At 69.7% G+C, this 56,147-nt stretch carries 59 protein-coding genes (2 of these 59 cut by a window edge); 34 read left to right on the forward strand and 25 right to left on the reverse strand.

Translation table 11 applies throughout. The features are described 5' to 3' along the window. Positions 1-348, reverse strand: partial view of an RtcB family protein gene (locus KLK06_RS42680; protein WP_214641423.1) — the 5' portion only. The gene continues 807 nt to the left of window position 1, outside the view; only the first 348 of its 1,155 coding nucleotides appear in the window; its start codon is at positions 346-348; its stop codon lies beyond the left edge, outside the window. Positions 349-642: 294 nt separating this feature from the next. Between KLK06_RS42680 and KLK06_RS42685 the strand changes: the two genes are divergently transcribed. Next, positions 643-2,337: a serine/threonine-protein kinase gene (locus KLK06_RS42685; protein ID WP_214641424.1), complete on the forward strand. Its 1,695-nt coding sequence runs from the start codon at positions 643-645 to the stop codon at positions 2,335-2,337. On the opposite strand, the gene KLK06_RS42690 is transcribed toward KLK06_RS42685, so the two are convergent. The 3 genes from KLK06_RS42690 to KLK06_RS42700 form a co-directional block, all read right to left on the reverse strand. Then, positions 2,324-3,607: an MFS transporter gene (locus KLK06_RS42690; protein WP_214641425.1), complete on the reverse strand. Its 1,284-nt coding sequence runs from the start codon at positions 3,605-3,607 to the stop codon at positions 2,324-2,326. The two genes, KLK06_RS42685 and KLK06_RS42690, sit on opposite strands and share 14 nt — an antisense overlap. 209 nt (positions 3,608-3,816) lie before the next feature. Then, positions 3,817-4,263 (reverse strand): nuclear transport factor 2 family protein, encoded by a 447-nt coding sequence (locus tag KLK06_RS42695; RefSeq protein ID WP_214641426.1) that lies wholly within the window; start codon positions 4,261-4,263, stop codon positions 3,817-3,819. A 16-nt stretch (positions 4,264-4,279) separates the two neighbouring features. Next, complete coding sequence (locus tag KLK06_RS42700; protein ID WP_214641427.1) at positions 4,280-4,762, reverse strand: DUF3237 domain-containing protein; 483 nt, start codon at positions 4,760-4,762, stop codon at positions 4,280-4,282. A 125-nt stretch (positions 4,763-4,887) separates the two neighbouring features. On the opposite strand from KLK06_RS42700, the gene KLK06_RS42705 reads away from it, so the two are divergent. Continuing rightward, positions 4,888-5,541: a helix-turn-helix domain-containing protein gene (locus tag KLK06_RS42705; protein ID WP_214641428.1), complete on the forward strand. Its 654-nt coding sequence runs from the start codon at positions 4,888-4,890 to the stop codon at positions 5,539-5,541. 90 nt (positions 5,542-5,631) lie between these two features. Here KLK06_RS42705 and KLK06_RS42710 read toward each other — a convergent pair whose 3' ends face one another. From KLK06_RS42710 to KLK06_RS60600, 3 genes are all read right to left on the reverse strand, one after another. Next, complete coding sequence (locus tag KLK06_RS42710) at positions 5,632-6,648, reverse strand: WD40 repeat domain-containing protein (RefSeq protein WP_214641429.1); 1,017 nt, start codon at positions 6,646-6,648, stop codon at positions 5,632-5,634. A gap of 115 nt (positions 6,649-6,763) precedes the next feature. Further along, positions 6,764-7,387: a response regulator transcription factor gene (locus KLK06_RS42715; RefSeq protein ID WP_214641430.1), complete on the reverse strand. Its 624-nt coding sequence runs from the start codon at positions 7,385-7,387 to the stop codon at positions 6,764-6,766. A gap of 85 nt (positions 7,388-7,472) precedes the next feature. Continuing rightward, a complete protein-coding gene (locus KLK06_RS60600) occupies positions 7,473-8,477 on the reverse strand; it encodes an ATP-binding protein (RefSeq protein ID WP_214641431.1) in 1,005 nt (334 codons plus the stop codon). A 90-nt stretch (positions 8,478-8,567) separates the two neighbouring features. Between KLK06_RS60600 and KLK06_RS42725 the strand changes: the two genes are divergently transcribed. Beyond that, the gene (locus KLK06_RS42725) at positions 8,568-10,253 is read left to right on the forward strand and encodes a serine/threonine-protein kinase (protein ID WP_214641432.1); all 1,686 of its coding nucleotides are present in this window, start codon (positions 8,568-8,570) and stop codon (positions 10,251-10,253) included. Positions 10,254-10,273: 20 nt separating this feature from the next. Beyond that, positions 10,274-11,383 (forward strand): hypothetical protein, encoded by a 1,110-nt coding sequence (locus tag KLK06_RS42730; protein WP_214641433.1) that lies wholly within the window; start codon positions 10,274-10,276, stop codon positions 11,381-11,383. Between the two features lie 27 nt (positions 11,384-11,410). Here KLK06_RS42730 and KLK06_RS42735 read toward each other — a convergent pair whose 3' ends face one another. Together KLK06_RS42735 and KLK06_RS42740 are read right to left on the reverse strand one after the other, a co-directional pair. Then, positions 11,411-12,274, reverse strand: a complete 864-nt coding sequence (locus KLK06_RS42735; RefSeq protein WP_214641434.1) for a PfkB family carbohydrate kinase — start codon at positions 12,272-12,274, stop codon at positions 11,411-11,413. Between the two features lie 19 nt (positions 12,275-12,293). Further along, positions 12,294-13,319: a LacI family DNA-binding transcriptional regulator gene (locus KLK06_RS42740; RefSeq protein WP_214641435.1), complete on the reverse strand. Its 1,026-nt coding sequence runs from the start codon at positions 13,317-13,319 to the stop codon at positions 12,294-12,296. 354 nt (positions 13,320-13,673) lie between these two features. Here KLK06_RS42740 and KLK06_RS42745 point away from each other — a divergent pair, with 354 nt between their 5' ends. Both KLK06_RS42745 and KLK06_RS42750 read left to right on the forward strand, forming a co-directional pair. Further along, positions 13,674-14,957: an ABC transporter ATP-binding protein gene (locus KLK06_RS42745; protein ID WP_214641436.1), complete on the forward strand. Its 1,284-nt coding sequence runs from the start codon at positions 13,674-13,676 to the stop codon at positions 14,955-14,957. A gap of 90 nt (positions 14,958-15,047) precedes the next feature. After that, a complete protein-coding gene (locus KLK06_RS42750; RefSeq protein WP_214641437.1) occupies positions 15,048-15,284 on the forward strand; it encodes a hypothetical protein in 237 nt (78 codons plus the stop codon). Here the strand turns inward: KLK06_RS42750 and KLK06_RS42755 are convergent. Beyond that, positions 15,191-15,667 carry a hypothetical protein gene (locus tag KLK06_RS42755; protein WP_214641438.1) on the reverse strand — a complete coding sequence of 159 codons (477 nt, stop codon included), beginning with the start codon at positions 15,665-15,667 and terminating at the stop codon, positions 15,191-15,193. The two genes, KLK06_RS42750 and KLK06_RS42755, sit on opposite strands and share 94 nt — an antisense overlap. Positions 15,668-15,920: 253 nt before the next feature. Here KLK06_RS42755 and KLK06_RS42760 point away from each other — a divergent pair, with 253 nt between their 5' ends. The 9 genes from KLK06_RS42760 (at position 15,921) to KLK06_RS42800 (ending at position 20,838) form a co-directional block, all read left to right on the forward strand. Beyond that, positions 15,921-16,544 (forward strand): FMN-dependent NADH-azoreductase, encoded by a 624-nt coding sequence (locus tag KLK06_RS42760; RefSeq protein ID WP_214641439.1) that lies wholly within the window; start codon positions 15,921-15,923, stop codon positions 16,542-16,544. Between the two features lie 256 nt (positions 16,545-16,800). After that, positions 16,801-17,040: a hypothetical protein gene (locus KLK06_RS42765; RefSeq protein WP_214641440.1), complete on the forward strand. Its 240-nt coding sequence runs from the start codon at positions 16,801-16,803 to the stop codon at positions 17,038-17,040. Continuing rightward, positions 17,033-17,536: a DUF6879 family protein gene (locus KLK06_RS42770; RefSeq protein ID WP_214641441.1), complete on the forward strand. Its 504-nt coding sequence runs from the start codon at positions 17,033-17,035 to the stop codon at positions 17,534-17,536. The genes KLK06_RS42765 and KLK06_RS42770 overlap by 8 nt, the downstream gene beginning before the upstream one ends. A gap of 17 nt (positions 17,537-17,553) precedes the next feature. Further along, positions 17,554-18,402: a helix-turn-helix transcriptional regulator gene (locus tag KLK06_RS62665; RefSeq protein ID WP_214641442.1), complete on the forward strand. Its 849-nt coding sequence runs from the start codon at positions 17,554-17,556 to the stop codon at positions 18,400-18,402. 66 nt (positions 18,403-18,468) lie between these two features. After that, positions 18,469-18,846, forward strand: coding sequence for a hypothetical protein (locus tag KLK06_RS42780; protein ID WP_214641443.1), 378 nt, complete (start codon positions 18,469-18,471; stop codon positions 18,844-18,846). Continuing rightward, positions 18,843-19,547: a hypothetical protein gene (locus tag KLK06_RS42785; RefSeq protein WP_214641444.1), complete on the forward strand. Its 705-nt coding sequence runs from the start codon at positions 18,843-18,845 to the stop codon at positions 19,545-19,547. The genes KLK06_RS42780 and KLK06_RS42785 overlap by 4 nt, the downstream gene beginning before the upstream one ends. A 28-nt stretch (positions 19,548-19,575) precedes the next feature. Then, a complete protein-coding gene (locus tag KLK06_RS42790; RefSeq protein WP_214641445.1) occupies positions 19,576-19,782 on the forward strand; it encodes a DUF4158 domain-containing protein in 207 nt (68 codons plus the stop codon). A gap of 56 nt (positions 19,783-19,838) precedes the next feature. Beyond that, positions 19,839-20,024 carry a hypothetical protein gene (locus KLK06_RS42795; RefSeq protein WP_214641446.1) on the forward strand — a complete coding sequence of 62 codons (186 nt, stop codon included), beginning with the start codon at positions 19,839-19,841 and terminating at the stop codon, positions 20,022-20,024. A 211-nt stretch (positions 20,025-20,235) separates the two neighbouring features. Further along, the gene (locus tag KLK06_RS42800) at positions 20,236-20,838 is read left to right on the forward strand and encodes a TetR/AcrR family transcriptional regulator (protein WP_214641447.1); all 603 of its coding nucleotides are present in this window, start codon (positions 20,236-20,238) and stop codon (positions 20,836-20,838) included. A gap of 31 nt (positions 20,839-20,869) precedes the next feature. On the opposite strand, the gene KLK06_RS42805 is transcribed toward KLK06_RS42800, so the two are convergent. Together KLK06_RS42805 and KLK06_RS42810 are read right to left on the reverse strand one after the other, a co-directional pair. Beyond that, entirely contained in the window at positions 20,870-21,784 is a 915-nt protein-coding gene (locus KLK06_RS42805; protein WP_214641448.1) for an NmrA family NAD(P)-binding protein, read from the reverse strand. Between the two features lie 759 nt (positions 21,785-22,543). Then, entirely contained in the window at positions 22,544-23,302 is a 759-nt protein-coding gene (locus KLK06_RS42810) for an IclR family transcriptional regulator (protein ID WP_250906878.1), read from the reverse strand. Between the two features lie 75 nt (positions 23,303-23,377). On the opposite strand from KLK06_RS42810, the gene KLK06_RS42815 reads away from it, so the two are divergent. Both KLK06_RS42815 and KLK06_RS42820 read left to right on the forward strand, forming a co-directional pair. After that, entirely contained in the window at positions 23,378-24,172 is a 795-nt protein-coding gene (locus KLK06_RS42815; RefSeq protein ID WP_214641450.1) for a cyclase family protein, read from the forward strand. Between the two features lie 26 nt (positions 24,173-24,198). Continuing rightward, positions 24,199-25,599, forward strand: coding sequence for an MmgE/PrpD family protein (locus tag KLK06_RS42820; protein ID WP_214641451.1), 1,401 nt, complete (start codon positions 24,199-24,201; stop codon positions 25,597-25,599). A gap of 83 nt (positions 25,600-25,682) precedes the next feature. On the opposite strand, the gene KLK06_RS42825 is transcribed toward KLK06_RS42820, so the two are convergent. Then, entirely contained in the window at positions 25,683-25,943 is a 261-nt protein-coding gene (locus KLK06_RS42825) for a hypothetical protein (protein WP_214641452.1), read from the reverse strand. A 129-nt stretch (positions 25,944-26,072) separates the two neighbouring features. Here KLK06_RS42825 and KLK06_RS42830 point away from each other — a divergent pair, with 129 nt between their 5' ends. Then, positions 26,073-27,182, forward strand: a complete 1,110-nt coding sequence (locus KLK06_RS42830) for a hypothetical protein (RefSeq protein ID WP_214641453.1) — start codon at positions 26,073-26,075, stop codon at positions 27,180-27,182. Between the two features lie 108 nt (positions 27,183-27,290). Here the strand turns inward: KLK06_RS42830 and KLK06_RS60605 are convergent, their stop codons facing one another. After that, on the reverse strand, positions 27,291-28,532 hold the full coding sequence (locus KLK06_RS60605) for a slipin family protein (RefSeq protein WP_250906879.1): 1,242 nt from the start codon (positions 28,530-28,532) through the stop codon (positions 27,291-27,293). 33 nt (positions 28,533-28,565) lie between these two features. Beyond that, complete coding sequence (locus KLK06_RS42840) at positions 28,566-29,741, reverse strand: hypothetical protein (RefSeq protein ID WP_214641454.1); 1,176 nt, start codon at positions 29,739-29,741, stop codon at positions 28,566-28,568. Positions 29,742-29,840: 99 nt separating this feature from the next. Between KLK06_RS42840 and KLK06_RS42845 the strand changes: the two genes are divergently transcribed. Beyond that, complete coding sequence (locus KLK06_RS42845; protein WP_214641455.1) at positions 29,841-30,299, forward strand: hypothetical protein; 459 nt, start codon at positions 29,841-29,843, stop codon at positions 30,297-30,299. Positions 30,300-30,330: 31 nt separating this feature from the next. Here the strand turns inward: KLK06_RS42845 and KLK06_RS42850 are convergent, their stop codons facing one another. Further along, positions 30,331-31,524: an acyltransferase gene (locus tag KLK06_RS42850; RefSeq protein WP_214641456.1), complete on the reverse strand. Its 1,194-nt coding sequence runs from the start codon at positions 31,522-31,524 to the stop codon at positions 30,331-30,333. A 43-nt stretch (positions 31,525-31,567) separates the two neighbouring features. Continuing rightward, on the reverse strand, positions 31,568-32,653 hold the full coding sequence (locus KLK06_RS42855) for a cation diffusion facilitator family transporter (RefSeq protein WP_214641457.1): 1,086 nt from the start codon (positions 32,651-32,653) through the stop codon (positions 31,568-31,570). Positions 32,654-32,702: 49 nt separating this feature from the next. On the opposite strand from KLK06_RS42855, the gene KLK06_RS42860 reads away from it, so the two are divergent. Further along, positions 32,703-33,059 carry a metalloregulator ArsR/SmtB family transcription factor gene (locus tag KLK06_RS42860; protein WP_214641458.1) on the forward strand — a complete coding sequence of 119 codons (357 nt, stop codon included), beginning with the start codon at positions 32,703-32,705 and terminating at the stop codon, positions 33,057-33,059. A gap of 27 nt (positions 33,060-33,086) precedes the next feature. On the opposite strand, the gene KLK06_RS42865 is transcribed toward KLK06_RS42860, so the two are convergent. From KLK06_RS42865 to KLK06_RS42880, 4 genes are all read right to left on the reverse strand, one after another. Beyond that, on the reverse strand, positions 33,087-34,277 hold the full coding sequence (locus tag KLK06_RS42865) for a hypothetical protein (RefSeq protein ID WP_214641459.1): 1,191 nt from the start codon (positions 34,275-34,277) through the stop codon (positions 33,087-33,089). 87 nt (positions 34,278-34,364) lie between these two features. Further along, positions 34,365-35,528: an acyl-CoA dehydrogenase family protein gene (locus KLK06_RS42870; RefSeq protein WP_214641460.1), complete on the reverse strand. Its 1,164-nt coding sequence runs from the start codon at positions 35,526-35,528 to the stop codon at positions 34,365-34,367. Positions 35,529-35,791: 263 nt separating this feature from the next. Then, positions 35,792-36,424, reverse strand: coding sequence for an ACT domain-containing protein (locus tag KLK06_RS42875; protein WP_214641461.1), 633 nt, complete (start codon positions 36,422-36,424; stop codon positions 35,792-35,794). Between the two features lie 179 nt (positions 36,425-36,603). Beyond that, on the reverse strand, positions 36,604-39,717 hold the full coding sequence (locus KLK06_RS42880; protein WP_214641462.1) for a bifunctional cytochrome P450/NADPH--P450 reductase: 3,114 nt from the start codon (positions 39,715-39,717) through the stop codon (positions 36,604-36,606). 55 nt (positions 39,718-39,772) lie between these two features. Between KLK06_RS42880 and KLK06_RS42885 the strand changes: the two genes are divergently transcribed. The 9 genes from KLK06_RS42885 to KLK06_RS42925 all read left to right on the forward strand — a co-directional run bounded on the left by KLK06_RS42885 (position 39,773) and on the right by KLK06_RS42925 (position 48,560). Further along, entirely contained in the window at positions 39,773-40,330 is a 558-nt protein-coding gene (locus KLK06_RS42885) for a TetR/AcrR family transcriptional regulator (RefSeq protein ID WP_214641463.1), read from the forward strand. Positions 40,331-40,444: 114 nt separating this feature from the next. Then, positions 40,445-41,572 carry a S1 family peptidase gene (locus tag KLK06_RS42890; RefSeq protein ID WP_250906880.1) on the forward strand — a complete coding sequence of 376 codons (1,128 nt, stop codon included), beginning with the start codon at positions 40,445-40,447 and terminating at the stop codon, positions 41,570-41,572. A gap of 140 nt (positions 41,573-41,712) precedes the next feature. Further along, positions 41,713-42,447, forward strand: coding sequence for a GntR family transcriptional regulator (locus KLK06_RS42895; RefSeq protein ID WP_214641464.1), 735 nt, complete (start codon positions 41,713-41,715; stop codon positions 42,445-42,447). Positions 42,448-42,502: 55 nt separating this feature from the next. Then, on the forward strand, positions 42,503-43,609 hold the full coding sequence (locus KLK06_RS42900) for an ABC transporter substrate-binding protein (protein ID WP_214641465.1): 1,107 nt from the start codon (positions 42,503-42,505) through the stop codon (positions 43,607-43,609). Further along, positions 43,606-44,655, forward strand: a complete 1,050-nt coding sequence (locus KLK06_RS42905) for an ABC transporter substrate-binding protein (protein ID WP_214641466.1) — start codon at positions 43,606-43,608, stop codon at positions 44,653-44,655. The genes KLK06_RS42900 and KLK06_RS42905 overlap by 4 nt, the downstream gene beginning before the upstream one ends. Beyond that, the gene (locus KLK06_RS42910; RefSeq protein WP_214641467.1) at positions 44,652-45,749 is read left to right on the forward strand and encodes an ABC transporter ATP-binding protein; all 1,098 of its coding nucleotides are present in this window, start codon (positions 44,652-44,654) and stop codon (positions 45,747-45,749) included. The genes KLK06_RS42905 and KLK06_RS42910 overlap by 4 nt, the downstream gene beginning before the upstream one ends. Continuing rightward, positions 45,713-46,585, forward strand: a complete 873-nt coding sequence (locus KLK06_RS42915; protein ID WP_214641468.1) for an ABC transporter permease — start codon at positions 45,713-45,715, stop codon at positions 46,583-46,585. Before KLK06_RS42910 ends, KLK06_RS42915 begins: the two co-directional genes overlap by 37 nt. Then, a complete protein-coding gene (locus KLK06_RS42920; protein WP_214641469.1) occupies positions 46,582-47,382 on the forward strand; it encodes an ABC transporter permease in 801 nt (266 codons plus the stop codon). Before KLK06_RS42915 ends, KLK06_RS42920 begins: the two co-directional genes overlap by 4 nt. A 26-nt stretch (positions 47,383-47,408) precedes the next feature. Then, positions 47,409-48,560, forward strand: coding sequence for an FAD-binding oxidoreductase (locus tag KLK06_RS42925; protein WP_214641470.1), 1,152 nt, complete (start codon positions 47,409-47,411; stop codon positions 48,558-48,560). Between the two features lie 203 nt (positions 48,561-48,763). Here KLK06_RS42925 and KLK06_RS42930 read toward each other — a convergent pair whose 3' ends face one another. Beyond that, positions 48,764-49,741 carry an aldo/keto reductase gene (locus KLK06_RS42930; protein WP_214641471.1) on the reverse strand — a complete coding sequence of 326 codons (978 nt, stop codon included), beginning with the start codon at positions 49,739-49,741 and terminating at the stop codon, positions 48,764-48,766. Positions 49,742-49,809: 68 nt separating this feature from the next. Between KLK06_RS42930 and KLK06_RS42935 the strand changes: the two genes are divergently transcribed. The 3 genes from KLK06_RS42935 to KLK06_RS42945 all read left to right on the forward strand — a co-directional run bounded on the left by KLK06_RS42935 (position 49,810) and on the right by KLK06_RS42945 (position 52,450). Then, complete coding sequence (locus tag KLK06_RS42935) at positions 49,810-50,481, forward strand: O-methyltransferase (protein ID WP_214641472.1); 672 nt, start codon at positions 49,810-49,812, stop codon at positions 50,479-50,481. Positions 50,482-51,117: 636 nt separating this feature from the next. After that, positions 51,118-51,498 (forward strand): peptidase inhibitor family I36 protein, encoded by a 381-nt coding sequence (locus KLK06_RS42940; protein WP_214641473.1) that lies wholly within the window; start codon positions 51,118-51,120, stop codon positions 51,496-51,498. A 94-nt stretch (positions 51,499-51,592) separates the two neighbouring features. Further along, positions 51,593-52,450 (forward strand): hypothetical protein, encoded by an 858-nt coding sequence (locus KLK06_RS42945; protein ID WP_214641474.1) that lies wholly within the window; start codon positions 51,593-51,595, stop codon positions 52,448-52,450. Between the two features lie 87 nt (positions 52,451-52,537). Here KLK06_RS42945 and KLK06_RS42950 read toward each other — a convergent pair whose 3' ends face one another. Then, positions 52,538-53,116: a TetR/AcrR family transcriptional regulator gene (locus KLK06_RS42950; RefSeq protein WP_214641475.1), complete on the reverse strand. Its 579-nt coding sequence runs from the start codon at positions 53,114-53,116 to the stop codon at positions 52,538-52,540. A 44-nt stretch (positions 53,117-53,160) separates the two neighbouring features. Here KLK06_RS42950 and KLK06_RS42955 point away from each other — a divergent pair, with 44 nt between their 5' ends. Continuing rightward, a complete protein-coding gene (locus tag KLK06_RS42955) occupies positions 53,161-54,051 on the forward strand; it encodes an alpha/beta fold hydrolase (RefSeq protein ID WP_214641476.1) in 891 nt (296 codons plus the stop codon). 53 nt (positions 54,052-54,104) lie between these two features. Here KLK06_RS42955 and KLK06_RS42960 read toward each other — a convergent pair whose 3' ends face one another. Further along, positions 54,105-54,728: a nucleotidyltransferase domain-containing protein gene (locus tag KLK06_RS42960; protein ID WP_214641477.1), complete on the reverse strand. Its 624-nt coding sequence runs from the start codon at positions 54,726-54,728 to the stop codon at positions 54,105-54,107. A 160-nt stretch (positions 54,729-54,888) separates the two neighbouring features. On the opposite strand from KLK06_RS42960, the gene KLK06_RS42965 reads away from it, so the two are divergent. Next, the gene (locus KLK06_RS42965; protein ID WP_214641478.1) at positions 54,889-55,896 is read left to right on the forward strand and encodes a LacI family DNA-binding transcriptional regulator; all 1,008 of its coding nucleotides are present in this window, start codon (positions 54,889-54,891) and stop codon (positions 55,894-55,896) included. Between the two features lie 79 nt (positions 55,897-55,975). Here KLK06_RS42965 and KLK06_RS42970 read toward each other — a convergent pair whose 3' ends face one another. Further along, positions 55,976-56,147, reverse strand: partial view of a glycoside hydrolase 43 family protein gene (locus tag KLK06_RS42970; protein WP_214641479.1) — the 3' end only. The gene runs 1,379 nt beyond the window's last position; 172 of the gene's 1,551 nt are visible here — the last part of the coding sequence; the start codon falls outside the window, past its right edge — the gene reads right to left on this strand; the stop codon is at positions 55,976-55,978.

Genomic DNA, 56,147 nt, shown 5'->3' on the forward strand with positions numbered 1-56,147 from the left:
ACGGTCCATCGACGGGTCCTGGTGACCCTTGCCGACGCCGGCCGGGATGCGGTGCTGCACCATCGGCATGAGGGCGGCCAGGGTGTCGGGCAGGTCGTCAGCCGTCAGCGTCGTCTCGGTGGCGACCATGCCGCAGCCGATGTCCACACCAACGGCGGCGGGAATGATCGCGTTTTCGGTGGGAATCACCGAACCGACCGTGGCACCGATGCCGATATGCGCGTCGGGCATGAGAGCGACGTGACCGGAAACGAATGGCAGGCGGGCAGTGCGTGCGGCCTGCGCGATCGCGCCTTCGTCGATCTCACTGGCCCACGACAGCAGGTTCGGTGCGGGCTGGTTCGGCATGGGTTGAATCTCCTCACTGGTTCGTGATCAGTTTGGCGGGACCAGAGAGGAATGCCCAATCATTTTATCGAATGCGGGTTTTACGGACTGTTCGGGTCCGCCGTTCGGCTCGCGGGCCGAGGACGTCGCCGTGGGCTGCACCACCCGTTCCGCTACAAAGGTGCCACAACCCGTCCAAACTCAGTCGCCACCAGGCAGCCCGTTCCTCCGTTAGAGTCTTGGGGAACGGGCATGCCGGGCGGAGGATCGCATCGGTTGAGTCAACGGGGCAACGAAGGCGAGAGGACAGCGACGTTGGGGCAGCAGGGGCGCTCCGCAGGCACTCCGCTGACGCCGGACGACCCGCCGGCGATCGGCCCCTATGAGCTGATCAGCCGCCTTGGCTCGGGCGGCATGGGCACCGTCTACCTGGCCAAGGCCGCCGACGGCGTACAGGTCGCGCTCAAGGCGATCCGCCGCGACTACACCGCCGATCCGGTCTACCGGGCGCGCTTCCACGAAGAGGTGTCCAACGCCCGCAAGGTCGCCTCGTTCTGTACCGCCCGCGTCCTGGACCACGGCGAGCACGACGGGGTCCTCTACCTGGTCACCGAGTACATCGAGGGCGTCTCTCTCGAAAACCACCTGATCGAGCACGGCCCTCTGACCCCGTCCGTGCTGCACTCGGCGGCTGTGGGCGTCGCGGCGGCGCTGACCGCGATCCACGCCGCCGGCCTGGTGCACCGCGACCTCAAACCGGCGAACGTGATGCTGACGCTGGGCGGCCCCCGGGTGATCGACTTCGGGCTGGCCCGCTCGACCCACGTCTCCTCCCGCCACACCAACGCGGGCATGGTGATGGGCACGCCCGGCTGGATCGCTCCCGAGCAGGTCTTCGAGGGCCGCACCAGCCCGGCGGGCGACGTGTTCGCGTGGGGGTCGCTGATCGCCTACGCCGGGCTCGGCGGCCACCCGTTCGGCGAGGGCGACGCCTACGTCATGGCCGCTCGCGCCCGCACCGCCCCGCCCGACCTGCGCGGCCTGCCCGCGCCGCTCGACCGGCTGGTGGCCGCGGCCATCCATCCCGACCCCGCGCGCCGCCCCGCGGCCAAGCAGCTCCTGCTCGAACTCGTCGGCGCGGCCGACGAGCCGGCCGCCCAGCTCGCCGCGACGCGCCACCTCAGCAGCTCGTGGAACCCATCGGAGTTCCCACCGCTGGCCGAGTTCCCGCACAATCCGCAGGTACGACAGGCGCCGCCGGGCTGGACCCCGCCGCCCCAGGCCCATCAGCCGCAGGCGCACCCGCCTCAGCCCCACCCGTCGCAGACTCACCAGCCTCAAGCCCATCATCGGACGACCGGCCAGGGACCGCTACCGGGACGCGGCCCGGTGCCCCGCCCGGCCGCCCAGGCCCCGCCACCACCCCGCCAGGCGCCACTGGCTCCTCAGCAGACCGGACAGGTGCCGCTTTCCGCTCATCAGACGGGCCAGATGCCACTGCAGCCCGGGCCAAGGGGCCCGGCGTTCCCGGCCAAGCCGAAGAGAAGCGTGTTCGCCAGTTGCCTGACCGCCATCGTGGTGGCCATCGTGCTGCTGGTGCTGCTGTTGGCTGTACTGACGTGGGCGCTCAGATCGCCCGACCCGGTCGGCGCGGACAGCCCGGTGCAGGACGGGAAGCTGAAGTTCGCGGTGACGGGCACCAAATGCCCCAAACCAGCGAGGAGCGCGACGCAGCGCACCTGCCAGGTGAGCGTCAAGGTCAACAACATCGGCCAGGAGGCCCGGGTCCTCTACCCCGGCCAGCAGAAACTGGTCGACGAGGACGACGCCTTACACGGCGGCACCAAGCTGCTCGACAAGGCGGGCACCGAGGTCACCCCGGTCCGCATCGGGCCGGGCCAGTCCTTCAGCGGCGCGCTGCTGTTCGAGCTGCCGAAGGAGGCCCAGCCCGCGGGGCTGGAGCTGCATGACTCCGGCCTGAGCACCGGGGTGCGGGTCAGGCTCGACTAGAGCCGTAGGCGGCGTGGTCGCTGATGTCGATCTTCGAACGGTCGGGCAGTGCGAGCGTCGCGGCGAAACCGATCACCGCACCGATGATCATGAACACCGAGATCGCCTGCCAGCCGTAGTCGTGCAGCAGCCAGGTGGCGATCAGCGGTGCCGGTCCACCCGCGATGACCGAGGCCAGCTGATATCCCAGCCCGGCTCCTCCGTACCGCAGACTGGTCGGGAAACTCTCCGCGATGAGCGCCGCCTGCGGGCCGTACTCCATGGAGTGCTGGAGCTGCGTGATCATCATGGTGAGCAGGATCACGACGGCGATGCCGGTGTTGAGCAGCGCATAGTAGGGGAAGGCGACCACCGCCAGCAGCGCGGCCCCGATCAGGTAGATCCTGCGGCGGCCTATCCGATCGCTGAGGTGCCCGAAGTACGGGATCGCGACAAGCTCGACGGCCGCCGCGGCGCTGACGGCGGCGAACGCGAACGTGCGCGACATCCCGATGTGCGGGGCCGTGATGTAGGTGATCACGAACGTCGTGTAGAGGTAGAACGGCATCTGCTCCGAAACGCGCAGGAGCGCGCTGAACACGACCTCCTTGGGGTGCTTCTTGAGGACCTCGACGACCGGCAGCTTGGCCACCTGCTTGGTCTCCAGGAGCCGCGCGAACAGCGGCGTCTCCATCACCCGCAGCCGCACCCACAGACCGACGGCGACCAGCACGAGACTGGCCAGGAACGGAATCCGCCAGCCCCAGTCCTTGAACGCGTCGCCGGCCGCGAGCGCCACCAGCGACATCGCGCCCGTGCCGAGTATGAGGCCGATGGGCACGCCGACCTGCGGCCAGCTCGCCATCAGGCCGCGCCTGCGCTGGTTGCCCCACTCCATCGACAGCAGCACCGAGCCGCTCCACTCGCCACCGACCGCGATCCCTTGCAGGATGCGCAGGATGACCAGCAGGACCGGCGCGGCCACGCCGATACTGGCGGTGCCCGGCAGCACGCCGATGAGCGCGCTTGAGACGCCCATCATGACGAGGGTGATGATGAGCGTGGCCTTACGCCCGATGCGGTCTCCCCAATGCCCGAAGATCGCCGCGCCTATCGGCCTGGCGGCGAAGCCGACCGCGTACGTGGCGAACGATGCCAGCACACCCGCGTACGGGCTCGACTTGGGGAAGAAGACGTCGGCGAATACGGTCGCCGCGGCCGTGCCATAGAGAAAGAAGTCATACCACTCGATGGCAGTACCGACGACGCTCGCCGTCGCTGCCTTCCTCACCTGGGATTGGTACTCCGCCGCTGGTAACCCGTGATCGTGCGTCACCTGCGCCTCCTCAGCCCGGACCGGGACTCCCAGTGTGATCCGGCTCACACGTCACCCGGCTTGCGCGATGCCTACCCGGCTGACGCGAGACGAACACGGGATTTGTCAGATCGTTAGCAACAAGTGGTGTCCTCCTGGTGTCGGACGCACTCCGACCTTGGGGGTCATGAATGGCCTCTGACCCCGGCCGCCGCCGATGCGGCGGTGAGCGCGGCCTGGGCCTGGGGCAGGTCGATGAAGGTGTCCTTACGTTCGACCAGCCCGTTCTCGTCGAGCGTGACCACGTCGAGGCAGTCGAAACGGATCGGGCGCCGGTTGCCGTCGGGGTCGGTGAGGACGGCGGTGAGTGCCCAGTCGAGCACCCAGTGGCGGTCGCCGATGATCGTCCGGTGGATGTCGAATCCCATCTCCGGCCACTGGGCGAACATGGCGGCGAAGGTGTCGCGAAGTGCGGGCCGACCGTGGACCGGCTGCTCGCCGTTGTGCAGCCAGAACCGCGTTGCGGGCGAGTGCAGCCCGACGATCGCGTCCGCGTCGCGGGTGGCGAAGGTCGTGACGTAGGTGTCGAAGAGTTCCCTGACGTTGTGTGCGGGCGATGCGGTGGTGGGCATGGCGCCGATCCTCCTATTACTGAACGCTGTATACGCGGTAGGTGACGTGGTTGAGCGACAGCTCGTTGACAGCGATGGCGACGGTGGAGTTCAGCCACGCGTAGCGCTCCGCGCCGGTCTCGAACAGCGGCGCCGACCGTGCGTGCATCTCGTCCCAGCCGATGGTCTCGCCGGCCCACAGCCGGCTGATCGCCTCGTCCGAGAGCGTGGCGCGACCGGTGACGGTGACGAACACCAGCTCGTCGTCATGGGTACGGATCGTCGCCCGGACGTCGAGGCGGGCGACGCGATCGGAGCCGACCATGATCCAGTCACCACCGCCGGGCAGGAACTCGCCGCGCAGCCGCGGTCCCTCGACGGTTCCGCGCTCGACGACCGCGATCATGCGCGTGCCCAGCGGGGTGGAGAAGGTCTGCATGGCCTGGAACGTGATGGCGAAGTCGCACAGGCGCTCGACCGTGACCGCGGTGATGCCTGGGTCGGTGTCGAGAAGGGTCATGTGGTCCTCCGGAGTAGGTCCTGCCGTGACACCACCTTGAAACGATCACTTGGAAAAGTCAAGTAATCGCTCTGAATTTAAGATCACAAGCTTGGAGTCGGCGGAGCGTGCGCTAGGCTGCCGTCATGGCATCGCGTTCCTACGGTCACTACTGCGCGGTGGCCAAAACGCTCGACCTGGTCGGCGAGCGGTGGACCCTGCTGCTCGTCCGCGAACTGCTGGACGGCCCGAAACGCTACGTCGATCTCCTTGGCGGCCTCGTGGGCGTTTCCACCGACATGCTCGCCGCCCGCCTGAAGACGCTGGAGGAAGCCGGAATCATCAGCCGGCGCACGCTTCCCGCGCCCGCCGCGTCAAAGGTGTACGAGCTGACGCCGCTCGGCCGGGAGCTGCAACCGGCGATGACCGAGCTGGCCCGGTTCGGCATGCGCCTGCTCGGGGAGCAGGGCGACGACGACGCCTTCCAGATCCACTGGATCACGCCGTCGCTGCGGGCGATGTTCCAGCCGGAGCGGGCCCAGGCCCTGTCCCTCACCGTCGAGTTCCGGGTAGGCGCCGACGCCATGCACGCCCGCATCACCGACGGCGCGCTGCACACCTGCCCCGGGCACGCCGCCGATCCCGACGCCGTCCTGACCTTCGCCGATGCCGCGACCCTCGCCGAGATCGGACGCGATCCCACCGCGTCCCCCACCGCCGTCTCCACCGGCCGCCTCCACGTTCGAGGAAAGCCTGACGCCGTCCAAGCCACGAGAGAGCTCTTCGGCCTCAACCGCTAGACCAGCCACCTTGGGCTTCTGCAACTCCGTCGACCGAACATCGCTGCTGGATGGGGTTGAGGGCGGGAACCGCCGCGCGTGGGTGGAAGATCACGGGAGTCGGAACAACGCCACGCCGCCCCCTTCATCGCGGCTGTCACCTGTCGCTTCGACCGCGAGCACCCGTTCGTCGGGAGACCAGGCGCTGCGGGTGCGTAGAAGGGGCGAGGCGAGGTTCAACAGCCGGCTGCCCGACCCGATGTCCCAGACGCGCAGGGCCGCGTCGTCGCTTCCCCGCACTGTGGCGATCATGGACAGCCGCTTGCCGGACGGGCTGAAGTGGAACCAGGGGCCGATCACATCCGCCTCCGGCCCCAGGTCGCCGGGCAGCGCTCGCAGCACCTTTCCGGACCGCGCATCCGACAGTGTCACCTGCCCGGCCTTGCCGTCCCAAGCCGCCTTCACCGTGCCGTCCGCGCTGGCCACCTCCCGCGCTCCCCACCGGCGCCCCCATGCCTCCTGGTCCCGCGATTCCAGCCGCTTGCCCGTTCGCACGTCCCACCACAGGCCGGCCGCCTCGACCGCGGTCTCATCGAGAGAGAAGATCATCCCCTGGGTCCGGGGCAGCTCCATCACCGGTGATTCCCAGCCTCCGGGGCTACCGTCCAGACGCCACAGGCGGACGCGTCCCTTGGGCAAGGTGCCGTCGTCCTCGGACGTACTGCCTCGCCAGCCGGGTTCGAAGAACACCCCCGCGGCGTACCGGCCCGTCCAGGAGACGCCGAGCGTTCCGACCAGGCCGCCCCGAAGATAGGGGCCTTCGGCGGTGTGATCGGTGACCGCCCCGCTGGTCGCATCGATCGTCACGAGCGCCGTACGCTGAGGCGGCGGCTGCTTGTCGTCCTCGGCCTGGCCGGTCTGCTGCACCTCGGTGCCGACCATGCTCAGATGCTTCCCATCGGGTGCGAAGGCGATCGCGGGAAAGCTCCTCAAGGCCTCGTTCCCCACGAACCCCGGCACGTGATGTACGGCCACACACCCGCTGCGATCCAGCCAGCGGTCGAGCCGCTCACATGGCCGTAACTCCCGGCTGGACCACCAGGCGACGGCCGCCACGATGACGATCACGCCCACAACCGCCGCACTCCACCGCGAGAGCCGACGACTCCTCCGATAGATCACAAATCGAGGCTACTGCCGTACCCCGCGCATCCGTGAGATGCTACGCAGCTTTCTCCGCCTTTCAAGCGGTCCCCGAGTTCCACGCCCAGGCCGCGATCCCGACCCGATTCGCCGCTCCCACCTTGCGCTGGACATTGGCCACATGCGTCTTCACCGTGCCTGCGCTGATGAACAACTCGGCGGCGATCTCACCATTGGTACGCCCGTGCGCGACCAATCGCGCGATCTCCACCTCCCGCTCCGTGAGCGGCTCCCTGAGCGGCTCCGGCCCGGATGCGCGGAGGTGGCGCAGCAGCCGCACAGTGACCTGCGGACTGATAAGCGTGTCACCGGCCATGGCGGCACGAATGGCCTCGATGAGCAGCGTCGGCCCCGACCGTTTCAGCAGGAACCCGCAAGCGCCGTTGCGCAGCGCGGTGTGCACATAGTCGTCGAGGTCGAACGTGGTCACCACGATCACCCGCGTCTCCTGCGCGAGCACCCGGGTGACCTCCAGCCCGTCGAGCTTGGGCATCCGAATGTCGGCCAGGACGACGTCGGGCTTGAGATGCCGGGCGAGCTCCACGGCCGCCCGCCCATCAGCCGCTTCCCCCACAACCGTCATGTCGGGCTGCGAGTCGAGAATGAGCCGGAACCCGATCCGCACATCGTCCTGATCGTCCGCGAGGAGAACCCGAGTCGTCACGCCACCACCCCCACCACCCGTACGCATGTCCCGCCACCTTTCCATCCCTGTCCCGCGGACCACCACTCCGGGCGTCCTCCCGGGCTCAGACGGGGATGGCCGCCGTGACGCGCCAGCCCGCGCCGTGCGGACCCGCTGACAGCGAGCCGCCGACCGTCTCGAGCACCTCGGCGAGGCCCGCCAGGCCGAAGCCGCCGTTGCGGCCGTTGCGGCCGTGCTCAGCGAAACGGCTCCCTCGCTCGTCGGCCTCCGGCTGGCCGGCGCTGCCATCGTCGTCCACCCGGACGTGAACCAGGTCCCCCTCCCTCGTCACCGCGATGTCGACCGTGGTCGCGCGCGGCGCGTGCCTGCGTACGTTGGTCAGCGCCTCCGTCACCACCCGGTAGACGGTCGCCGACGCCTCGCGCGAGATCTGCCGCGCCTCGACGACGAGATTCACCCCGACGGTCGGCGAGAAGCCGTCGGCCAGGTCTCGCAGCCCATCGATGCCGGGTGCGGGACCTCTGGCAGGTTCGTTGAGCATGTGGACCGTACGGTCGAGCGAGGCCAGGGCCCGCTGGCCGCCGTCCTCGATGCGGCGCAGGGCATCCTCGATCCGCGGCGGCAGCCCTGGCGCGAGCCGGGCGGCCTGGGCCTGTACGAGCATGCCGCTGACATCGTGCGCGACGAAATCGTGCAGGTCACGGGCCAGAGCGAGCCGCTGATCCTGTACGGCCCGCGCCACGGCCCGGCGCCGGTTGCCGTCGAGTGAACGCAGGTAGAGCCCGGCCGCGGCGGCCCCGACCGCCCCCAGCGACCAGCCCGCGCAACCGGCCAGAATCAACGAGAGCGGGCCGGGCCAGACCATGCGCAGCAGGATGATCGAGACCGCGAGACCAGGTACGAGGGCTGCGACAGGCGCGCGGCGGGCCGCGAGCATCGTCAGGGCGAGCAGCACCGGAACCTCGATCAGCAGCCAGAACGTGGCGCCGCCAAGGGTGCCCGTCAGCGGATAGTAGGTGGTGATCGCCAGGGAGACCGCTCCCCCGCCCACGGCCGGGTAGGCGGGAGGAACACGCGGCACGGACGCCACCCAACCGATGAGGTTCACGAGTCCGACCTTAGAGCCGGCGGCCTGCCGCACCGCTGTCGCCTCAGGGAGCACGCATGACGCACGTACGGAAGCGCTACGCTCTCGCGCGTGTCCGAAATTTCGGTTCCCGGCTATGAGATCCGGGGTGTGCTGGGGCAGGGGGGCTTCGGGATCGTCTACCTCGCGCTCCAGTCCGCCGTCGGTCGGGAGGTGGCGCTCAAGGTGGACAACCGGGTGCTGCTCTCCGACCGCGACAGGCGCCGCTTCCTGCGCGAGGTCACCGCGGCCGGCGCGCTGTCGGGGCATCCCCATGTCGTCCCCGTCTACGATGCCGGGCTGCTTCCGGACGGCAGGCCGTACATGGTGCTCGAGCTCTGTCCCGGCGGGTCGCTCTCCGGTCAACGCCTGCGGCCGGAGGCGGTGCGGGACGTCGGGGTGCGGATCGCCGACGCGCTGGCCGCGGCGCACGCCCAAGGCGTGCTTCATCGCGACGTCAAGCCCGCCAATCTGCTGCTCAACCGCTACGGACATGTGGCGCTCTCCGATTTCGGCCTGGCCACGATGCCCGACTCGGGGCCCGACGCGTCGGTGACGCGGGAGTCGCTGACGCCCGCCTATGCTCCTCCGGAGGCGTTCGAGCTCGCCGAGCCGAGCGCTGCCGGTGACGTCTATTCGCTCGCGGCCACGCTGTACGCGCTGCTGTCCGGGCGTCCGCCACGTTTTCCGGCCAGTGGGGTGCCGAACCTGGCGATGGTGCTGGCGATGCATCGCCTGCCGGTTCCCGACATTCCCGGTGTGCCGCCGGCGCTGACAGCGGTTCTGCGTCAGGCACTCGTCAGCGACCCGCACCAGCGGACGCCGAGCGCCGCCGCCTTTCGCGACGCGCTGACCGCCCTGCGCCTCGACTCCGAGCCGGTGCGGTCGGGCTCGGGCCCGGTGTGGTCGGGCTCGGATCCGAGGTCGCAGGGCGCTGATCCGGTACGGGCCGGATCGCCGAACAGCGTCCCGTCGAGCGCGCCAGGCGCCGGTAGGCCGGCTGATCCGTACCAGATGGGGTACGCCGCATCGCAGCCGGTCGGCCCGCCTGGGCCCGGTCAGGCCGAACAGTTCAACAGCCGGCCCGCGGGGCGTAGACGGCGGAGTGGCGGCGGCGGCCGGGATGTCCGGCGGGAGGACACCGTTGAGCCAGTCGCTCCCCGGGGCGTCTCCAGAGTGTTCCTTGTGATCGTGTCGGTCTGTGCGCTGGTCTTGGCGACAGGCGCGGGGGTGGTCATCTATGAGCACTTCACCCGCGGGCCAGAGACGGGGCAGACACCGCAAGCGACCGGAACGGCCGCGCGGAAGACCCCGGCGGCTGCCCGGAGCTTCGGCGTGGAGACCTACACCAAAGGATGCCCCGCGTCCGCTGTCCCCGGGGCGAACGCGTCGTGCGTCAGGGACTCCGAGTGCTGGGCCGGCCTGGTCGTCTCCGCGGGCGACACGACGGCGAGGCGGCTTGGTTGCGAGGAGACCCATTCCTGGGAGACGTTCGCGATCGCCCCGCTTCCGGCGGACTCCCTCACCTACGACCAGCGTGATCTGTCGAGACATCCCCTGGTGAAGAAGGCTTGCTCCACGCGCGTCCTGCTGGCCACGAGGTACGGCGCGGCCAAGAACATCGCCGACGACAAGTGGATCTCGGATGTGATGCCGCCTTCGTCGGCGCAGTTCGATCAGGGGGTGCGGGTGTACCGGTGTGTCGGTGCCCTGGCGGGTGCGGAGAGGTCCGGCTCCGTCTTCCGGCCCTCCTCCTAAGGGATCGGCGAGGAGGCAGGATGGGCCCGCGACTGGCACTCGTCACCTTGGCGCTGCTGACATTGGCCGGATGTACGACCGGCGCGCCTACAGGGCCCCGCGCTGCTGAGACGCACTCGCCGGTCGCCACCGACCCCCAGGGACGCTGGCGGGTGATCTACCGGCAGAAGGGCCTGGACTACGGGGCCGACTTCCTGGACATCACGGCCACGAGCGAGAGCGACGCGTGGGCGGTCGGCGAGCGGACCTTCGGCACCGACGGCCACGAGGCGTTGCTGGTCCGCTGGGACGGCAAGCGCTGGCGACGGCTGGTGAAGGAGCTGCCGAAGCAGGCCCGGTACGTCACGCTCACCAAAGTGGACGCCTCGGACCCCGGCAATGTATGGATCATCGCCGAGGACAAGGAGGGAGGCGAGTCCGGGCTGCTGCACTTCGACGGCCGGAACTGGTCGTTCGTCCCCGATCCGGTGGACACCTCTGACGAGGCCGCGAGTCCGTCCGAGGTGATCGCCCTGGGTGGTGGGCAGGTGTGGACGTTCGGTGACGGGTGGGCACGGCACTTCGACGGGCAACGCTGGACCAGCCAGGCGATCCCCATCGTCACGCACGCCGCCATTGCGCGGTCGCCCCAGGACATCTGGGCGGTCGGGGAGACGGACCCGATGCCGGACGACGCTCTCGCGCAGTCGGAGCCCGCCGTCGCGCACTTCGACGGCCGGTCCTGGCAGCGGCTGCCGCTACCCGCGCCGTCGCCGCCTGACTCGTCCGAATCGCGGCTCGAAGCCGTACTGGCCGGGGCCGCCGACGATGTGTGGGCCGTGGGCGGCTACGAGACGGCGGACGGCACGTTCCGCCCGCTGTCGTACCGGTGGAACGGCACGGCCTGGCGGGCGGTCGTCCTTGACGGCGGGCGGTTGACCGGGATCGCCCGCGACAGTGGTGGCGTGGTGTGGGTGGCCTGCCATCGGTTCAGCTCCGATCCCGGGGACGACAGCTACCGGCTACTGGCGGAGGCGGGCGGGCGTTGGTCACGGGTCACCCCCTCCGCCCCGGTGACCACGATGACCTCGCTCCCCAGCGGGAGGCCCCTGTGGGCGATCGGCCAGAACGCGATCTCGGAGTATCGCTAGACGCCGCCCCCGGTCCGGCTGGGGCTCCTACGCGCGGCTCAGCAGGGTCGGCTCGGTGATCGGGGACTCGTGGGTGCCGAGGACGGTGCAGGCGTGGGCTCCGGCGGTGGCGCCGAGCCGTACGCACTGCTCCAGCGGCAGCCCGCGGAGTCTGCCGTACAGGAAGCCGGAGACGAACGCGTCGCCCGCGCCGTTGCTGTCGGCGACCGGGCCGGGCAGCGGCGCGGCCGGGAAGGCGCGCAGCGGTGTGTCGCGGGTGAGGACCAGGCAGCCCTCGGCGCCGCGGGTGCAGACGACCGTGTGGGCGCGGCCGCGTTCGATGATGCCGGCCATGGTCGCGGCCGGGTCGGCGAGCGCCGCGGCCGAGAGGAAGACGAGGTCGGAGCGGTAGGCGAAGTCCTGGTGGTAGTCGTCGACGCCGTTCCAGTCGTGGAGGTCCGTGGAGACCGGCATGTCGAGGTCCGGGTACACGTGGCGGCAGAAGTCGGTGATCGACACGTGCGCGTGCCGCGCTTCGACGCCCGTGTAGAGGTGGCGCGGCAGCCGCTCGCCGGGCGTGGTCCTGGGGTCGAACAGCGAGGTGCGGCGGCCGTCCGGACCGACCAGCAGGACGCTGCGCCGGGTGCCCGCCGCCGCCGACGCCCAGGCGAAGTCGAGGCCGCGCAGCGCGTGGCGGATCAGCGCGCCCTGCGGGTCGTCGCCGATCAGGTCGGCGAACGCGACGTCGAGCCCGAGCGCCGCGCAACCGAGCGCGACACCGGCGCCGGTGTTGCCGATCCGGTCGATCACGGGCGGGACGGAGTAGGTGTCCTCGTACGGCAGGGGCAGCGTGGGCACGTACACGGTGGTGTCGACCCCGGCACCGCCGAGGACCAGGACGTCGCGGATCACCGGGAGACCTGCGGGCGGGTCATCGGTTCACCAGCGGGCCGGAGCCGGTGGAGCCGCGGACGACGAGTTCGGGCTGGAAGATGAGCTCGACGTGCTTGGCGGGAGCGCCGTTGACCTCTTCGAGCAGGGTCTGCACCGCTGCCGTGGCCATCGCGCCGATCGGCTTGCGCACGGTCGTCAGCGGCGGATCCGTGAACGCGATCAGCGGCGAGTCGTCGAAGCCGACCACCGACACCTCGCCCGGCACGGCCAGCCCCTTCTCGCGGCAGGCGCGGATCGCCCCCAGCGCCATCAGGTCGCTCGCGCACACGATGCCGGTGCAGCCGCGGGACAGGAGCTGCATGGCCGCCGCCTGCCCACCCTCGACGGAGAACAACGAGTGCGCGATCAGCTCGTCGACGGCGCTCGTACCCAGGAGCTGGGCCATCGCCTGCCGGTAACCCTCGATCTTCCTGATCACGGGGACGAACCTGCGCGGCCCCAGCGCCAGCCCGATCCGCTCGTGTCCGAGGTCCACGAGATGCTGTACGGCCAGCCGTGCGGCGAGCCGGTCGTCGGGCGAGATGAACGGCGCGTCGATGTGCTCGCTGTAGCCGTCGACCAGCACGATCGGCAGCCCTCGGTCGGTGAGCCTGGTGTAACGGTCCATCCGGGCGGTGGTGTCGGCGTGCAGCCCGGAGACGAACACGATGCCGCTCACCCCACGGTCCACCAGCAGTTCGGTGAACTCGTCCTCGGGCGCGCCACCCGGCAACTGCGTGCAGAGCACCGGCGTGTAGCCGTGCTGGGTCAGCGCCTTCTCGACCGACTGGGCGAACGCCGGGAAGATCGGGTTGTCGAGCTCGGGCGTCACCAGGCCGACGAGCCCGTTGCTGCGCTGCCGCAGCCGGGGCGGCCGTTCGTAGCCCATGAGGTCGAGCGCGGTCATCACGGCCTGGCGGGTGGCGGCGGAGACGCCGGGCTTGCCGTTGAGCACCCGGCTGACCGTGGCCTCGCTCACCCCGGCCTGGGCGGCGATGTCGGCGAGGCGCGCGTGACCGGTCATGGCCGCCACTTTACTTTCCACCGGGGGGCCGCCGGATGTGGCGCGCGCGCGACGTCACCGCCGGCGAAGCCGCGCCCGTACACGTGATAGGCCACGGCCTCGGGCCACCCCCTGATCATGCTCCGTAACCCTAGACGGTCCCGACCATGAAAGCCCTTGCCGCAAGTTTACGCAAGCCCTTCCAGGGCCTCGTTTTTCCGGAAATTTTTGCCATCGGATGTCCTAAACCCCAGACCGAAAACCGATTGGGCGGAGATCTTTTATGACAAGGGTGGACATGTGACGTTAAGGCGCGATGTACTACCCCTTCAATCAGCCCCGTCACAGGTGACACGTGCGCAAGGTGTTGGGCCCATGAGCTCGGTCGTTCTCGACAAAGTGACCAAGGTGTACCCGGGTGACTACCTGGCGGTGGACCGACTGAGCCTGAAGGCCGAAAATGGCGAGTTCCTCGTTTTGCTCGGACCCTCGGGCTGTGGCAAGTCCACGCTACTCCGGATGATCGCCGGTCTCGAGGAGATCACCGAAGGGGACCTCTGGCTGGACGGGCAGTTGGCCAACCACCTGGCCCCGCGTGACCGCGACGTCGCCATGGTGTTCCAGAACGGCGCCCTTTACCCGCACAGGACCGTACGCGGCAACATCGCCTTTCCCCTGGAGATCGCCAAGTCGGACCCGGCGCAGGTGCGCGAGCGCGTCACCGAGCTGTCCAAGGCGCTGCACATCGACGAGACGCTGGACCGCCGCCCGGGCACCTTGTCCGGTGGCCAGCGCCAGCGCGTCGCGATGGGGCGGGCGATCGTCCGCCAGCCCAAGTTGTTCCTCATGGACGAACCCCTGTCGAACCTCGACGCCGGCATGCGCACCGAGCTGCGCATGGAGATCTCCGCCCTGGTCAGATCGCTGAACGTCACCACCGTCTACGTCACGCACGACCAGGTCGAGGCGCTCACGCTGGCCGACCGGATCGCCATCCTCAACCGCGGCGTGCTGCAGGACGTGGGCACCCCGTCGCAGATCTACAACGACCCCGCGACGGCGTTCGTGGCGGCGTTCCTCAACTCGCAGCAGCTGAACCTCCTGGCCGCGACGGTGCACACACCGCAGAACCAGTACGTCATGCTCGACTTCGGCCCGCACCGACTGACGATCCCCTGGAGTGATCCCCGGGCGTACGCCATCTCGCAGCACACGGGCGGCCAGGTGCTGGTCGGCATGCGCCCCGACGGCCTGGCGCCCGTGCCCGAGTCGTACGAGGGGCCGTCGTTCTTCGGCCGCGTGCGGGCACTGGAGTACCACGGTCACGAGTGGCTCGCCTACATCGAGTGCGGCATGCCCGCCGTACCGGTGCCCGAGCCGCCGGACCGGCGCGCGAAGGTCAACGGTGACAAGACCGGGTCCGGCGGGCTCGGCGGGCTGGTGCGCCGGCTGTTCTCCACCCGCGACGAGGAACGGGAGCAGCAGGAACAGGTGGGTCAGAATGTCGGCAGCGGCACCCACCGGCGCTCTGACATCATCGTCCGCCTGGGCGGACGCCCGGTCTGGCGCGCCGGCGAACCGGCCAGGGTGGCCGTCGACCAGGCGCGTCTGATGATCTTCACTCCCGACGGCGCCCGAATCGACCCACCCCGCCGCTGACCGCGCCTCTGGCACCCTCCCCTGTGCGGGGGAAGGCAATGGCTCACAGTGGGGAGGCCACCCGTCACTGCCGTCGACACGCTTGGTGGCATGACTTACTGGACTTCTCGATGGGCCGGTTACGCGGCGATCGGCTGGACGCTCCTGTACGTAGCGTCAAAGGTGCACTTCGCCGTCGAAGGGCGGATCGGGGTCACCGGCGGTCCACGCGTGGCCGCGGCGGCCTACCGCGACTACGGACCTGGCGAGGTCGCCCAAGCCCAGTGGGCCAACGCCGGCAGCGGCCTGCTCATCGTCCTGCTGATCCTGCTCTCCCTCTGGCCGTAGGAGTCAGGACGTCCGTACCTGTCGACCTTGTACCAGGACTTGCCCTCCGGCAGAACGGCGGGCATGACCCCGCCGGTGTGATACGTGCTCTTGCCGATGCCGACGGAGCGTTCCTGCCCGAAGGTGTCGTCGTCCCAGTGGATCTTGATGTCGAACGCTGCGACGCCCTTGCCGTCGAACTGGAAGACGCCCTTGCGGTCCTGGACCTCCCTCTCGTCCGTGCCGTCCGACCAGAGGACCGTTTCGGTGAAGCGCACGCCGTGCCCGGGTACGAGTTTGGCCTTCAGCGCGCTGACGGGGTCCTTGGGCGCCGCCTGCGCGGGGGCGGCAACCATCGATAAGGCGGCGCAGGCCGCCGCCAGAGCCGTGATCATTTTCTTCATGGGCAGCGATGATGCCGGAAGCGGATCACAAACGGAGCACAAGCGGCCCATCGCCTTTGGAACGTACGCAATTGGCCGGCCTGGCCGGTTAATGAGGGAGATGTAGCCAGGGCGCCGACGCCCATTGAGCCGCCGAGACGATCCCTGAGCCCGCAGCAGGACCGGGCGCCGGTATGACCCGCTGTTGACCAAACGGACCACGGTCCGTATTGTTCTCTTCCACAAGCGGACCGCAGTCCGGAAGGGGACAATCATGAAGCCGATCCTGCACATTTCCGCCTCCCCCAGAGGAGCGGAGTCGATCTCGCTGGCCATCGCCTCGACCTTCGTCGAGGAGTACGTCGCCACGCATCCCGGGGCACAGGTCGACCACTTCGATCTGTGGGATGGGAGTCTGCCGGAGTTCGGGCCCGCCGCGGCGAAGGCCAAGATGACCGTGTTCGGAGGGGGTGTGCCCGAAGGAGAGGAGGCGGTGGCCTGGGAGGCGGCCGTGCGGACGTTCGAGTGGTTCGATGCCTATGACCGGTATCTGTTCAGCGTGCCGATGTGGAACGCGGGCGTGCCGTACAAGCTCAAGCAGCTCATCGACGTGGTCAGCCAGCCGGGCATGGTGTTCGGGGTGGATCCGGAGACCGGCTACCAGCACCTGCTGAGCGGGAAGCGGGCCGCTGTCGTCTACACCAGCGCGGTCTGGGGGCCGGGGGTCGGGGCGGAGTTCGGGAGTGACTTCCAGTCGACGTTCTTCGGCGGGTGGCTGCGCTGGGCCGGGATCGACGACGTTCAGGAGATTCGCCACCATCCGACGTTGACCGGGTCGTACGAGGATGAGCGGAAGCAGGCGGACGAGCGAGCCCGAGAGGTCGCCAGGCGCTTCTAGCGAGTTCCGCCTATGCCCCTGAATCCGTTGACACCTCACCATTCGTTGTGGTGCGTGGCCTCAATGTCCCCCGCGTGCCAGTCGCAGATGGTGAACTTTGGGAGCCGCTTCCAGCCCCTGTAGCGCCTTATTGAAGAGGACTTTAGCCGCGGGATCGGGATCATTCGGGTTCCCTTTCTTGACGGCCTGAGAGCCACCGTTCAGGCTGCGCAGGTGGCGTACAAGTCCGTACACACTCGAAGCCTGGGAGGGGACCATGGCGCTACGGTTCTTCGGCAAGGGCGGCAGCGACACCGAGAACTGCCCTTCGGTCTCGGTCGATGAGACTGACCTCAGCCTCGTGTTCGTCGGCTGGCCGATCGAGGACCCCGAAGTGATATCCGAGATCGAGCAGTACAGTCACATCGCACCGGACGAGCGCGCCTTCCGGATTCCTCCGGAGCTGCGCAAAGCGATTTGGGAGGCTTTGGGTGGCGACAATCCCAACTTTGGCTGAGCTGCTGGACAAGGCCCAGCGCTCGGTGACGCACCTGGAGACGCGGGACACCTACGGGCTCAGCGGTGAGGGTTACCGGGCATGGCGTGAGGGCGTCGGTATCGAAGAAATCTCCAGGTACGACTACCTGTCCTCCTGGGTGAACCTGATCCGCCGGCACGTAGCGCGAGGTGTCACCTTCCGTCGCGCGAGAGTCGTCTCCGAACCGTTCAGCGACTACATCCGGTACGAGCACGCCATCACTCCCGCCGCGAACCTTGCGGCCGGGGAGCTGGTTCGTTGGCTGCCTCGGCAGCGGGCCTACGACCTGGCGCTGCCTGGCTGTGACTTCTGGCAGTTCGACGATGGGCTGGTGCGACTGATCTTCTCATCAGGTGATGGTGAACTCGTCGGATACGAGATGACCGATGATCCGGCAGTGGTCAGCATGTACAGCTCGGCCTTTGAGGCCGTCTGGGAGCGCGGCATTGACCATGCGGAGTACAACCCCGCCTAGTCACCGCGCCTCGTACCGTGCCCGCGTCATCGTCCAGCAGCGCTCAGCAAGCCCGAAAGGCCATCGGCAACCGGCTCCGAGCGATCCTTCGTCAGTCCGGCCTGACCTCGCGCGCCCTGGCGAAGCAGGCCGGCTGGGAGGAGTCCAGGTGCTCTCGTCTCATGTCTGGCCGTACCCCGCCGACGGAGAGGGACATCGAGATTTGGTGCCGCTTCTGCGGCGCGCCAGAGGAGATTCCCGACCTGATCGCGGCCTCTCGAAACGTCGAGAGCGCCTACATGGAATGGCGGCAATTTCAGCGCAGTCAGAAGCATCTCAACGAGATGCGGCGGAAGCTGTACGAGGAGACTCGGCTTTACCGCTTCTACAGCTCCACCACATTCCCCTGGCCCGTGCAGGCCCCCAGCTACATGCGCGTGCTCATGCTGCGCGGCGCGGAACTGTATCGCTCAGATCCCTCGGACATTGAGGAGGCGATCCGGGTACGGGTGGATCGTCAACGGCTGCTGGATGATGGCACCCGCCGAGCCGCAATCCTTGTGGAGGAGTCGGCGCTACGCGCCCAACCCTTCCCCTGCGAGGTGATGCGGGATCAGTTGAACTACCTCCTGGTCGCGATGCGACGACCGAACATCTCCCTGGGCATATTGCCTATCGAGGGGCGACGGGTCCAGAAGCCCGCCGAGAACTTCCACCTCTATGACGAGGCGCAGGTGTTCATCGAGCTGCTGACGGCAGCGGTGACCATCATGCAGCCTCGCGAGATCGCCCTCTACGTCCAACTCTTCGACGACCTGACCGCTGATGCTGTCTTCGGCTCGAAGGCCCAGACGTTGATCAATGCCGCCATCCGCAACCTGGACTGAAATTCGTCGTACAAACTCGTACACACTTGTTGAGATTGTGAAAGTGCAGGTCCTAGCGTCGATGGCATGTCACCGAGACGTGCTGCCGAACCCCGTCAGGCCCCGCACAACGGGGTAACCGCCGACGTAGCCGGTCGGCTGTACGAGGCGCTCGGCCCTGTGCAGCAGGAGTTGAAGCGGCGGCATATCCCGTGTCTGAGGGTGACGCTGATCAGCCTGGAGCTGTGGGAGCGGCAGCCGCTGACGTTCCCCGAGTACCACATGCCCGCCATCGAGGTGTGGGACCGGCAGGGGAAGATCGTGGCTGCCGTCACGGTGAGCGTGGATTTGAGCCACTTCTGCGTGGCCATCCCTTCGCAGCAGAGCCACCCCTACCTCGTACCTGCCGAGACTCCCGAACTGGTGGCGGCGCTCATTCCTGGCTATGACCGGGAGACGTCGTGAGTCCGGTGACGAAGGCGGAGAAGACCGGGTTTCGCTATCCGTACGTGATCGGGTGGACGGGGGAAGTCGAGAGTCACCCGTTGAAGTGGATACCGCGCCGTAGCGGTTTGCAACTCAGCTACGCCATTCCGAGTCGCGGCGACTACAGCAACGGCGTCTTGCGGCTGCGGCAGGGCAAGAAGATGACGGGACGGCCCGACTTCACGTCGGTGAACACCCGGCGGCAGTGGCGTTGTATGGACAATCGGCTATGCCAGGTGTGCGCTTGTTCGGCGGTAGACGCCGAGACGGGTCGGATCTGGTGGTTACTGTCATCTGGCTCCGGAGATGGTGGCGATGGCTACACGAACGCGCCGCCGACGTGTCGCGGGTGTATCCCGGAGGCGATCACGCAGTGTCCGCACCTGCGGCGTGACGCCGCAGTCTTCACTGTGGGCAACTGTTCGCCGTTCGGGGTGCGAGCTGATGTGTTCTTGCCCTGCCTGCCGCCACTGGTTCCGTTCGAGCGCAACGTGGTGCTCACGTTCGACGACTACGACATGGATCACACGCTTGGCCGGGAACTGCTGATGCGGCTGCATGATGTGCGGCCGGCACCCTTGGACGAGCTGGCGTGCCCAGTTGAGGTGTTCTCGCTGGCCACCCCAACCAAGCGTCTTTCCCCACATGGCATGGACACACTGCGGGCCAAGGCGCGGTAGACCGCCAAAGTGATCGCCGGAAGGGCTGTTGGCGAGCTGGACGCTGGTGGGCGGCGATTCGAAGTTGGTGGCGAACAAGTCCGGCCCAACCCGACTCGGCTTCGTGCTGGTGCTCAAGCTCTTCGAGCCGGAGGGCCGGTTCCCGGAGCTTCTGGAGGAGGTCCCGCAGGCTGCGGTGGAGTACGTGGCCGGGCTGGTGAAGTCCCGGCCTCCGAGTTCGCGAAGTACTCCCTGACGGGCCGGACTGCCGAGTACCACCGCGGTCCGGGAGACGCTGAGCTGGCCGTACCCGTGTGGAGAAGGGGCTGGTGGCGGCCCCGCAGCCGGTGGGAGCGGGCGTTCTGCAGGTGGACCACCGAGCGCCTGGGTGACGTGGGCACGGCCCGGCTGTTGGCGCTGATTGCGGACAACGAGGCCGCCCACGCGGCCGGCCCGCACTCCGCCGACGTCCGGCAGAGCGTCGAACGGCCGCGTTGATTCCTAGGTCGGAGGCGACTTGGCGGATGGACTCAGGAGGTGTCGGCGCGTACGGCGGTCGTGGCCAGCGTGGTGTAGTTCATCGTCAAGCGTCCACCCAAGGAGTCGATGGCGCCCCCGCTCGCGGTAACATGGGCATGCGCCCACCTTAATGGGCGCATGCCCACTTGCCAACGGACGCCAGTGGGCTGACGCACGAGAGGGTCTGTGAGTGCCGACTGGGGTGCACCTTCGCGACGCGCGGCAGCAGTTGTTCGACGCTGCCGAACGCGTGCTTCTGCGGGACGGGCCGAACGGGCTGACCAGCCGGGCCGTCACCGACGAGGCGGGCTGTGCCAAAGGCGTCCTGCACCGGCACTTCGCCGACTTCGACGCCTTCCTCGCCGACCTCGTGCTCGACCGGGCCGCGCAGCTCGAGACGCAGGCGAGTGCGCTGCGCGAGTCCGCCGGCACCGGCACAGTGGCCGACAACCTCACCAGCGCGCTGACCACCCTGTTCGGACCGATTCCGGTGGCGATCATCCCGCTTATCACCTTCCGAGATGAGCTGCGCGCACGGCTGCGGCAAGCCAGGCCCGGAGGCGGCATCGCGATCCTCGCCCAGGTCACGACCGCGATCTCCGCTTATCTGGCGGACGAGCGCGAACTGGGCCGCATCGCGGCCGACGTCGACCTCGACTCGCTCACCCTCTCCCTGGTCGGTGGCGGGCATCTCCTGTTCGCAGACCGCGACCTCGGCCCGCCGGCCACGGCAGTCGTCAACAAGCTCGTAACAGTGGCCATCGCCGACGCCGTGCAACGACGACCGGCCTAGTGACCCCCTGACTTTGCGGGTGCTGTCTGAGCTAGGACTCCGGGGCCAGGTAGAAGTCCCGGCGGGCGGCCACGAACGCCTCGATCGTTTGGGCGGGTACGCCCGTCACGCGTTCGACGTCGTCGGACGCGCGGTCGTAGCGGTTCTCGCGATGCAGCCGGGCCATGGTGGCGATGTGCTGTTCGGTGTGCGGCGGCAGGCCCGCCGTCGCGAGCACCTCGGCCCGCCACCGGTCCAGCGGCACGTCCACGTACGACACCGGACGCCCCAACGCGCGTGAGAACTCCTCGGCCATCTCCGTCATGTCGACCGTACGTGGCCCGGTCAGCTCGTAGACGTGTCCCACGTGCGGAGCCGGGTCGCGGAGCACGGTGGCGACCACCCGGGCGACGTCGTCCGCGGCAATCGGCGACGTGCGCCCGGTGCCGAACGGCAGGGCGATCGTGCCGTTCTCCCGGATCGATCGCGCCGCCAGCGTGGTGAACAGCGGATTGTCCAGGAACGTCGTCGGCCGGATGTGTACCACCGGCAGGCCCGACCAGTTCAGTACTTGCTCCGCCAGCCAGTGCAGCCGCTGCTGATGCGACTCCGCAGTGCTGGTGGCGGTCATCTGCGACACCGTCATCTGTGACATGTCAACCAGGCCGGCCAGCTCCCCCTGCTCCCGCGCCACGGTGGCCACCACCGTCGCCGCCAGCAGATGATCCGGCGACACGGGCATCCCGAAGTACATCCGCCCGACACCCTCCAGGGCGGCCGCGACGGTCTCGGGCCGGGTCAGATCGCCGACGACCACCTCCGCGCCGAGCGTACGCAACTCAGCCGCGCGATCATCGTCGTGGTGGACCATCGCGCGCACCGGCACGTCCCACGCGCGCAGTTGGTCGAGGACCGAGCGGCCCACATCACCGACCCCGGCGATGAGAACAAGGTTACTGGCGGCCATCGGTCGATCTCCTTCTGCGTAGCCGAGTATCTGCGTGGAGGTGTGATCGCATGTGCATGTGGCGTGTGAAGACAGTGCGGCCGAGTGGCGGCCGGCTCCGTAGGACACTGCGTGGCGGGACCGGACGCGCAGGCCGCGAACCGGCGCGGCGTGTCCGGCAGCAGGATTGCTCCTTCAGCGGGTGTACCCGCGCCCGAGTGTCACGACCTGGGCGAACACATCCCGTTCTGGTCATCGGAGCGGCAAGTGCCTGCCTCATCCCCGAACACCCGGACCGGACCCTGACCCCGACCCTGACCTCGGGATGGCGATGGTCACTGGCTGCGGCCTGCGGCAACGCTCTACGTTGCGCTTTGCGGCGTGATCTGCTCTCGCGTCTGGCCCGTGTTCGTGTCGAGCGTGCCTGGTCCGCGTTCGTGTCGAGCGTGTCTTCCGTGGGTTCGCACCTGCCGTCCGTTTATGGCGGCCATGGTCAACAAGGTTTCTCGCAGGCGAAGCCTGCTCGGGAGGGCGTCCGAGCGAAGCGAGGGCCTGCAGGGGTCGGGGCTTTGGCCCGACTGGAAGTGACGTCTGAGCCCTGCAAGCGCGAAGCGCCCAGAAAGCGAAGCCCGTTGTGCGCCAAAGGCGCCCCCAGAAGGACGTCCGGAGCGAAGCGGAGGGCCGTTGTGGGCGGGCGGGCATCAGACGGCCAACCACCGAATCGGGTAACGGGCGGGGGAAAGAACGTCCGGAGCGAAGCGAAGGCCCTTTTGTGGGCGGTCAGTGGTGGCCCAGGTGGGCGGACAGGCGGTCGGTGGTCTGCAGGAGGGCGGCGGCGCAGGCGTCGGCTTCGGCCATGAAGCGTTCGGCCGGGCCGCAGACGCTGATGACCGCCGCCGGCCGACCATGGTGGTCGAGGACAGGGGCCGCCACGGAGGCCGCGCCGCTCTGCCGTTCGGCGATCGACATGGCGTACCCCCGGCGGCGGATGAGCGTCAGGTCGGTGCGCAGGCGGGCGGGGTCGGTGACGGTGGCGGGGGTCAGGCGCTCCAGAGATCGGGCGAGATAGCGGGCGATCTCCTCTTCGGAGAGGTACGCCAGGAATGCCTTGGATGACCCGCCCGCGTGCAGCGGATACGGCACGCCGAGCGAGACCGACATGATCACCTCCCGCCCGGGCGTCGCCTGGTCGATGTAGATGCGGGTATCGCCGGTCCGGATCGACAGGGTGGCGGTTTCGCCGGTGAGCCTCGACAAGGCGGGCAGTTCGGGCGCGGCCAGCCGGCGGACGTCGATGCGGTCGAGGTAGGCCAGGCCGAGCCGCATCGCCGTCAGCCCCAGCGAGTAGCGCCTGCTGTCCTCGTCGAGCACGACCAGCCCCCGGCTCCTGAACGACGCCAGCACCCGATGCACCGCCGCCTTCGACATGCCCAGGCTCTCGGCGATCTCGGTGACGCCGAGCGTGTCCGTGCCCGCCTCGGCGAACCGGACGAGGATGTCGGCGGCCCGTTCGACGGTGGCGGCGGTCTGGCTGGGCATAGTGCGCCTTTCGCGGCGAATCGTGTGTACTGTCGGAAACAGCATTCCTACTATTGGAACACAAGGAGCCGTCGAATGTCGCTGTGGAAGGCTCTGGAGGGCTCGCGCGTGCTGGACCTGGCGCAGCCGATGCGCAAAGGCATGCCGCAGTCCCCCAACCACCCGCCGTTCCGGATGGCGCTGGAACGCCGGCACGGCGACCTGGTCAGACCCGACGGCGGCTCGGCCGCCAACGAGATCATCGTCACGGGCGGCCACGTCGGCACGCACGTCGACGCGCTCGCGCACGTCTCCCAGGAGGGTCTCCTGTACGGCGGGCGGCCCGCGGCCGAGGTGATGTCGCACGCGGGGTTCAGCGACATGGGCATCGACGGGTTCGAGCCGTTCGTGGGCCGGTGCGTGCTGCTCGACGTGGCCGCCGTGCACGGGGTGGCCACGCTGCCCGCCGGGTACGAGGTCACGCCGGACGACCTGGAGCGGGCCGCCGGGGAGATGGAGATCCGCGCGGGCGACGCCGTGCTGGTCGGGACCGGGTGGTCGCGGCTGTGGGAGTCGGGGGATGACTTCACCGGTCAGCGGAACGGCGTTCCGGGTCCGGGCGCCGACGCCGCCCGCTGGCTGGCCGCGCGCCGACCGCGCGTGGTGGGGGGCGAGACCATCGCGTTCGAGCACATCGCGGCGGGCCGCGGTCATGCCACGCTCCCCGTTCACCGGATCATGCTGGTGGAGTCGGGCATCAACATCGTGGAGACGATGCGGTTGGCCGAACTGCTCGACTCGGGAGTACGCGAGTTCCTGCTGATACTGAACCCGCTGCCGATCGTCGGCGCCACGGGCGCCCCGGTCCGCCCGCTCGCCGTCATCGCCTGATCGGGTAGCGGATCTTGGGAGCGGATTTGACCACTCATGTTCAGCGGCTCGCGGAGTTCGCCGTGGATTGCCGTGATCGGGGCGTGCCCGCCGAGGTGCGTGACGACGTGACGGGCCGGGTGCTCGACGTGCTCGGCAACTGCCTGGCCGCCTACGCGGAGCCGGAGGGTGACGCGGCCCCCGCCGTTCTACGGGCCGTACGGCGCTGGCAAGGGAGCGGGGAGGCGACCGCGATCGGGAGCGGCGACCGGCTGCCCGCGCCGTCGGCGGCGCTGGTCAACGGCACGCTGGCGCACGCGCTCGACTACGACGACACGCATTTGCCGTCCGTACTGCATCCGAGTGCCCCCGTGGTGCCCGCCGCGCTGGCCGCGGCGGAGGCCACGGGCGCGTCCGGCGAGCGGCTGATCGCGGCCGTGGCGGCGGGCGTCGAGGTGTGCAACCGGCTCGGCATGGCCTCCTACCTGCCGGAGGCGGGCAACTCGCTGTTCTTCGAGAAGGGGCAGCACGCCACGTCGATCTGCGGCACGCTCGGCGCGGCGGTCGCGGCCGGGCTGCTGTACGGCTTGGGCGCCGACGGCATCGCGCACGCCGTCGGGGTGGCGGCCAGCATGGGCGCCGGCCTGCTCGAGGCCAACCGTACGGGCGGCACGATCAAGCGGGTGCACTGCGGCTGGGCCGCCCACTCGGGCGTCACGGCGGCCGTGCTCGCGCTGGAGGGACTGACGGGGCCGCCCACGGTGCTGGAAGGCCGGTTCGGCTTCTTCCAGGCGTGGCTCGACGGCCGGTTCGACGCCGAGGCGCTGCTGTCGGGCCTGGGCGAACGGTGGGAACTCCTGCGTACGGTCTACAAGCCGTATCCCACGAACCACTTCACCCATCCGGCCATCGACTGCGCCCTCGCCCTGCGTGCCGGCGGCCTGTCCCCCGCCGACATCGAGGATGTCGAGCTGGGGGTCGCGGCTCCGGTGCTGCGTACCATCGCGGAGCCCCGGGCCGACAAGGTCAAGCCGAGCTCGTCGTACCACGCCAAGTTCTCGGGGCCGTACACGGTCGCGGCGGCGCTGCACGGCGGCGGCGGGCTGGGGCTGTCGCTGGACGACTTCGCCGCCCTCGATCCCGAACGGCTGGCGCTGGCCGAGCGGGTGCGCTGCGTGGCGGACGAGCGGGCGACGGAGATCTTCCCGCACGCGTTCGCGGCCGTGCTGCGGGTACGGCTCCACGACGGCTCGCTGCTGGAGCACCGGGTCGACTCGTCCCGCGGCGGCCCGGAACATCCGCTGACTACGGAGGAGCTCGCGGTGAAGTTCCGCACGAACGCGGGGCGGGCGCTGGGCCCCGACCGCGTGGCGGCCCTCGTCACAGCCGGCCGCAGCCTGCCCGAGGCCCCCACCGTGGCGCCACTCCTCCACCTGACGATCGCCTAACCGCTCCTCCCGCTGACGGTCGCCCGGGCGGCTGGCGGTCCACCAGCCACCCGCTGCCTGGACGGAACGCCGGGCTCGGTCCGTTACCGCTGCCGCACCTTTGCGGCGAGCTCGGCGAGACGAGCGTGGCCAGCGTCGGCGTCGGCGTTTATGCCCATGCCCATGAAGTCGGCCAGCTCGGCCTGGGGCGGGATGTCGCCGACGGAGACGGTGATGTGCTCGGTGGGATCGCCGAACAGTACACGGCGTTGCCGCATGGCGATATCGATCCACCGGGCTGACTCCTCTGCTGCCCTTCCGGCCGGGTTCACGCGTGGGAGTGCCTGACCGATGATCCCGATCATGGCCTTGAGGATTCGGGCGTCGTCCTCGGCCGCGCGACGGCGTCACGCATTGTCTGAGGGCGTTGGCTGTGGCTCACTCATAGCGGGGGCACAAGCGGCTGGGATCTAGAAAAAGGACGTGACCGCCAGATGGAACAGTATCCGGAAAAAGCATTCGACCCCAAAGCGAAAGCCAAGGCAGAGGCCGCGCCTAAGGCGAAAGCCGCGCTCGACCCGAAAGCGCAAGCCGCCGCCGACTCGCTCGTTGATTGGCTGTCCAACCAGGAGTTTACCAAGGACAGCAATTATACCGTGGCGGTGACAACCGGCGGCGATCTAGTCGTCTCCAAGGTGGACGGCCTCTCCGTGACCACGAAGGCGGGCTCGCCAGGGCAGAAGATCATTCAACATGTCAAAGACAATGATGCCACCTACGGCAACTACAACATCTACGCGGTAGGTAAATTCACCCGCGACGGACTAAACAATCATGCCGAAATGTGCATCTTCGCATATTCCGGCAAAGACGGTGTCGCCTATATCAAGTGCACCTCGCCCAACTGCAAATTATGCAAGAGGACACTCGAAGCGTATAACGTCACCAACGGCAACGAGAAGGACCCCAGAGAGCCCGCGAGCCAGGTGGGATGGTTCCACCCGTTCTTGCCCGTGACCTACGGCACGGGTCGCGCCAATAAAGCCATCGAAGAACAGCTCACCGAGCTCGAAAAAGTCAGTCAGATGGACGCTTCCAGCAAATCTGTGGACAAAAGTTCATTCGTGTACGGCGGCGAAACTCCCAGCAAACCGTACAAACCTAAGGTGAAGTTTATCCACGAGGCTACGCAGACCGAAAAGACCGCCAAGGAGAGCGAGGAAAAGAAGACGAGCGGCAGAAAGTCGATCATCCCCAAAGGCGGCGACGGGAGCACTTTTTCAAAGACCAAGCGAACGGGGCCTAAGCAAACAAATGCCCCGCGAACGAAGCCGAGTGGCGATGGAAACGAGATCAAAAGCAGCCGCGGCAGAAAAGTCGCGGCCAGCAGCGATAGCCCCGGCGACACCGAAAGTGGGAGCAGCGGGAAAGCCGAGGACGAGCAACCGATAGCACGGAGGACACGCCTCCAGAGCGGCGGCGACGGAGGCAAGGCCAAAGGCGGCGACGGCGCGGCCAACACAGCCGTGGGTAAGCAATCAACGGCGCGGAGGGCCCGCAGCAAGTCTCCCAGGAAGAGACGGGGAAGTTCCACGAAGAGGTAGAGGTCGCGTACATCGACGATCCGCACGGCGAGCACCGGCGGCGCCACGTCCCGGGTGCTGACCCGGCTGGCGTAACGCCACCCGCCGGTGCCGGAGTGCGGCTGATCGCTACATCGAGCGAGCGCCAGGCATCCGCTCCGGCGCCACAGAGCGGTCGGCCGTCTCCGCGCGCCCCGGCGTGTCCGCGCGATCGTCCGCCGTTTCGGCCTTCTCCGCCGCCTGCGCGGGCTCCACCGCCTGACCGCGGTCCGCCGCCTTCGAGCGGCCCGTCATGGCCGGGGTCGCCGTCTTCGGTAACGCCGTCTCCTGGAACGCGGCCTCTGAGGTCACCACCTCCGAGGCGGACGGCGGCATGACCTCGCGGACGTCGTCGAGCGGCGGCAACTGCGCGGGCTCATCGCGCTCGGCCGACTCCAGCGGAGCCGCCTCTCCGCGGGCAGGCACCTCACGAACCGCTTCCTCCCGGGCGGAGACCTCCCGGACGGGCACCTCCCGTGCAGAGACCTCGTGAGCCGACCCGCCACGGGCGGGCACCTCGCGGGTGGCTTCCTCCCGAGAGGGCGCGGCGGTGGCAGGCTCGTCCGCCACCGCGGCCTCACGGCCCATCCGGTCGAAGAAGCGCAGCAGCTCGACCGGCAGCGGCATGATCAGCGTCGTCGTCTTCTCCGCCGCCACCTCGACCACCGTCTGCAGCAGGCGCAGTTGTAACGCCGCGGGCGTCTCGGACATGATGGCCGAGGCGTCGGCCAGTTTCTGGGCGGCCTGGAACTCCCCGTCGGCGGTGATGACGCGGGCCCGGCGCTCGCGTTCGGCCTCCGCCTGGCGCGACATCGAGCGCTTCATCGACTCGGGGAGCTGCACGTCCTTGATCTCGACCCGATCGATGTGGATGCCCCAGCCGAGCGCCGGGCTGTCGATCATGAGGGCGAGGCCCCTGTGCAGCTCTTCGCGGTTGGACAGCAGGTCGTCGAGCTCGCTCTTGCCGATGATCGACCGCAGCGAGGTCTGCGCCACCTGTTCGACCGCGAACAGGTAGTCCTGGACCTCGATCGCCGCCCGCAGCGGGTCCTGAACCCGGAAGTACACGACCGCGTCGACCCGGACCGAGACGTTGTCGCGGGTAATGCCCTCCTGGGTGGGGACCGGCATAGTGACGATCTGGACGTTGATCTTCTTCATCCGGTCCGCGAAGGGGATCAGGAAGGTCAGCCCCGGCTGACGTACCTGCCTTTGAGCCCGGCCGAAGCGGAAGACGATGCCTCGTTCGACCTGGTTGACCACCCTGACGAAGCTGAAAGCGGTCCAGAGCAGGATCACGGCGAGGACGGCGAAGAGAATGCTGGTGACCATGATGGTGTCCCTTCCGCATCGAGCGTAGGCCGGTTATGGCGAGGTGGTCCACCGCGGCCCGTCCGGGGTGTCCTCGACGAGCACGCCCCCGCTGAGCATGGCCGCCCGCAGCGCGTCGGCGTCCTCGTAGCGGCCCTGCCTGCGCAGGTCGTTGCGGAACGACAGGAGAGTCTCGACGAGAGAGCGCAGGTTCGCGGTGGTGGACACCTCGGCCAGCCGGGCGATCAGCAGCCGCAGCAGCTCCCTGGCCTCGTCGACGCCGCCCGCGTCCTCCTCGGTGTCGGCCGCCCACTTGACCAGCTCCGCCTCCAGGTCGAGCACGGCGCGGGCCGCCGCGACCAAGTCGGGCTCCGCCGCCGCGCACTGGAAGCGCCGCTCGCATGAGCGGACCGTCTCCTCCAGCGTGATCTGGGCCGGCGCCGGAGCAGTCGCGGGGCGGGGCGGTGGAGCGGCCGCGGCGCGGCCGCCTTCGGTCAGGTGGCGAAGCTCCCCCAGGTCGATGCGGGTGCCCGCGGGCAGAACGACCTGCGAGCCTGGACACCGTACGGTCAGCCCGCCGCGGCCCGCCACCTCGACGGTCTCGGCGTCGAGGTCGATGACGGCCGCGGTGTGCTCGTCGATGCCGAGAACGGCCGTGCCCGGCGGCAGCTCCCGTTCCATCCGGGACAGCCGCCGCTCGCCCAGGTAGCAGTAGCGGGTGTCGTGGGTGCCGCCTTCGGCGTTGTCGAAGTGCGGGATCAGGACCGCCCGCAGGCCGAGTGCCGCCAGCAGGTCGAGGCCCTCACGCCAGTGCGGCTCGGCGCCCACCTTGTAGATCTCGTAGACCGGCACCGTCACGAGCCCGGCCGTGCAGGCGGCGGCCGAGGCCAGCACGGTGACACCCTGGCGGGCGCGGACGCGGGCCCGCAGGTCGCCCGCCGTGGGCGTGGCCGTCCACCGGTCGAGCGCGTACGTGGGGCTGCCCGGACCGGAGAACACCCAGTCGGCTCCGGCAGCTCCGGTCGCCACCTCGACCTCCAGGCCGACGCTCCGGGCGAAGTATCGGCGGGCACGCGCGGAGATGTCGGCCGCGTTCTCCTGGAACGCGTAAGGCGTGTCGAGCAGCACGGCCCGGGCACCGGCGCGCAGCCGCCTCGCGGCGGAGCGGTGGACCTCCACCATGGTCGGGCTCGTCTCGCCCGACCCCATGAGCACCAGCAACCCGGACATGCCTGTCCGCCTCTCTCTACGCAGTCAATCGACTACAGTCAGCCATATATATATGCAAATAGATCGCTTATGCACATGACTTGCAGTAAGTTGTGGGCGGTGACGGGAAGACACGTGGTCTCGGTCGAGACGCTCATGCTACGGGCGAACACCGACAGTCAATGGGCCTATCGACGGGCCACCACGCTGCCGGGGCCCGGAGAGGCTCCCGACCAGGCCGCGCGGCGAGTCTGCGGAGTCGCGGCCGACGCACCCGCGACCGTCGTGCACTCCACGAGCTGGCGCTACCGTCCTCAAGGAGAGACCGTCCTCACGTACGCGGTATGCCCTGATCCGGAGCCCGAGTTGCCGGCCATCGAGCTGCCCGCCCTGGAGATCGTCGGCGGCGACGCACCCGCGACGCCCACACCGGACCGGATCGAGGTGGCGAACGTCGTCGCGCACGCCATCCGGCACCTGGCGTTCCTGGTCGCCGGGGACCCGGTCGTGCGGCAGGCGCTCGCCCACCATCCGGACGTCATCACGGCCCTGAACCCGGCGTTCGCACCCTGTTCGTAACCGGCATTCACCGCCGCAGCGGGCCACGTCTTCACCCCGTGGACCCAGAGGAACGCCACCGCCTTCGGCGGCCGAATGCCTGCATCGGCTTCTCGATGAAGCGGTACGCCAGGGCGCTGGCCAGCAGGACCAGCGTCATGGCCAGCACGGCCATCCCGAGCTGCAGCGGCAACGGCGACCGGCGCAGGTCGCCACTCACCTCGACGAAGAACTTCAGCAGCGGATGGTGCACCAGGTAGAGCGAGTAGCTGATCAGCCCGAGCCAGGTCAGCACCCTCGGCACCCGCTTGTCGCGCAACGCCATCCCGCCCGCGAACGTCACCCCGGCCAGCACGATCGTGGTGATCCACACATCCGGCTCGACCCACCACCAGCCCGACTCGATCGCCCAGACGGGGGCCAGCGCGACCAGTGCCGCGGTGGCGGCCACCGGCCACAGCCCGCCCGTGCCGCGCTCCCACCGCTGGATCGCGGTCCCGGCGAACATCACGCTCAGCACGGCCACACCCATCCACGGCACCCGACCGCCCAGGATCAGCAGCGCCACCGCCATCAGACCCAGCACGCAGGCGGCCTGCGTACGGAACCTGCCCGAGATCACGCACGCCAGCCCGGCGAAGAACACAGCGCCTGAGGCGTAGGCGAGCCAGCCGCCGTCCAGCACGGCCCCGGCGAGCAGCAGCCCGACGATCACCGACCCTGCGGCGAACAGCACCGCGAACAGGCCGCTCCGCTCATGCTGCCGCGTCACGAACAGCGCGGTGACCAGCAGGTAGAACACCATCTCGTACGAGAGCGTCCACATGGTGTCGGCGACACCGCCGACGCCCACCACGTCGAGCAGCATCGTCGCGTGCGCCGCCACGGCCGTCCCGTCGCGGGGCACGGCCTCGCGCACCGGCACCCACCAGGCCGCCGCCAGCACCAGGGCGGCCACGGCGAGGTAGAGCGGGTAGAGCCGGAAGACCCGGCTGACCCAGAACGCCCGCAGATCGCCGTGCCGCTCCAGCGACATCGGAATGATGTAGCCACTGACCAGGAAGAACACCAGAATGCCGTAGACACCGAGATTGAACCAGTACGGCCGCAGCGCCGGCAGGAACCACGGCAGCAGGTGTTCGGCCACCACCGCGAGCGCCCCGATGCCGCGCAGGGCGTCGAGCCAGGCAAGGCGGGCCGGGGCGTGAGTCGTACTGGACTGAGTCGTGGTGGGGGCGATCGGCACTCGCGACAACCTACCCTGGCCCGGACCGGTGATGCCCCGGCTTTCAGCGGTGGCTGGTCAGCGGGGCGTGGTGGTCGGCGCCGGCCGGCCCGTGCGGGTCGGTGTGTACGGTGGCGGCGCGTAGTTTGGGCAGTTCGTGGATGAGGCGGTGTTCGGCCGCCACCGCCACCGCGTGCGCGTCCACGAGCGAGAGATTGTGGCTCACCAGGATGTCCACCTCGGCGTGCAGCGCGTGGCCGATCCAGCGCAGCCGTACGGAGCCGACGCGTTCGACTCCCTCGACGCCGCCCAGGATGGCCTCGGCCTCGTCGACGAGGGCCGGGTCGACGGCGTCCATCAGCCGGTGGTAGATCTCGCGGGCGGCGTCCCGCAGCACGAAGCAGATGGCGACGGTGATGAGCAGCCCGACGATCGGGTCGGCGAGGGGGAAGCCCAGCGCCGCGCCGCCCGCGCCGATGAGCACGGCGAGCGAGGTGAAGCCGTCGGTCCTGGCGTGCAGCCCGTCGGCGACCAGCGCGGCGGAGCCGATCTCTCTGCCGACCCCGATCCGGTAGCGGGCCACCCACTCGTTGCCGAGGAACCCCACCACGGCCGCCGCGGCGACCCACCCGACGGCCCGCATGTCCTGCGGGTGGAACAGCCGCGTGATCGCCTGGTATCCGGCCAGCCCGGCGGAGGCGGCGATGATCAGCACGATGGCGATGCCGGCGAGGTCCTCGGCCCTGCCGTACCCGTAGGTGAAGCGGCGGGTGGCGGCGCGGCGGCCGAGCGAGAACGCGATCGCGAGCGGCACGGCGGTGAGCGCGTCGGCGACGTTGTGCAGCGTGTCGCCGAGCAGCGCGACGGAGCCGGACATGACGACGATCACGGCCTGGACGGCGGCGGTGACCAGCAGCACGCCGAACGAGACGGCCAGCACGCGCAGCCCGCGACTGCTGCTCTCCAGAGCGGCGTCGGTTTTGTCGGCACTGTCGTGGCTGTGCGGCGCGACGGCATGCCCGACCTTCGAAACCAGCCCCTTGATCCCGCCGACCCCACGCTTGCCCTCAGGCCCGTGTCCATGTCCGTGACCGTGACCGTGACCGTGCTCGGGTCCCGCTGGAGGGCTGGAATCGTGCTGACCGGTCATAGCACTCCTCACTTGCACGACGAATCCGCGCAAGCCACTATATGTAGTCATGTACGCACGCGACAACGTCTCAGGTGCCACCCAAGCGCAAGAGCAACCCACTCCCGCGCAGGTGAACAGCGCCGTCGACGCGTTCCGCATGCTCAGCGACGCCACCCGGCTCCGGCTCATGTGGCAACTGTCGTCAGGCGAGCTGGACGTGAACTCGCTCTCGGAGGCGGTCGGCGTGGCCCGCCCGTCGGTCTCCCAGCACCTGGCCAAGCTCCGCCTGGCGGGCCTGGTCGACACCCGCAGGGACGGCCGCCGCGTGCTCTACCGCGCCCGCGACGGCCACGTCCGCGCCCTCATCTCCGAAGCCCTCTTCCACGCCGACCACGAGGTCTCCGGGCTACCCCCGCACGACTAGCTCCCACTGCTCCGCGGACCGAGCCGGCTAGCTCCCGCTCCCCCGCAGGCCGAGGGTCCTGTCGGTCCAGGACCCGGTCGAGCTGGAGAACACGGTCTGGGAGCCGACCGCGAGCACGGCGCCCGGCACGGCGGTCACCGCCGACAGAAGGCCCCCGGCCTCGGTCGCGGGCGGCGTCTCGAGCCGCCAGGCGGTGCCGTTCCAGCGCATCACCAGCGGCGCGGGCGTGGTCGCTCCCGCCGAGGTGTATCCGACGGCCCACACCTGGTCTGGCGCGGTCGCGGTGACGCTGTACAGGAAGGTGTTGCCGGTGCCGCCGAGCGCGGGCAGCGGCGTCTCGGTCCAGGACGTTCCGTCGTAGTGGAACGCGGCGGGCGTGCGGTAGTCACGGTAGCCGGTGGCCCACACGTCGGCCGGGGAGATCGCCTTGACGCTGAGCAGCGACCCCCCGGCCCCGCCCACCGGGTCGGGCACGGTCACCTGCGCCCAGGCCGAGCCGTTCCAGTGCAGCGCGAACGGGTGGTAGACCTGCCCCGAGCCCCTGTCGCGCCAGTTGCCGACGGCCCACACGTCCGTGGGCGAGGTGCCGGAGACGCTGGTGACGGAGTTCAGGTAGCCGCCGGGGGCGGGGGCGTCCACCTCGGTCCAGGAGGAGCCGTTCCAGTGGGCCGTGTACGGGACGCCGCGCGCGGTCGGGGTGAGTGACTCGTAGTACCAGCCGACGGCCCAGGCGTCGGTGGCGGAGAGCATGTCGACGCCGGTCACCTTCGGGGTGTTGGCCGGTTTGGGCAGGTCGACGATGCTCCAGGCGGTGCCGTTCCAGCGCCAGGCCGCCGCCTTCTTCGGCCCGTCACCGCCGCCGTTGGTGCCGTGGGCGGTCTCGATCGAGCCGACCGCCCAGGCGCTCGTGGCGGAGACGCCGTCCACGCCATAGAGCTGGTTGTAGAGCTGGGAGCCGTTCGGGCTGGTGACGCGGGACCAGGAGGTCCCGTTCCAGCGCTCGATCAGCGTCCGCTCGGCGCCCAGACCGAAGTCGTAGGCGGTGCCCACGGCCCAGGCGTTGTTCGCGGCCGTCGCGGAGACCGCGTTCAGCCTGCTCAGGTCACCTCCCGGGGTGGGAGTGACGGTCCACGTGGTCGCGGAGGAGGGAACCGCGGCCAGGACGACCAGCGAGACCGCGGCGGCGCAGATGGTGAATGTTCGGCTGACGAGTGCCATTTCGGGACTCCTTCGTCAAGGGGATGGCTCTTTACCCCATGACGAATTCCGGCCCCGCCCAGGACCGATGGTGTCCGGATGCGGACATCACCAGCCGATGTGGTTCTTGCCGGAGACGAGCGAGCGGGCGATGACCAGCCGCTGGACGTCGTTGGTCCCCTCGCCGATGGCCATCAGCGGCGCGTCCCGGTAGAGCCGCTCGACGACGAACTCCTGCGAATAGCCATAACCACCGTGAATGCGCATCGACTCCAGCGAGGCCTTCAACGCCACCTCGGAGGCGAAGTATTTGGCCATCCCCGCCTCCATGTCGACCCGCTTCCCGCTGTCGGCCTGCGAGGCCGCCCAGTAGGTCAGCAGCCTGGCCGCCTGGATCTCGGTCGCCATGTCGGCCAGTTTGAGCTGTACGGCCTGGAAGTCGGCGATGGGCTGACCGAAGGCGTTCCGCTCACGGGCGTAGCCGATCGCGGCGTCGTAGGCGGCCTGGGCGACGCCGACCGCGCGGGCGGCGATGTTGATCCGCCCGATCTCCAGCCCGCCGAGCACCTGCTGCATGCCGCGCCCCTCGACCCCGCCGAGCAGCGCGTCCACGGGTACGCGTACGCCGTCGAGCACGACCTCGCACGTCTCGGTCCCCTTGTAGCCGAGCTTGGGCAGATCCCGGCTGACCCCGAACCCCTCGGCCGCCGGATCGACGAGCAACACCGACATCCCCTTGTGCGCGGGCTCGGTGACGGACGTCTTCACCAGTACGGGCAGCGGGTCGGCATGGCGGGCGTTGGTGATCCACGTCTTGGTGCCGGTCACCACATAGTGGTCCCCATCACGGACCGCCCGGGTCTGAATCCCCTGCAGATCCGTCCCGGCTCCGGGCTCGGTGAGCGCGATCCCGGTACGGCGGGCCCCGGTGGCCAGGTCGGCGAGAAAGCGCGACTTCTGCTCCTCGGTCCCGTGCCGAGCGATCATCCAGCAGGCCAGCGAATGAGACCCGATGGTCCCGGCGACCCCCATCCACCCCCGGGCGATCTCCTCGAAGACCAGGGCGAACGACACCATGTCCGCCCCGAGCCCGCCATACTCCTCGGGCACCGTCAGCCCGAAGAGCCCCATCGCCTTCATCTTGTCCACGATCTCGGTGGGGTAGCGCCCGGAGTGCTCCCACTCGATGGCGACGGGCATGATCTCTTTGTCGACGAACGCCCGCAGGGTCTCCCGGAAGGCCCTCTGCTCATCGCTCAGCTCGAAATCCACCGGCTCCTCCTCAGAAAAACCACGGCCGGGGCCAAGAATACGCGCGTCGAAAACCCCGGCCCCGCCCACCGGAGGAGCGTCCCCCTGGACAGACCTCAGCCCTGTAGGGCGGGTGGGGCCCACCGGGCTGGCCGTACAGAAAAGCGCTTGTCGTTAAAGACGCCGACCACGGAAAGGTCCGTCGCCGGAAACGCCGATCAGCGGCCGACGGCAGAAGAGGTCTGTCGCCGGCCGCTGATCAAACGGTCTGTCGGCAGGGGCGGTCAGCGGCTGGCTTCGGAGATCGGTGTGGGGAGCACCGGGGAGAGTTTGGAGACGACGGCGACGATGCGGGCGGCGCGTTCGAGTTCGGCGCGGTGGAAATGCGGCCCCTCCGCGCGTGCCACGACCACGTGCAGCCCATGGGTGGCCACCGGCAGCAGCATCAGCCGCAGATCGTCGGCCGCCCGCGTGGCGGCCCTGAGCGGCGGCGGTTCGGACAGCGCGAACGCCGTCGGCGCGGCCACGCTGGCATGGCGGACGACGTCACCCGCCAGCGCCAGCGACCACTCCGCGCCGCAGAGCCCCGGCAGCGCGTCCACCAGTGTCGCGATCCCCCGCGACGGCTCCGACGCGACGTGCATCAGCAGGTCGTAGTCGGGCGCCGAGCCCGGCATGTCCTTGGTCGGCCAGGCGCCCTCGACGCGTACGCCCGGCACGGCGGAGAGCCGGTCGCGCACCTCGTCCGCGGTCGCCGTCCCCGGCCAGGACACCGTGAAGTCGTCCACCGCCCGGCCCGTCTCCCGTTCCAGCACGGTGACCTGCAGAATGTCGGCGCCCAACGCGCCAAGCGCCCGCGCGACCTGGCCCAGGCCCCCGGGCCGGTCCGGCAGCGACACCCTCACTCTGAGCAGCATGACCCGCCCCCTTTCAAGAGGCTCTCACAGTGCCCGCGGAAGGTTTCCAGCATGTTCCACGTATATGTCATGCATGCTGCGGTTATATCCAAGGATGGACCGCTAACCCGGCATTGACGATAAAGGTTCGCCCAGCGCCACCTGCGGCTTTCCGCAGGCGGCGCCCAAGAGCGTGGAGATCACGCGAACACGTCCTGCTGGTAACGGCCCTGCTCCTCCAGAGTGGCCAGCCATCCCGCTCCGTCCGCGCCGGTCTTGTCCCGGTGGATCGCGAGCAACGCCCGCCGCACCGCGGGCGCCATGCGCAGCCCGTCGCCGCAGACGTACACGTGCGCGCCCGCCTCCAGCAGCTCCCACACCTCCTCCGCCCGCGCGGCGACCGCGTCCTGTACGAACCGGTACGGATGCCCGGGCACCGCCGAGTAGGCCATGGTCACGTGCACCCCGTCAGCCGCCGCCCAGTCCTCCACCTCGGCCCGGTAGAGCCAGTCGTGCGCGGGATGGCGGCACCCGGCGAACACCTCGGCCCGCCCGGTGGCCCCGGTCAGCGCCCGCTCCTCCAGGAATCCCCGCAGCGGCGCGAACCCGGTGCCCGGACCGACGAGGACCACCGGCGTGGCGGGGTCCTCGGGCAGCCGGAACGGCGGCGCGGGCACCCGGATGTAGCCGTAGAAGGTCTCTCCGGGAGCCAGCCCGGCCAGGTAGGCCGAGCACATCCCGCGGTACTCGCCGCTGCCCGACCAGGCGGGCCCCTCCACCAGCCCGACGGTGATCCTGACCAGCCCGGGGTCGGCCAGCGGCGAGGAGGAGACGGAGTAGTAGCGCGGCCTGATCGGCCCGGCCATCTCCAGGAAGACCGGCAGCGGCAGCTCGATCGCCGGGAAGCGGTCGAGCAGCGCCAGGGGCGAGACCCGCTTGGCCAGGATCTCGTCGGCGTAGCCGGCGGTCAGCGCGTCGAGCTGGCCCCGCGTCCACGGGCACGAGGTGTGCGCGGCCAGGGCCTCCAGGTCCGATCTGGTGGCCACCTCCTGAAGCTCGGCGAACTCGGTCAGCAGCAGCCCGGCCGTCACCGGCGTGTCCACGGGCAGGTGCGTGGCCCCGCTGGTGCGCAGCCGTACCACCTGCTCGCGGGGGACGCGCAGGCAGCGCAGCGCCCACTCCACCAGCTCCGGGTCGTTCTTGGCGAAGGCGGCCACGTGGTCGCCCGCCGAGTAGGTCACGTCCTCGGGCAGCCTGGCCACGATCGACCGGACGCCGGGACGCGGCGCCTCCAGCGAGAAGTCCCACAGCCCGGCCGGGTCGCCGGTCAGCTCCTCGTTGGACACCACGGTCAGCGGGAAGGCCCGCGCGGAGACGACCGAGGGCCGCACCTCCGCCTCGCTGAGCACCTCCATCTGGTAGCGCGGCCCGGCGTCGGCGGCCGACGCGCTGTACTCCTCCGCCGTCGCCGCCCACAGCTTGGCGGTCCACGCCGACACGTCACCGTCGAAGTCGCCGTCGGCGTCGGCCTCGCCCCGCTCGATCAGGGGTACGGCACCGGCCGCCGTCAGCTTGGCGAAGGCGCGGCGGGGGAAGTCCTGGTACGTGGGCCACTGGGTGTTGCCGCAGCCCAGCAGCGCCAGCCGGACACCCGACAGGTCGGGCAGCTCCTCCAGCGCGTCGAAGCGCTGGGCGTTGTCCGGCGCCTTGCCGTTGTAGGAGGAGGCGACCACGAGGAGCAGCCCGTCGCTGGGCGGGTCGAGCTCGTCGAGGGTGGTCAGCGTGGTCGCGAAGCCGGCCCGTCCGGCGCGCTCGGCCAGCCGCTCGGCGATGTCGGCGCAGGTGCCCAGGTTGGAGCCGTAGGCGACGGTGAGCGCGACGCCGGTGACGGCGATGTCCTGCTGCTCGGCCGCCTCGACCGGCTGCTCGAGCACGGCGGCGCGCTCGTGGGGCCGGCGCTCGCGGACCCGGACGGTGAACCCGTCGGGCTTCAGGGTGAGCGTCTGCTTGATCTTCATCTTGTAGACGGCGGGGTCGGAGACGGCGAAGCGGCGCAGGATCATCGCCAACGCCAGCCTGGCCTCGGTGAGCGCGAACTGGCGGCCGATGCAGGCCCGCTCGCCGTTGCCGAACGGCTTGTAGGCGGCGGGGTGGTGGTGGCGCTTGTTCTCGGGCAGCCAGCGGTCGATGTCGAACTCGTCGGGGCGCTCCCACGCCTTCGGGTTGCGGTGCAGCGACGGCAGCAGGATGACGACCGGGGTCCCCGCCGGCACCTCGTACTCGCCTCCCAGGGTGGTGTCCTCGATGGCGTTCACGCTGATGGCCGGGATCGGGGACCAGGAGCGCAGTGTCTCCTCCAGGATCCGGGAGATCACGTCCAGCTTCATGACCGTCTCGTAAGTCGGCGGCTCGTCGCCCGGCAGCAGCCGGTCGACCTCGTCGTAGGCCAGCGCGAGGGTGTGGGGGTCGCGCAGCAGGTTGTACAGCGCGAAGGAGAGCAGGCCGCTGGTGGTCTCGTGCCCGGCGATCAGGAAGGTGAGGACCTGGTTGCGGATGTTCTCGTCGGACAGCCGGGCGCCGGTCTGCGGGTCGGAGGCCTCCAGCATCAGGCCGAGCAGGTCCTTCGTGGCCGTGCCGCCCTCCGCGCGGCGCCGCCTGATCACGTCGTCGACCAGCTCGCGCATCAGCTCGATGTCGGCCCGGTAGCCGACCTCCTGCTTGCGCCTGAGCTTGGTGACGACGGGGAGCTGCTGGTTGCGCAGCATCGCCTCGGTCAGCGCGCCGCCCATCGCGGTCAGGAACGGGTGCAGCTCCGGCGAGTCGAAGGAGTCGAAGTGGTAGCCGAAGCCGGTCAGCGAGATCGTGTCGAGGGTGAGCCGGGTCATGTCGTCGGCCACCGGCAGATCCTGCCCCGGCCGTCCCGCCCAGGACGCGACGAGCTGCTCGGCGACCTCCAGCATCTGCGGGTAGTACGCCTTCATCGACCGCTGGCTGAAGGCCGGCATCAGGATCCGGTGCGCGTGGCCCCAGACGGGCTCGTCCGGCCGGGCCGTGAACAGCCCGTCACCCGCGAAGTCGCGGACGATCGACAGGGGCGGGTTGATCTCCTTGCGGAAGCGCGTCTCGTCGCACGCCTCGGCCACCAGGTCCGGATCGTGGATCACCACGATCCGGCGGCCGACCAGGTCGAGCTGGTAGATGCCCTCCGGATGCGCCCGCGCGACCTGCTCGAAGTAGGCGATGGGCGAATGCGAGGGCACCTGGAGCGCGTTGCCGAAGACCGGTATCCCTCGGGGGGCGGGGATCTCTCTCATTGAGTACTCCCATCAAGTAGCCATACACCGTATGGCTGACGCTACCATACGGCGTATGGCAGTGAGCGCGCGCAGGGGTACCCCGCTGACCCCCGAAGAGATCTACCGCACGGCGTTGCGCCTGGTGGACGAGGGCGGCGTGGAAGGGCTGTCCATGCGCAAGCTGGCCGCCGAGCTGGACGTCAATCCCATGTCGCTGTACCACCACGTGGCGAGCAAGACGGCGCTGATCTCGCAGATCTGCGCCACGCAGGGGCTCCGCGTGGAGCTGCCAGGAGAGGATCTCCCCTGGCCGGAACGGGTACGCATGCTGGCGCACGCCTACCGCGGGCTGTCGCGCGACCACCCGAACATGTGGCGCTACGTCCACACGCATCCGGAGGTCATCGCCAGCCGGACAGGCGGGCTGTGGGACGTGCTGTTCTCGATCCTGGTGACGGCGAGGGTGCCGGAGAGCGAGCTGCGGCGGACGGCGGACGTGCTGTACGGGTTCGTGACCGGCCTGGTCTTCGCCGAGTCGGCCGGGCATATCGGGCAGGGCCAGGACCCCGAGGAGGCCGACCGGACCTTCGAGACGGCGATCGACCTCATCATCCGCGGCCTGGGCGGCTGACCAGCGGCATCGTCCGCCCACCGGGGGCCATACCACCGTGATAGGGGTCGTTTGCCATCTATGCCAATCCCTAGCAACCGCTAGCTTGACAAGCACCCCCACAAAGGAGTGCACATGCGGAGTAAGCGCTGGCCTCTCTTAGGCGCCACCATCGTGGCAGCCTGCCTGGCCACCACCCCCCTGACCCCCGCCGCGGCGGCATCCCCCAATCCCGTCCCCTCGGGGTCGACCCCGCCGTCCGTGATCGACTCCCTGGAACGTGACCTCGGCCTGTCCGAGCAGCAGGTCATCACGCGCCTGGCGAACGAGCGGCACGCGGCCGCCACCGAAGCCGCCCTGACCTCCTCGCTCGGCGCCGCCTTCGGCGGAGCCTGGCTGAACGGCGACGCCTCCAAGCTCCTGGTCGCCACCACCGACCCCGCCACCACCGCCGCCATCGAGGCGAAGGGCGCCCAACCCGTACTCGTCCAGCGGGCGCTGGCCCAGCTCACCGCGGTCAAGGACCAGATCGACCGGGCGTCGGACCAGGCCAAGGCCGGCGCGTCGCTGTGGTACGTCGACGTGACCACCAACAGCGTCGTCATCGTCGCCGGCCAGCAGGCGGCCGGTGACGCACTCGCCACCGCCGCCGGCGTCGACCGGAACGCGGTCCGCGTGACCGTCTCCGGCGAGCAGCCGCAGACCCTCATCAACATCATCGGCGGCGCCCCCTACTACATCGGCTCCGCCCGGTGCAGTGTCGGCTTCGCCATCACCCGCGGCACCACCCCCGGTTTCGTCTCCGCCGGGCACTGCCGGGTCGCCGCCACGACCACCAACCCGACGGGCACCTTCCAGGGCTACTCGTTCCCGGGCAACGACTACTCCTGGGTCGCGGCCCCCGGTAACACCGCCACGCCGTACGTACGCGGCTCCGGCGGCGCGAACGTCACCGTCCGCGGCTCCACCGTGGCCGGCGTCGGCTCCTCCATCTGCCGCTCCGGTTCGACCACCGGCTGGCACTGCGGGACCGTTCAGCAGCTCAACGCCACCGTGAGGTACTCCCAGGGCACCGTCACCGGCCTCACCCGCACGAACGTGTGCGCCGAGCCCGGCGACTCGGGCGGCCCGTTCATCTCCGGCAGCCAGGCCCAGGGCGTCACCTCTGGCGGCTCCGGCAACTGCACCAGCGGCGGGACGACCTACTTCCAGCCGGTCAACGAGATCCTCAGCGTGTACGGACTGACCCTCCGTACGGGCTGACGACGGCTCTCCTCGCGTGCCCGGCGCCCCTCTGCGCCGGGCACGCTTTCCGTGTGTCATGCCTCGCACTCGCCCGCACCATGAAAAGTTATGTCTAATCGTCTATTGACATAACTTATGGCGACAACCAGTATTTTGGCATGTCAGGACGCGAGCTTCTCCTCCACGTGCGGATCCGCAAGGCGCTGGAAGATCGCATCCGTGGTGGCCAGTGGGGGCCCGGGACCCGGATCCCCACGGAGGTCGAGCTCTGCGAGGAGTTCGAGGTCTCGCGCATCACGGTGCAGCGGGCCCTGCGGGACCTCGCCGACGCCGGGCTCATCGTCCGGTTCCGGCGGCGCGGCAGCTTCGTCGCCCAGGCCATCGGCCAGCACAACCTCCTGCGCTTCACCGGCCTGCTGATCCAGGGCCCGGAGACGCACGGGGATCATCAGGTCATCTCCGCTCAGGTGCTCCCCGCCCAGGGAGCGCGCCTGCGGCTGCCCGGTGTCCCGGACGCGGAGGCCGTCATCCAGATGGAGCGCCACAAGCTGGGCGCGGACGGTCACGTGCTCAACACCGAGCTGCACGTGCTGCCCTTCCGGCTGGCCCCCGACCTGCTCGACCAGCCGCTGGAGCCCCTCACCACCCACGCCTACCTGCGTGACCGCGGTGTCGAGCTGGTGCGGGCCCGCATGTACGTGGAGCCGTACGTGCTCGACGACACCCAGGCGGCGCTGTTCGGCCTCGCACCGGGTACGCCCGTCTTCCGTTGGCTGCGCGAGACCTGGACCCGTAAGGGAGACATCGCCGAGCTCCTCGAAATGATCGTTCCGGCCGGTGCCGAGCGCTTCTACGTGGAGACCGACCTGAGCGGGTCCACCGACCACAGCTGACCGTTCCCCGCCCCCGACGACTTGGGGCTTCGCCATGCCCAGGATCGGACTCCTCATGACCTCTGTCGCCGTCATCGGCACCAGGCTGCCCGGCCTGCGCCCCGCCCCAATGACACGCAGCTCCCTGGCCGTCGTCGGCCTGGCCGGGGCTCTCGGCCTCACCGCCTGTGGCGCCCCCGTCCCGTCCGCCGCCCCCGGCACCCTGGTCGTGGCCGGCTATGGCGGCTCGTACGAGGAGGCGTTCAAGCAGTCGGTGATCCCCGACTTCGAGAAGACCTGCGGGTGCGAGGTCTCCTACATCGCCGGCAGCTCCACCGACACGGTGGCCAAGCTCAAGGCCCAGCAGAACGCCCCGCAGATCGACGTCGCGCTGATCGACGACGGCGTGCAGAACCAGGCCGTACAGGCCGGCCTGCTGGCCAAGCTGGACCTGAAGACCGTGACGAACCTGCCGAACGTCATCGACATCGCCCGGCTGCCGGACGACGTGGGCGTGGGCTTCTCGCTGAACGCCACCGGCATCGCCTACAACACCGACTACTTCAAGAAGAACGGCCTGGCGGCGCCGAAGCGGCTGGCCGACCTGGCCGACCCCAAGCTCAAGGGCAAGCTCGTCATGCCGTCCATCACGCAGACGTACGGCCTGGGCGCGCTGCTGATCGCCGCCAAGGTCGGCGGCGGCTCGGAATCGGCGATCGACCCGGGCTTCGCGGGGGTGAAGAAGGTGGCGGCCAACGCCGTGACCTTCGACACCACCGCCGACGTGTCCAACTACTTCCTCCAGGGGCAGGCCGTGGCCACCGTGTGGGGCAACTCGCGGGTGCAGCTCCTGGCCAAGAAGGGCTTCCCCATCGCGTTCGTCTACCCGGAGGAGGGCGCGCTGCCGCTGATCGCCACGGTCAACGTGGTGAACAAGGCGCCGCACGCCGGCCTCGGGCAGAAGTTCGTCAACACGCTGCTGGACCCGGCGGCGCAGAAGCTGATGGCCGAGGTCAACTTCAACGGCCCGACCGTCAAGGGCGTCACGCTCGATCCCGCGCTCGCCGAGCGCGTGGTCGGTCAGGAACACGCCGGTGAGCTGCGCAAGCTCGACTGGCCGACGATCAACAAGAACCGTTCGGCGTGGACCGACCGCTGGAACAAGGAGATCGAGACCTCGTGACCATTTCCCGTTCACACGGGCTGCTCGCGGCGCTGGCACTGACCGCGCTGGCGGCCTGCGCCCCGCCCACCGCCACGTCCGCCGGAGCGGGCAAGCTCGTGGTGGCCGGGTACGGCGGCTCGTACCAGGAGGCCTTCGAGCAGGCCGTCATGCCCGGCTTCGAGAAGACCTGCGGGTGCGAGGTCACCTACATCGCGGGCAGCTCCACCGACACGGTGGCCAAGCTCAAGGCGCAGAAGGACGCCCCACAGATCGACGTCGCGCTGATCGACGACGGACCGCAGGCCCAGGCGGTGCAGGCCGGGCTGCTGGCCAAGCTGGACCCCGCGGCCGTCACCCGGCTGCCCAAGGTGGAGAAGGTGGCCCGGCTGCCGCAGGACGTGGGCGTCGGGTTCGCGATGACCGCCACCGGGCTGGCCTACAACAGCGAGTGGTACGCGAAGAACGGGCTGCCCGCCCCGAAGCGGCTGTCCGACCTGGCCGACCCCAAGCTCAAGGGCAAGGTCGTCCTGCCGTCGATCAGCAACACCTACGGCGTGGGCGCGCTGATGCTCGCCGCCCGCGAAGGGGACGGCTCGGTCGAGGCGGGCTTCGCCGGGGTGAAGAAGGTGGCGGCCAACGCCTTCACCTTCGACACCACCGCCGACGTGTCCAACTACTTCCTGCAGGGGCAGGCCGTCGCCACGGTGTGGGGCGGCTCGCGCGTGGAGACGCTGGCCGACAAGAACTTCCCGATCACGTTCGTGTACCCGGAGAAGGGCGCGATCCCCCTGCTGGCCACCGCGAACGTGGTGAACAAGGCACCGCACGCCGAGCTGGCGCAGAAGTTCGTCAACGCCCTGCTGGAGCCGGGCATCCAGCGGAAGCTGGCGGCCGAGGGCTACGACGGGCCGACCGTCTCCGACGCCACGCTCGACCCCGCGCTGGCCGCGCGGGTGGTCGGCTCGAAGCAGGCGGCCGAGATGACCCCGCTGGACTGGGCCACCGTCAACGGCGAGCGCGCCGCCTGGACCGATCGATGGACGAAGGAGGTCGAGCAGTCATGAGCACGAGCACCACCGAAGCCCCCGCCGGGACGGCCGTGCGGCGGGGACGACTGCGCCTGGACGGCGTGCGCAAGTCTTTGGGCGGCAAGGAGGTCGTCTCCGCGGTCGACCTGGAGACCGAGCCGGGCGAGTTCCTCACCCTGCTCGGGCCCTCGGGCTGCGGCAAGACCACCACCCTGAACATGGTCGCCGGGCACCTGACCGCCGACGGCGGCGTGATCGAGGTGGACGGCCGCGACATCACCGGCACGCCGCCGCACCGCCGTTCGATGGGCATGGTCTTCCAGTCGTACGCGCTGTTCCCGCACATGACCATCGCCGACAACGTCGCGTTCGGACTGCGCATGCGCAAGGTCGCGGCGGCCGAGCGCAGACGGCAGGTCGACGAGGTGATCGAGATGGTGGGCCTCGGCGGGATGGCCGGGCGTCACCCGCGGCAGTTGTCCGGCGGGCAGCAGCAGCGCGCCGCGCTGGCCAGGGCCCTGGTCATCCAGCCCGATCTGCTGCTGCTCGACGAGCCCTTCTCCAACCTGGACGCCCAGCTACGGGTGCGGCTGCGCGAGGAGGTCGTCGCGCTCCAGCGGCGCATCGGGACCACGACCATCCTGGTCACCCACGACCAGGAGGAGGCGCTGGCCGTCTCCGACCGGATCGCGGTCATGGCCGACGGCGTCATCCACCAGCTCGACCGGCCGAGCGAGATCTACCTGCGGCCCGGCACCGACTTCGTGGCCCAGTTCATCGGCGAGGTCAACGCGCTGGACGGCACGGCCGCCGGGCCCGCCGCCGACGGTTACGCCTGCCGGGTGGCGGGCGTAACCGTTGCCGCCACACCGGTCGGCGAGCCGCCGGCCGAAGGCGCTGACGTGCGCGTTTACGTACGTCCGGAGGTCGTACGCGTTGGTGCGGGCGGGAACGGCCTGACCGGCAGCGTCCGGGAGACCCGCTTTCTCGGCTCCCGGATCCGGTGCGTGGTCACCACCCAGGCGGGCACGGTGACGGCGGCTCTGCCGTTCGACGCCGAGGTACCCGAGGTCGGGGCGGAGGTGACCTGCGCATGGCGGCCGTCGGACGCGTCGCTGACGGCGCGCTGAGCCGCTCCCGCTGGCGTACGGGCCTGCTGCTCGCGCTGCCGGCGATCGCGATCTTCGCCCTGCTGTTCATCGCGCCGCTGTTCACCCTGGTGGCCAACAGCTTCAGGACGCAGACGGGCGCCTTCACACTCGGCAACTACGAACGTTTCCTCGGCGACCCGTTCTACCGGGGCGTCCTGTGGAACACGCTCAAGGTCGCCGCCATGACCACGATCGGCTGCCTGCTCATCGGCTACCCGTTCGCGCTCTACCTGCGCGGCCGCTCGCCGCGGGTGCGTAACTGGCTGGCGCTGCTGCTGCTGTCGCCGCTGCTGATCAGCATGGTCATCCGCGCGTACGGCTGGCTGGTGGTGCTCGGCCCGAACGGGCCGGTGGCCTCGGTCCTGAAATGGATCGGGATCACCCCACCGCAACTGCTCTACAACGACACCGCCGTGCTCATCGGCATGGTGCACGTGATGCTGGCCTACATGGTGCTGCCGCTGATGGGCAGCCTCGACCGGATCGACCCGACGCTGGTGCCCGCGGCCAAGGGGCTCGGGGCGCCCGCCTGGACCTGCTTCTGGCGGATCACGCTGCCGCTGTCGGCGCCCGGCATGCTGGCCGGAGCCATGATCGTGTTCAGCCTGACCGCCTCCAGCTTCGTCACCCCGGCGATCCTCGGCGGGCCCAAGGTCAAGCTCATGCCGTACTTCGTCTACACGCAGGCCACGACCACGCTCGACTGGCCGTACGCGGCGGCGATCGGGTTCGTGCTGGTGGTCGTGACGACCGGGCTGCTGCTCGGCTACGCGCGGCTGCTGCGCAGGGGCAACGGGGATGTGGTGTTCGGATGACGCGGCTGCTCGGCCGGGTGTTCGCGGCTCTCGTCGGGTTGTTCCTGGTGGCGCCGGTGCTGGTCACCGTGGCCTCCTCGCTCACCACGACCAGGTACGTGACCTTCCCGCCGCAGGGAATCACCCTGCACTGGTACGCGGAAGTCTTCCGGAAGGAGGAGTTCCTGTCCTCCTTCGCGCTCAGCGCCGGCGTGGCCCTGGCCGCGGCCGCGGTGTCGGCCGTGGTGGGGCTGGCCTGCGGGCTGGCCATCCACCGGCACCGCTTCCCCGGCCGGGGCGCCCTCGAGGCGGTGCTGTCCGGCGCGTTCGCGGTGCCCACGATCGTGCTCGGCATCGGGCTGCTGCAGTGGTTCGCGCAGATGGGGCTGGCCTCCAGCGCGTTCACCCTGCTGCTCGCCCACCTGGTGCTCACGGTCCCCTACACGGTGCGGCTCGTGCTCGCCGGGCTGGCGGGCCTGGACCGTTCGGCCGAGAAGGCCGCCGCCGGGCTCGGCGCGGCGCCGTTCCTGGTGTTCTGGCACGTAACGCTGCCGGCCGTACGAGGGCCGCTGATCGGAGGCGCGTTCTTCGCCTTCATCACCTCCTTCGACGACCTCACCGTGGCGCTGTTCGTGGTCACCACCGACCTGCAGACGCTGCCCGTCCGGATCTTCAACTACATGCAGTACGACTACGACCCCACGGTCACCGCCATCGGCACGCTGATGGTGCTGTTCGCCGCGGTAGCGGTCGTCGTGATCGAACGCTTCGTCGGCGTGGCCCGGCTGTTCGGCGCCGACGCCGAACAGCACCGCTGAGCCGTCCCCAACCGAGAGGAGTCAATGTGCGAGCCATCGTCATCGGTGCGGGGGTGGTCGGGTCCGCGATCGCGGCCGGGCTCACCCGGCGCGGCGCGCAGGTCACCGTCCTGGAGGCACGTACACCGGGATCCGGTACGACCTCCACGTCGGTGGCGTGGATCAACGCCAACAACAAGACGCCCAAGGAGTACTTCGACCTGAACCAGGCCGCCGTGTGGGCGCACCACCAGCTCGCGGGCTCCTCGGGCGACTGGTTCTTCCCGACGGGCAACCTCGAGTACGCCGTGGGCGACGAGCATCGCGAGCTGCTCGAGAGCCGCGTACAGCGGCTGATCGGCATGGGCTACCCGGTGGAGCGGGTGACGGCCCGCCGGGCGCTGGCCCTGGAGCCCGACCTGGTGCCGCCGCCGGCCGGCACCGAGTACGTGTTCTTCCCCGGCGAGGCCTACGTCCAGGCGACGCGGCTGCTCGGGCGGCTGCTCGGCGAGGCGCGGGACCGGGGGACCACGATCGAGTGCGGGGCCGAGGTCACCGCCATCGACACGACGGCGTCGGGCGCGAAGGTGACGCTGGCCGACGGGCGTACCTTCGCCTGCGACGTGGTCGTCACCTGCGCCGGACGCTGGACGCAGGGGGTCGCGGCGCTGGCCGGGGTGGACCTCCCGATGCTGGATCCGGCGGTGTCCGGCAAGGTCACCAACGGGTTCCTGGTCACCACCGCGCCGCTGCCCGCCCGGCTGTCCCGGGTGCTCACCACCGCCGGGCTCAACCTGCGGCCCGACGGCGGCGGCCGGGTGCTGCTGCAGTCCCTGCACCTGGACGACCGGGCGGACCCGGCGGCCGACGTGCCGGGCGAGGTCCTGGACGAGATCATGGGGCTGCTGCCGAACGTGCTGCGCGCGACCGAGGGCGCGACGGTGGAGCGCGCGGTCGTGGGCCAGCGGGCGATGCCCGGCGACGGGCTGGCCGTGGCCGGGTTCGCGGATGGGGGGCGGCGGGTGTACACGGTGGCCACGCACAGCGGGGTCACGCTGGCGCCGCTGCTGATGGAGGAGGTGTCGGGCGAGCTGTTCGGCGAGGAGTCGGCGCTGCTGGCGACGTTCCGGCCGGGCCGCTTCGCGGACGGCACGGCCGGCCCCGCCCCGACCCCGGCCCGCCGTCCCGGCCAGCAGTAATCCTCGGCCCCTGCCCGCACGACCGCACACCAGCGGCCCGTGCTTCCGCGGTCTGCTCGCGGCCCGTACTTGGGCTCGCCGTGCTCCCGCGGCCTGAGCCTCCGCTCTTCGGGCTCCGGCAGCGAGCTGCGGGGGTCCGAGCCGCAGAGGTCCGGGCGGCGGTGGTTTCCGAAGAGCGGTGGTTTCCGAAGAGCGGTGGTTTGTTACCAGCGGTGGTGGACCTGGGGGCGGATCAGCTCGTCGTAGACGGCGGTGACCGCTGCCCGGGTCTCCTCCGTGAGCGCGGGGAGCCCGGCCGCGGCGGCGTTGGCGGCGGCTTGGCGCGCGTCGCGGGCCCCCGGGATCACCACGCTGACGCCGGGCTGGTCGATGATCCACCGCAGCGCGAACTGGGCGGTCGTCATCCCCTCCGGCACCAGCGGCTTGAGCCTCGCCACGGCCCGCAGCCCGGTGTCGTAGTCGACGCCTGAGAACGTCTCGCCGACGTCGAACGACTCTCCGTGCCGGTTGTACGCGCGGTGGTCGTCGTCGGCGAAGCGGGTGTGCTCGTCGTACCGGCCCGACAGCAGCCCGCTGGCCAGCGGAACGCGGGCGATGATCCCGACCCCGGCCTTGATCGCCGCCGGCAGCACCTCCTCCAGCGGCTTCAGCCGGAAGGCGTTGAGGATGATCTGCACGCTGGCGACGTTCGGCCGCGCGATCGCGGTCAGCGCCTCCGCGCAGGTCTCCACGCTCACGCCGTAGGCGGCGATCCTGCCCTCCTCGACCATGGTGTCGAGCGCGTCGTAGACCGCCTGGTCCGCATAGACGGGGGTCGGCGGGCAGTGGAGCTGCACCAGGTCGAGGGTGTCCACGCCGAGATTCTGCCGGGATCGGTCGTTCCAGTCCCGGAAGTTGTCCAGGGTGTAGGCCGACACCTCCTGCGGCACCCGGCGGCCCATCTTGGTGGCCACCGTCAGGCTGGGCCGTTCCTTGATCAGCTGGCCGACGATGCGCTCGCTGCGCCCGTCGCCGTACACGTCGGCGGTGTCGATGAACGTCACCCCGGCGTCAACGGCGCCGTGCAGCGTCGCCAGCGCCTCGTCCTCCCCGACCTCACCCCAGTCGGCGCCCAACTGCCACGCCCCGAGGCCGACCACGCCGACCTGCCTGCCCGTCCTGCCCAGCTCACGCTTCTCCACATTCCCGATCGTACGACCACACACCTCCGCAGTAGACAAGACGCAACGGTCAGTCTAGTCTTTTGGCCATGCCCAACACTTTGCACTCTCCGCTGGTCCGCACCGTTCTCGACCGGCTGTTCACCGCGGCGGATCGCGATGACGACACGCCGCACGGCCCCATCCCCGGCGGCTCCTTGGCGACCGCCACCGCGCAGGAGCGCGCCGACGCCTTGGCGGCCCATTACTTGCCGATCTCCGCGCGGGGTGGCGACCTGCTCTACACGCTGGTCCGGGCCGGTCGTCCGGAGACCGTCGTGGAGTTCGGCACCTCGTACGGGATCTCCACTCTCTATCTGGCCGCCGCGGTCGCGGACAACGGCACGGGCCAGGTGTTCAGCACTGAGATGAGCACGACCAAGATCACCGCCGCACGGGCCAACCTGGATGAGGCCGGTCTCGGCGGCCTGGTGACGATCCTGGCCGGCGACGCCCTGGACACTCTCGCCGACGTACCGGGACCGATCGGCCTGGTGCTGCTGGACGGGTGGAAGGAGCTGTGCCTGCCGGTTCTGCGGTTGCTGGAGCCTCGGCTGTCGCCGGGGGCGCTGGTGGTGGCCGACGACATCACCTTTCCCACCATGGCCGACTATCTGGACTATGTACGCGATCCGGCGAACGGGTACGTCAGCGTCGCCTTTCCGGTGGAGGACGGCATGGAGATCAGCTGCCACACCGGCGCCAGAACCACGGACAGCTGACCGGCGCCCCCTGGAGGGACGCCAATCGGCCGCCTTGACGTCAAGGCGGCCGATTGGCGTCAGAGCGGCGCGTCGGCGTCCCGGGCCGGACGGAGGAGGGCCGCCTCGATACCGGCCAACAGCATCGTCACCACCGACTCGAACAGCACGTCCGGCGGCTCCACCGTGGCCTCCTCGCTGATCCGCCGCAGGTACGGCCGACTTTCGGCGGCCAGACCCTTCCCGCCGCCCAGCTTCCCAACGCCCGACCTCCCGGCATCCGGCTTTCCGCCGCCCGGTTTCCAGGCATCCGACCTCTCGGCATCCGACGCCTCGGCATCCGATGTCTCCGCAGGCAGTCCCTCCGCCGGCGGCTCCGTAGCGGGCTACTCGTCGATACGCGCGGCCTCGACATGCGGCCGGTCGGCGGGCCGGTCGGTGCGCAGGTCAGTAAGCGGGTCGGTAAGCGGGCTGCTGACCGGAGGCGTCGTCGCGGGGCTGGAGGCGATCGCCTGACGTCCTGATCGCCAGGCACACCATGGAGGGGCGGATGCCGGGTCAAATCGGCCCGCCGGCGGGATCCACACAGACGGCCCGGGCTTTGGCGGGATCTGACTATGATCTTAACAATTTCGGTGCCACGAGAATGAGGTGTCCATGAAGCGAGCGACGGTGCGCAGCGCCGGTGTGGTGGCGCTGGTCCTGGCCAGCCTGGTGGGGGTCGGCTCCACCGCGCAGGCCGAGACGAGTCAAGCATTAAGCACCTGCGTGCTGGGCCTCTGCCTGTACGAGAACGACTACTGGGCGGGCGCAGAAGAGGAGTTCATGTTCGAGGGCTACGTGTGCTACAACTCGCTCACCGTGAACAACAAGGCGAGCTCCATGAGGAACAACAGCGGTGCCAGGGTGCAGTTCTACGACTCCGCCAACTGCTCCGGCGCGTACGGCTACGCGGCAAGCCCGCATTCCGAGGACGCCGACCTGACGAACAACGGGTTCGACAACAAGACCAGCTCCATCAAGTACATCAAGGTGTAAGCCCCGAACAGTGGTGTGACCAGATCGACAACTAGGTGCATCAAGGCCAGCTAACGCGCCCGGCACCCGCCCGCGGCCGACCGAAGGAATCAGCGTGTCTGTTCGGCTGTGGGGAGCGGTCGGGGTCCTCCTGACCGCGGCGACAGCCGCCTGTTCGACGGCGGCGGCGACGGAGCCGCAGGTTCCGGTGCCGCCGCCGGGGGTGGAGGCGCGCGAGCTCTCGATCCCCTTCGACCGGTACAACTTCTCCGCGTCGGACATCAGCATCCTTGATCGCGCCGAGGAGCTCCTCGTCGGCGGCTGCATGCGGCAGCTCGGCATGGCGTGGAAGGTGCTGCCGCCGAGCGCGGCGGAGGACCTGGAGCCGCAGAACCGCCGCCGCTACGGTGTCGTCGAACCGGAGATAGCCCGCCTCTTCGGCTATCACGCCCCGCCGGACCGCCCTACCGTGGCCCGGCGCGCCGCCGCACGCGACAGCCGTGCGCGGAGCCTGTCGGCGAAGGAACAGCGGGCCGCGTCCGGCGAGAAGGACGGCTGCCTTGGGCAGGCGCGGGCTCACCTGGAACAGGGCACCCCGCAGGTCGACGGGGCCCTGTTCAACAGGCTCATCTCGGAGACTTTCGAGCAGTCCCAGCGGGATCCCAAGGTCGTCCAGGTCTTCCAGGCCTGGAGTACGTGCATGCGAGAGCAAGGCCGGCAGTACGCCAATCCGCTCGCCGCCATCACCGACCAGCGGTGGATGAAGGCCGGTCCCGCTTCCCAGGAGGAGATCCGCGCGGCGCAGGCGGACGTGCGGTGCAAGGTGAAGACCGGCCTCGTCACCATCTGGTCCGCCGCGGAGAAACGCATCCAGGACGACGCCATCAGCGCTCACCCCACCGAGTTCCAGGCGCTGCAGGCGACCAAGGATCAGCAGCTCGCGGCCGCCCGCGCCGTCCTCGCCCGCGGCTGACCGGCCCTCTTGCCTCAGCTTGCCGATGCCACGTCGCATCACGACCGACCGGTCAACCGTGAACGTTGATCGTTTGTCGGATGCTCCCTAGCGGAACGCCTCGTCGAGGTGGGCGGTGAGCAGTGCCACCGCCTCCTCGCCCGTGTACTGACCGGCGAGCACACTCAGTTGCAGACCGGACACCAGGGCGAGTGCCACGGCGGCCTTGGCGCCCGGGTGGCCGCTCACCTCGGCCTGGCCGAACCGCTGCGCCACGAGGTCGCGCAGGGCGTTGGCGTAGGACAGGCCGGCCGCCGCCTGGTCCGAGTCGGTGAGGGCGAGTGTGAAGTGCGCGGTGTAGGCCAGGACGATGCGACGGCTCTCCTCGTCGGTGGGCAGGAGTGCGGTCAACGCCGCGTACAGGAAGGTCCGGGGGGACGCGGGCTCGCCATGTGCGGCCACCGCGCGCGTCATCCTCCGGCCGAGCTGCTCGCCCAGGTAGGCGAGCACCGAGGAGAGCAGCTCCTGTTTGGTGTGGAAGTAGTACTGCACCAGCCGCAGTGAAACGCCCGCCTCGGCGGCGACTTCACGCATGCTGGCCGCCTGGAGGCCGCGCGAGGCGGCGATGCGTACGACGGCCTCGGCGATCTGGTGGCGGCGTTCTTCGTGGTTCACGTTCGTCGGCACCCCGCCATGATACGACCGTATCATGACTGTGATACGTTCGTACCATGAAGGCACGTTCCCCTATCGGCCGTTTCCGCAGCGACCGGGCCGCGCAGCGCTACTTCACGGGGTATGACGCCGTGATCCGCGACTGGCCCGTGCCCCTGGAGCCGCTCGACGTCCCCACCGGCTACGGCACCACCCGCCTCTATCGCACCGGCGCGGCCGAAGGGCTGCCGGTGATGTTCCTGCCCGGCATGGGCGGCAACTCGCTGGGCTGGATCCACGCCTGCGGCCCTGTCGGCGCCCGCCACCCGGTCTACCTGGTCGACCCCCTCGGCACGGCGGGCCGCAGCCACCAGACGGCGCCGCTGCGCGACACCAAGGATCTTGCGCACTGGATCCGCGAGGTCCTCGACGGCATCGGGGTCCCCCACGTCTACCTGGTCGGCTTCTCCTACGGCGGCTACATGTCTCTGGTTCAGGGGATCCACACGCCGGAACGGGTGGCCGGGATGACGTTGCTCGACCCGGCCGCCTTCCGCGTGGCCGGTTTCTCCCACTACGCGTGGGGGATCGGGTGCGGGATCGGCATGCTGTTGCCACCCCTCCTGCGCCGCCCGCTGGCGAAGCTGTTGTACAGCGACTCGATCAACCGGGCAGAGGATGTCAAGGTAGCCATTACCGGCACATATCTATACGAGGGCGGGCAGCCCGCGATGGTCCCGCTGACCGACGACGAACTCGGGGCGGTGACCGCGCCGACGCGCATCCTGTTCGGCAAGCACAGCACCATGCAGGACTCGGCCGCCGTCGCCCGTCGGCTGTCCCAGGTGCTGCCCGCCGCCGAAGTCGAACTCGTGCCGGGAACCGGGCACGCGATCGCCCTGGACGTGCCAGACCTGGTCAACGAGCGCATCCTGGAACACGCGGCCGGGGTAACGGCCGGCCCTTGACAATCGTCGGCTGCCGAGGAGATCGGCTGCCTGGCAGGTGTCACCATCGCCCTTTAACTGTCGAACACTCCCTTGCGCAGGCGCGCGCGCCAGGGATGTGCGGGGTGTTCGATCTCCAGGGCCTCCTCCAGCCAGCGCCGCTGCCCGTCGCTCAGCACCGGGAGGACCGCCTCGAAATCGGCCTCGTCCTTCGGCCGCACACCCTTGGCCTTGTAGAGCAGCTGCACCTCGGGGGAAAGCCGGTGGAAACCGTCCTCCTCCACGGTCAGCCCGGCCAGCGGGCGCCGGATCCGAGGGTCGCGCCGGTAGGTCCACTCCTCGCCGTCGGCCTCGTCCAGCATGAGCTGGAACCGCCATGGCCCGTCCGGATGCTCGCGTACCCAGATGTCGTGCGCCTGCTCGGGCAGCACCTCGTCCAGCGCCCATGGCCGCAGCGTCTGGGGCACGACCGCGGCGTGGACGTCCCAGCCGTCCAACAGCCGCCGCATCGCGAGCTGGTCCCGGCGCAGCAGCGCGATGTCCACGTCCCCATGCTCGCGATACGCATGGCCCACGGCCAGCTCGATCGCGTACCCGCCGGCCACCCACCACGGCACCGCCAGCCCACGCATCAGCGCGACGACCTCGCCAAGCGGCGCAGCCTCCCAAGGTCCCCATGGCGTCTCGATCCTCATCATCCATAAATCATGTATGACCGCAGCCTTCGCCGGCGAGGAACCTCCGGACACTGACCAGGAGGCGGCGACAGACTGCCCCGGCTGCGGATATCATTCTTGAAAAAGGTTTTCCCCACCACATTCCCGAGCCGCTCCCAGCGAGTTACCCGAAGGACGGCGCATGGCCAGGGGCGCAAGCGGCCGGCCGGTGACCATTATCGAGGTCGCGAAACAGGCCGGAGTCTCCATCTCGACGGTGTCCCGGGTGATGAACGGCAACCACCACGTGGACCCGGCGATCGCCGGGCGAGTCCGCGCCGTGGCGGCCGAGCTGCGCTACTCGGCCAGCCCGCTGGCGCGTTCGCTCGTGCTGGGCCGCACCCAGCGGGTCGCCATCATGGTGCCGGACCTGGAGAATCCGACCTTCCAGAGCGTGCTGCGCGGCCTGACCCGTGCCGCCGCCAAGGACAACTACCACGTACTGGTGGCCGACTCGCTGGAGACGGCCGGCGAGGAGAGCACCCTGGCCTTGGAGACACGCCGCTGCTGCGACGCGATCGTGCTCTGCGCGCCCAGGATGCCGGAGGACCAGCTCAGGGTCTTGCTGCCCGAGCTGGCGCCGGTGGTGCTGATCAACCGCGAGAGCCCGTACGTCCTGGCGCCGACCCTCACCGCCGACTACGAGGCGGGCATCCAGCCGCTCGCCCGGCATCTCTACCAGCTCGGCCACCGCCGGATCGCCTACCTGGAGGGCAATCCCGACAGCGTGTCCAACACCCAGCGGCTCACCGGGCTCGCCCGGTTCCGCGCCGAGCATCCCGACGCGGACGTGGCCGGCATCCCGTGCGGGGTCACGTTCGAGGATGGGCACGCCGTGGCGGACGCGGTGATCGCGTCGGGGGCGACCGGGGTGCTCGGGTTCAACGACCTGGTGGCGATGGGCCTGCTCAGTGCGCTGAACGAGCGCGGCGTACGCGTGCCGGAGCAGTTGTCGCTGACCGGGTTCGACGACATCCCGTTCGCGAAGTACATGACGCCGCCGCTGACCACCGCGTCGGTTCCGGTCGTCGAGCTGGGCGAGGAGGCGTGGAAGCGGCTGCACGCGCTGCTCAACGGCGAGAAGCCGGATCACGACCTCAGCTTCCGCCCGCGCATCGAGATCCGCGGCAGCACGGGCCCCGCTCCCTGACACGACCACGGAGATCGGGCTCCGGCGCTGCGGTTTGGACGGGCCGTACTGCGAAGGGCCGACGTGCGGAGGGTGGTCTCTAGCAGGGGCGGATGGTCACCGGGCCGAAGACGGCCGTGCCCTCGCCCGACGACCCAGGCGGGGCGGTGGCGAACAGGCCGAGCTCCGCCGAGATCCAGCGCCCCTGCTCCGCCCGGAACCCCTCGAAGCCAGTGACCCAGCCATCACCGTCACCGGCCTCGGCACAATGG

Source organism: Nonomuraea sp. NEAU-A123 (assembly GCF_018603905.1).
GTDB lineage: Bacteria > Actinomycetota > Actinomycetes > Streptosporangiales > Streptosporangiaceae > Nonomuraea.

Coding starts and splice junctions, on each gene's coding strand:
- KLK06_RS42910 (WP_214641467.1), top strand. CDS start 44,652: ATGAGCACGAGCACCACCGAAGCCCCCGCCGGGACGGCCGTGCGGCGG.
- KLK06_RS42805 (WP_214641448.1), bottom strand. CDS start 21,784: ATGGCCGCCAGTAACCTTGTTCTCATCGCCGGGGTCGGTGATGTGGGC.
- KLK06_RS42955 (WP_214641476.1), top strand. CDS start 53,161: ATGAAGGCACGTTCCCCTATCGGCCGTTTCCGCAGCGACCGGGCCGCG.
- KLK06_RS42705 (WP_214641428.1), top strand. CDS start 4,888: ATGGCATCGCGTTCCTACGGTCACTACTGCGCGGTGGCCAAAACGCTC.
- KLK06_RS42765 (WP_214641440.1), top strand. CDS start 16,801: ATGGCGCTACGGTTCTTCGGCAAGGGCGGCAGCGACACCGAGAACTGC.
- KLK06_RS42880 (WP_214641462.1), bottom strand. CDS start 39,717: ATGAGAGAGATCCCCGCCCCCCGAGGGATACCGGTCTTCGGCAACGCG.
- KLK06_RS42890 (WP_250906880.1), top strand. CDS start 40,445: ATGCGGAGTAAGCGCTGGCCTCTCTTAGGCGCCACCATCGTGGCAGCC.
- KLK06_RS42865 (WP_214641459.1), bottom strand. CDS start 34,277: ATGGCACTCGTCAGCCGAACATTCACCATCTGCGCCGCCGCGGTCTCG.
- KLK06_RS42700 (WP_214641427.1), bottom strand. CDS start 4,762: ATGACCCTTCTCGACACCGACCCAGGCATCACCGCGGTCACGGTCGAG.
- KLK06_RS42920 (WP_214641469.1), top strand. CDS start 46,582: ATGACGCGGCTGCTCGGCCGGGTGTTCGCGGCTCTCGTCGGGTTGTTC.
- KLK06_RS42840 (WP_214641454.1), bottom strand. CDS start 29,741: ATGTCCGGGTTGCTGGTGCTCATGGGGTCGGGCGAGACGAGCCCGACC.
- KLK06_RS42885 (WP_214641463.1), top strand. CDS start 39,773: ATGGCAGTGAGCGCGCGCAGGGGTACCCCGCTGACCCCCGAAGAGATC.
- KLK06_RS42965 (WP_214641478.1), top strand. CDS start 54,889: ATGGCCAGGGGCGCAAGCGGCCGGCCGGTGACCATTATCGAGGTCGCG.
- KLK06_RS42940 (WP_214641473.1), top strand. CDS start 51,118: ATGAAGCGAGCGACGGTGCGCAGCGCCGGTGTGGTGGCGCTGGTCCTG.
- KLK06_RS42745 (WP_214641436.1), top strand. CDS start 13,674: ATGAGCTCGGTCGTTCTCGACAAAGTGACCAAGGTGTACCCGGGTGAC.
- KLK06_RS42750 (WP_214641437.1), top strand. CDS start 15,048: ATGACTTACTGGACTTCTCGATGGGCCGGTTACGCGGCGATCGGCTGG.
- KLK06_RS42760 (WP_214641439.1), top strand. CDS start 15,921: ATGAAGCCGATCCTGCACATTTCCGCCTCCCCCAGAGGAGCGGAGTCG.
- KLK06_RS42855 (WP_214641457.1), bottom strand. CDS start 32,653: ATGACCGGTCAGCACGATTCCAGCCCTCCAGCGGGACCCGAGCACGGT.
- KLK06_RS42900 (WP_214641465.1), top strand. CDS start 42,503: ATGACCTCTGTCGCCGTCATCGGCACCAGGCTGCCCGGCCTGCGCCCC.
- KLK06_RS42895 (WP_214641464.1), top strand. CDS start 41,713: ATGTCAGGACGCGAGCTTCTCCTCCACGTGCGGATCCGCAAGGCGCTG.
- KLK06_RS42860 (WP_214641458.1), top strand. CDS start 32,703: ATGTACGCACGCGACAACGTCTCAGGTGCCACCCAAGCGCAAGAGCAA.
- KLK06_RS42830 (WP_214641453.1), top strand. CDS start 26,073: ATGGAACAGTATCCGGAAAAAGCATTCGACCCCAAAGCGAAAGCCAAG.
- KLK06_RS42780 (WP_214641443.1), top strand. CDS start 18,469: ATGTCACCGAGACGTGCTGCCGAACCCCGTCAGGCCCCGCACAACGGG.
- KLK06_RS42695 (WP_214641426.1), bottom strand. CDS start 4,263: ATGCCCACCACCGCATCGCCCGCACACAACGTCAGGGAACTCTTCGAC.
- KLK06_RS42815 (WP_214641450.1), top strand. CDS start 23,378: ATGTCGCTGTGGAAGGCTCTGGAGGGCTCGCGCGTGCTGGACCTGGCG.
- KLK06_RS42810 (WP_250906878.1), bottom strand. CDS start 23,302: ATGCCCAGCCAGACCGCCGCCACCGTCGAACGGGCCGCCGACATCCTC.
- KLK06_RS42875 (WP_214641461.1), bottom strand. CDS start 36,424: ATGCTGCTCAGAGTGAGGGTGTCGCTGCCGGACCGGCCCGGGGGCCTG.
- KLK06_RS42960 (WP_214641477.1), bottom strand. CDS start 54,728: ATGATGAGGATCGAGACGCCATGGGGACCTTGGGAGGCTGCGCCGCTT.
- KLK06_RS42755 (WP_214641438.1), bottom strand. CDS start 15,667: ATGAAGAAAATGATCACGGCTCTGGCGGCGGCCTGCGCCGCCTTATCG.
- KLK06_RS42740 (WP_214641435.1), bottom strand. CDS start 13,319: ATGACCGGTCACGCGCGCCTCGCCGACATCGCCGCCCAGGCCGGGGTG.
- KLK06_RS60605 (WP_250906879.1), bottom strand. CDS start 28,532: ATGGTCACCAGCATTCTCTTCGCCGTCCTCGCCGTGATCCTGCTCTGG.
- KLK06_RS42730 (WP_214641433.1), top strand. CDS start 10,274: ATGGGCCCGCGACTGGCACTCGTCACCTTGGCGCTGCTGACATTGGCC.
- KLK06_RS42825 (WP_214641452.1), bottom strand. CDS start 25,943: ATGATCGGGATCATCGGTCAGGCACTCCCACGCGTGAACCCGGCCGGA.
- KLK06_RS42915 (WP_214641468.1), top strand. CDS start 45,713: ATGGCGGCCGTCGGACGCGTCGCTGACGGCGCGCTGAGCCGCTCCCGC.
- KLK06_RS42935 (WP_214641472.1), top strand. CDS start 49,810: ATGCCCAACACTTTGCACTCTCCGCTGGTCCGCACCGTTCTCGACCGG.